Source organism: Nocardia sp. NPDC059154 (assembly GCF_042755705.1).
Classification (GTDB): domain Bacteria; phylum Actinomycetota; class Actinomycetes; order Mycobacteriales; family Mycobacteriaceae; genus Nocardia.
The window spans coordinates 9,250-52,890 of sequence record NZ_JBHZCS010000051.1; the positions used below are offsets into that span (position 1 = coordinate 9,250).

42 protein-coding genes, 1 tRNA gene and 1 pseudogene are annotated in these 43,641 nt (G+C 68.5%); 25 read left to right on the forward strand and 19 right to left on the reverse strand.

The features are described 5' to 3' along the window. A partial coding sequence (locus tag ACFXN1_RS34680) for a Stealth CR1 domain-containing protein (protein WP_379463770.1) occupies window positions 1-742 on the reverse strand: 742 nt, incomplete at its 3' end. A gap of 605 nt (window positions 743-1,347) precedes the next feature. Here ACFXN1_RS34680 and ACFXN1_RS34685 point away from each other — a divergent pair. The 5 genes from ACFXN1_RS34685 (at window position 1,348) to ACFXN1_RS34705 (ending at window position 3,800) form a co-directional block, all read left to right on the forward strand. Further along, entirely contained in the window at window positions 1,348-1,827 is a 480-nt protein-coding gene (locus tag ACFXN1_RS34685) for a hypothetical protein (RefSeq protein WP_379397589.1), read from the forward strand. Window positions 1,828-1,844: 17 nt separating this feature from the next. After that, window positions 1,845-2,420 (forward strand): TerD family protein, encoded by a 576-nt coding sequence (locus ACFXN1_RS34690; protein WP_354833161.1) that lies wholly within the window; start codon window positions 1,845-1,847, stop codon window positions 2,418-2,420. After that, window positions 2,417-2,713, forward strand: coding sequence for an MTH1187 family thiamine-binding protein (locus ACFXN1_RS34695; RefSeq protein WP_364623083.1), 297 nt, complete (start codon window positions 2,417-2,419; stop codon window positions 2,711-2,713). Before ACFXN1_RS34690 ends, ACFXN1_RS34695 begins: the two co-directional genes overlap by 4 nt. Before the next feature lie 188 nt (window positions 2,714-2,901). Continuing rightward, the gene (locus ACFXN1_RS34700; RefSeq protein ID WP_379439436.1) at window positions 2,902-3,483 is read left to right on the forward strand and encodes a TetR family transcriptional regulator; all 582 of its coding nucleotides are present in this window, start codon (window positions 2,902-2,904) and stop codon (window positions 3,481-3,483) included. A gap of 2 nt (window positions 3,484-3,485) precedes the next feature. Beyond that, window positions 3,486-3,800 (forward strand): antibiotic biosynthesis monooxygenase family protein, encoded by a 315-nt coding sequence (locus ACFXN1_RS34705; protein WP_379439438.1) that lies wholly within the window; start codon window positions 3,486-3,488, stop codon window positions 3,798-3,800. 13 nt (window positions 3,801-3,813) lie between these two features. Here ACFXN1_RS34705 and ACFXN1_RS34710 read toward each other — a convergent pair whose 3' ends face one another. The 3 genes from ACFXN1_RS34710 to mfd form a co-directional block, all read right to left on the reverse strand. Beyond that, window positions 3,814-4,797, reverse strand: a complete 984-nt coding sequence (locus tag ACFXN1_RS34710) for a hypothetical protein (RefSeq protein WP_379397584.1) — start codon at window positions 4,795-4,797, stop codon at window positions 3,814-3,816. Between the two features lie 98 nt (window positions 4,798-4,895). Then, window positions 4,896-5,615, reverse strand: coding sequence for a MazG family protein (locus ACFXN1_RS34715; RefSeq protein WP_379439501.1), 720 nt, complete (start codon window positions 5,613-5,615; stop codon window positions 4,896-4,898). Between the two features lie 196 nt (window positions 5,616-5,811). Then, entirely contained in the window at window positions 5,812-9,429 is a 3,618-nt protein-coding gene (gene mfd, locus ACFXN1_RS34720) for a transcription-repair coupling factor (protein WP_379439439.1), read from the reverse strand. A gap of 126 nt (window positions 9,430-9,555) precedes the next feature. On the opposite strand from mfd, the gene ACFXN1_RS34725 reads away from it, so the two are divergent. Continuing rightward, window positions 9,556-9,948: a DUF1801 domain-containing protein gene (locus tag ACFXN1_RS34725; RefSeq protein WP_379439441.1), complete on the forward strand. Its 393-nt coding sequence runs from the start codon at window positions 9,556-9,558 to the stop codon at window positions 9,946-9,948. Between the two features lie 131 nt (window positions 9,949-10,079). Further along, window positions 10,080-11,207, forward strand: a complete 1,128-nt coding sequence (locus ACFXN1_RS34730) for a hypothetical protein (RefSeq protein WP_379439442.1) — start codon at window positions 10,080-10,082, stop codon at window positions 11,205-11,207. Between the two features lie 71 nt (window positions 11,208-11,278). On the opposite strand, the gene ACFXN1_RS34735 is transcribed toward ACFXN1_RS34730, so the two are convergent. Together ACFXN1_RS34735 and ACFXN1_RS34740 are read right to left on the reverse strand one after the other, a co-directional pair. Next, on the reverse strand, window positions 11,279-11,926 hold the full coding sequence (locus ACFXN1_RS34735; protein ID WP_379387467.1) for a TetR family transcriptional regulator: 648 nt from the start codon (window positions 11,924-11,926) through the stop codon (window positions 11,279-11,281). A gap of 229 nt (window positions 11,927-12,155) precedes the next feature. Beyond that, complete coding sequence (locus ACFXN1_RS34740; protein ID WP_354836545.1) at window positions 12,156-12,770, reverse strand: TetR/AcrR family transcriptional regulator; 615 nt, start codon at window positions 12,768-12,770, stop codon at window positions 12,156-12,158. Between the two features lie 206 nt (window positions 12,771-12,976). Between ACFXN1_RS34740 and ACFXN1_RS34745 the strand changes: the two genes are divergently transcribed. From ACFXN1_RS34745 to ACFXN1_RS34770, 6 genes are all read left to right on the forward strand, one after another. After that, window positions 12,977-13,047: transfer RNA gene (locus tag ACFXN1_RS34745), tRNA-Gln, on the forward strand. A 123-nt stretch (window positions 13,048-13,170) separates the two neighbouring features. Further along, entirely contained in the window at window positions 13,171-14,673 is a 1,503-nt protein-coding gene (glmU, locus tag ACFXN1_RS34750; protein WP_379397576.1) for a bifunctional UDP-N-acetylglucosamine diphosphorylase/glucosamine-1-phosphate N-acetyltransferase GlmU, read from the forward strand. After that, window positions 14,670-15,650 carry a ribose-phosphate diphosphokinase gene (locus ACFXN1_RS34755; RefSeq protein WP_379397574.1) on the forward strand — a complete coding sequence of 327 codons (981 nt, stop codon included), beginning with the start codon at window positions 14,670-14,672 and terminating at the stop codon, window positions 15,648-15,650. Before glmU ends, ACFXN1_RS34755 begins: the two co-directional genes overlap by 4 nt. 179 nt (window positions 15,651-15,829) lie before the next feature. Continuing rightward, entirely contained in the window at window positions 15,830-16,162 is a 333-nt protein-coding gene (locus tag ACFXN1_RS34760; RefSeq protein WP_379397572.1) for a hypothetical protein, read from the forward strand. A 68-nt stretch (window positions 16,163-16,230) separates the two neighbouring features. Beyond that, the gene (locus tag ACFXN1_RS34765) at window positions 16,231-16,968 is read left to right on the forward strand and encodes a hypothetical protein (protein WP_379439444.1); all 738 of its coding nucleotides are present in this window, start codon (window positions 16,231-16,233) and stop codon (window positions 16,966-16,968) included. 1 nt (window position 16,969) lies between these two features. Continuing rightward, window positions 16,970-17,608: a DUF2461 domain-containing protein gene (locus ACFXN1_RS34770; protein ID WP_379439445.1), complete on the forward strand. Its 639-nt coding sequence runs from the start codon at window positions 16,970-16,972 to the stop codon at window positions 17,606-17,608. 44 nt (window positions 17,609-17,652) lie between these two features. Here ACFXN1_RS34770 and egtD read toward each other — a convergent pair whose 3' ends face one another. From egtD to ACFXN1_RS34795, 5 genes and pseudogenes are all read right to left on the reverse strand, one after another. Further along, window positions 17,653-18,624 (reverse strand): L-histidine N(alpha)-methyltransferase, encoded by a 972-nt coding sequence (gene egtD, locus ACFXN1_RS34775; RefSeq protein WP_379439447.1) that lies wholly within the window; start codon window positions 18,622-18,624, stop codon window positions 17,653-17,655. Next, window positions 18,621-19,691 (reverse strand): ergothioneine biosynthesis protein EgtC, encoded by a 1,071-nt coding sequence (locus ACFXN1_RS34780; protein WP_379439448.1) that lies wholly within the window; start codon window positions 19,689-19,691, stop codon window positions 18,621-18,623. The genes egtD and ACFXN1_RS34780 overlap by 4 nt, the downstream gene beginning before the upstream one ends. Further along, a complete protein-coding gene (gene egtB / locus ACFXN1_RS34785) occupies window positions 19,691-21,034 on the reverse strand; it encodes an ergothioneine biosynthesis protein EgtB (RefSeq protein ID WP_379439450.1) in 1,344 nt (447 codons plus the stop codon). The genes ACFXN1_RS34780 and egtB overlap by 1 nt, the downstream gene beginning before the upstream one ends. Then, complete coding sequence (egtA, locus tag ACFXN1_RS34790; protein WP_379439451.1) at window positions 21,031-22,323, reverse strand: ergothioneine biosynthesis glutamate--cysteine ligase EgtA; 1,293 nt, start codon at window positions 22,321-22,323, stop codon at window positions 21,031-21,033. Before egtA ends, egtB begins: the two co-directional genes overlap by 4 nt. A gap of 212 nt (window positions 22,324-22,535) precedes the next feature. Next, a pseudogene (locus ACFXN1_RS34795) lies at window positions 22,536-23,246 on the reverse strand (zinc-binding dehydrogenase); the annotation flags it as partial. Between ACFXN1_RS34795 and ACFXN1_RS34800 the strand changes: the two are divergent. From ACFXN1_RS34800 to ACFXN1_RS34810, 3 genes are all read left to right on the forward strand, one after another. Next, entirely contained in the window at window positions 23,160-23,420 is a 261-nt protein-coding gene (locus ACFXN1_RS34800) for a hypothetical protein (protein ID WP_379439453.1), read from the forward strand. The pseudogene ACFXN1_RS34795 and the gene ACFXN1_RS34800 sit on opposite strands and share 87 nt — an antisense overlap. Before the next feature lie 46 nt (window positions 23,421-23,466). Further along, window positions 23,467-24,654, forward strand: coding sequence for an aminotransferase class V-fold PLP-dependent enzyme (locus tag ACFXN1_RS34805; RefSeq protein WP_379439454.1), 1,188 nt, complete (start codon window positions 23,467-23,469; stop codon window positions 24,652-24,654). 87 nt (window positions 24,655-24,741) lie between these two features. Next, window positions 24,742-26,388, forward strand: a complete 1,647-nt coding sequence (locus ACFXN1_RS34810; protein WP_379439456.1) for a fatty acyl-AMP ligase — start codon at window positions 24,742-24,744, stop codon at window positions 26,386-26,388. A 29-nt stretch (window positions 26,389-26,417) separates the two neighbouring features. Here ACFXN1_RS34810 and ACFXN1_RS34815 read toward each other — a convergent pair whose 3' ends face one another. Both ACFXN1_RS34815 and ACFXN1_RS34820 read right to left on the reverse strand, forming a co-directional pair. Continuing rightward, a complete protein-coding gene (locus ACFXN1_RS34815) occupies window positions 26,418-28,037 on the reverse strand; it encodes a peptide chain release factor 3 (RefSeq protein ID WP_379439458.1) in 1,620 nt (539 codons plus the stop codon). A gap of 98 nt (window positions 28,038-28,135) precedes the next feature. Beyond that, a complete protein-coding gene (locus ACFXN1_RS34820; protein WP_379439459.1) occupies window positions 28,136-28,705 on the reverse strand; it encodes a TetR/AcrR family transcriptional regulator in 570 nt (189 codons plus the stop codon). 97 nt (window positions 28,706-28,802) lie between these two features. Here ACFXN1_RS34820 and ACFXN1_RS34825 point away from each other — a divergent pair, with 97 nt between their 5' ends. Beyond that, a complete protein-coding gene (locus ACFXN1_RS34825) occupies window positions 28,803-29,468 on the forward strand; it encodes a lysophospholipid acyltransferase family protein (protein ID WP_379439461.1) in 666 nt (221 codons plus the stop codon). Window positions 29,469-29,566: 98 nt separating this feature from the next. Here ACFXN1_RS34825 and ACFXN1_RS34830 read toward each other — a convergent pair whose 3' ends face one another. Then, a complete protein-coding gene (locus tag ACFXN1_RS34830) occupies window positions 29,567-30,064 on the reverse strand; it encodes a hypothetical protein (protein WP_379439462.1) in 498 nt (165 codons plus the stop codon). A 179-nt stretch (window positions 30,065-30,243) separates the two neighbouring features. Next, the gene (locus ACFXN1_RS34835) at window positions 30,244-30,495 is read right to left on the reverse strand and encodes a hypothetical protein (RefSeq protein ID WP_379387449.1); all 252 of its coding nucleotides are present in this window, start codon (window positions 30,493-30,495) and stop codon (window positions 30,244-30,246) included. A gap of 426 nt (window positions 30,496-30,921) precedes the next feature. Between ACFXN1_RS34835 and ACFXN1_RS34840 the strand changes: the two genes are divergently transcribed. Together ACFXN1_RS34840 and pth are read left to right on the forward strand one after the other, a co-directional pair. Beyond that, entirely contained in the window at window positions 30,922-31,521 is a 600-nt protein-coding gene (locus ACFXN1_RS34840) for a 50S ribosomal protein L25/general stress protein Ctc (RefSeq protein ID WP_379439464.1), read from the forward strand. Between the two features lie 25 nt (window positions 31,522-31,546). After that, entirely contained in the window at window positions 31,547-32,128 is a 582-nt protein-coding gene (gene pth / locus ACFXN1_RS34845) for an aminoacyl-tRNA hydrolase (RefSeq protein WP_354836056.1), read from the forward strand. Window positions 32,129-32,195: 67 nt separating this feature from the next. Here pth and ACFXN1_RS34850 read toward each other — a convergent pair whose 3' ends face one another. Continuing rightward, window positions 32,196-32,717 carry a nuclear transport factor 2 family protein gene (locus ACFXN1_RS34850; protein WP_379439465.1) on the reverse strand — a complete coding sequence of 174 codons (522 nt, stop codon included), beginning with the start codon at window positions 32,715-32,717 and terminating at the stop codon, window positions 32,196-32,198. 83 nt (window positions 32,718-32,800) lie between these two features. Then, the gene (locus ACFXN1_RS34855; RefSeq protein ID WP_379397541.1) at window positions 32,801-33,682 is read right to left on the reverse strand and encodes a DUF4393 domain-containing protein; all 882 of its coding nucleotides are present in this window, start codon (window positions 33,680-33,682) and stop codon (window positions 32,801-32,803) included. A gap of 346 nt (window positions 33,683-34,028) precedes the next feature. On the opposite strand from ACFXN1_RS34855, the gene ACFXN1_RS34860 reads away from it, so the two are divergent. Both ACFXN1_RS34860 and ACFXN1_RS34865 read left to right on the forward strand, forming a co-directional pair. After that, a complete protein-coding gene (locus ACFXN1_RS34860; protein WP_379439467.1) occupies window positions 34,029-35,351 on the forward strand; it encodes a hypothetical protein in 1,323 nt (440 codons plus the stop codon). Continuing rightward, a complete protein-coding gene (locus tag ACFXN1_RS34865; protein WP_379439468.1) occupies window positions 35,342-36,247 on the forward strand; it encodes an Abi-alpha family protein in 906 nt (301 codons plus the stop codon). Before ACFXN1_RS34860 ends, ACFXN1_RS34865 begins: the two co-directional genes overlap by 10 nt. Window positions 36,248-36,561: 314 nt before the next feature. On the opposite strand, the gene ACFXN1_RS34870 is transcribed toward ACFXN1_RS34865, so the two are convergent. Both ACFXN1_RS34870 and ACFXN1_RS34875 read right to left on the reverse strand, forming a co-directional pair. Then, window positions 36,562-38,370: an ABC-F family ATP-binding cassette domain-containing protein gene (locus ACFXN1_RS34870; RefSeq protein ID WP_379439470.1), complete on the reverse strand. Its 1,809-nt coding sequence runs from the start codon at window positions 38,368-38,370 to the stop codon at window positions 36,562-36,564. A 126-nt stretch (window positions 38,371-38,496) separates the two neighbouring features. Next, window positions 38,497-39,420 (reverse strand): 4-(cytidine 5'-diphospho)-2-C-methyl-D-erythritol kinase, encoded by a 924-nt coding sequence (locus tag ACFXN1_RS34875; protein ID WP_379397533.1) that lies wholly within the window; start codon window positions 39,418-39,420, stop codon window positions 38,497-38,499. A gap of 121 nt (window positions 39,421-39,541) precedes the next feature. Here ACFXN1_RS34875 and ACFXN1_RS34880 point away from each other — a divergent pair, with 121 nt between their 5' ends. The 4 genes from ACFXN1_RS34880 to ACFXN1_RS34895 all read left to right on the forward strand — a co-directional run bounded on the left by ACFXN1_RS34880 (window position 39,542) and on the right by ACFXN1_RS34895 (window position 43,503). After that, window positions 39,542-39,748 carry a heavy-metal-associated domain-containing protein gene (locus ACFXN1_RS34880; protein ID WP_379397531.1) on the forward strand — a complete coding sequence of 69 codons (207 nt, stop codon included), beginning with the start codon at window positions 39,542-39,544 and terminating at the stop codon, window positions 39,746-39,748. Continuing rightward, window positions 39,745-40,644 carry a hypothetical protein gene (locus tag ACFXN1_RS34885; RefSeq protein WP_379439471.1) on the forward strand — a complete coding sequence of 300 codons (900 nt, stop codon included), beginning with the start codon at window positions 39,745-39,747 and terminating at the stop codon, window positions 40,642-40,644. The genes ACFXN1_RS34880 and ACFXN1_RS34885 overlap by 4 nt, the downstream gene beginning before the upstream one ends. Then, window positions 40,641-42,881 (forward strand): heavy metal translocating P-type ATPase, encoded by a 2,241-nt coding sequence (locus ACFXN1_RS34890; protein WP_379439473.1) that lies wholly within the window; start codon window positions 40,641-40,643, stop codon window positions 42,879-42,881. Before ACFXN1_RS34885 ends, ACFXN1_RS34890 begins: the two co-directional genes overlap by 4 nt. 121 nt (window positions 42,882-43,002) lie before the next feature. Then, complete coding sequence (locus ACFXN1_RS34895; protein ID WP_379397525.1) at window positions 43,003-43,503, forward strand: LpqN/LpqT family lipoprotein; 501 nt, start codon at window positions 43,003-43,005, stop codon at window positions 43,501-43,503. The last annotated feature ends 138 nt before the right edge of the window (window positions 43,504-43,641 follow it).

Here is a 43,641-nt window from a genome sequence, read left to right on the forward strand (position 1 = left end):
CCGGCAGGCCGCTGATGTCCGAGAAGTGGTCCACCGCACGGACAATGGTGACCTTCGGGTCGTCGGCCAGCCAGTCCGGAATCCGGGAATCGGTGGCGATGAAGATGCGGCGGATCCACGGCGCGTTCTTGTGCACCGAGCGCAGGGCGTAGCGCAGTTCGTCGATCTGGCGGATGCGGGCGTCCGCCTCGTCGCCCTCGCCGACCACCACCTGCGCCATCATTCCGGCACGGCGGGCGCGGAATTCGGGGTCGGTGCCATCCACCCACGAGAAAACCAGGTCGATGTCGAAGCCGACGTCGGTCGGGTTGGGGGTGAACATCCCCGCCAGGGTGGGCCAGCTGGCGTCGTAGAGCAGCACGGTGGCGGGTTCCACGTCGGCGACGTCGAAGACCATGCGGGTCAGGGCATTCGGGCGCGGGCACTCGACGGTGTCGCCGTGGTACTCCCACAGCTCGAGCTCCACGTGATGGGCCGGGTCCAGGTCGCGGCCGAGGCGGAAGACATTGTGCGGCTTCTCGTTGCAGGAGAAGCCCGCGACCATCGCGGCCCCCAGCACCCGTCTCAGGGCCGACCGGTGACCGCTGTCCACGGCCAGTACCAGCCGATGGTCGGCATCGCGCACCAGCACGAACGGCACGTCCGCGGCCGCCAGTTCGCCACGCAGGTAACGCAGATCGTCGATGACCGCATCCGATACCACCAGATTCGCCGCGGTCGCGCGCCCCACCATCTCCACCATTTCCGGCTGCTGCCCCGAACCCAGATCCGCCATCACCATCTCCGCTCTCTTCGCGCTGTTCACCTCATATCTGCAGCCCCGGACCGGCGCGACCGGACGCCGGGCGGACCCGGTACCGGCAGCGTCGTGAAACCTGTTGGGCAGTCAGAAGAACGGAGCGGACAGGGCGGTGCGAGGTGTATTCCACGGTCGTCGCTGATACGGCCGGAATCCCATTCGCACTCACCTCACTCGTTCACATAGCGCCTGCCGCGCCGGTTGGGAAAAGCTGCTGCGTTCGTCGACACCCGGATGGGCGGACGATATTCACCGGGCGGTCATCGGCCGGCTACTCGCATGACCTCGTTCAGTCGAGGGACTGTAACGAATGATGCAGCCGTTATCGCTTCTCGTCAATCTGTTTCCCCGCAGGTCCGGCGGTGTTTTCACAGTCGTAACGGACGAACCTCGCGGAACCGGCACGCCGCGGGCCCCGATCGGACGCCAGCGGGCCAGCGCGGCAACGGCATACACTTGCGGCAGCACAGTCCAGCCCGCTGTGCGGAGCCGATGGTGAGGTGACGCGGATGGTAGCCGAAGCGCGGGAACGTCAGGAGCCCTCGACAGTGACGGAACCGGACGACACCGAGACGACAGCACATCCGACCGACCACCCCGAACTGGACGCCCTCCCCGAATGGCCGCAGGACACCATCGCGGTCCTCGTCACCACCGATCCCGCACCGCACGCCATCCCGGTCTCCTGGCCGGTGCGCGCCGGTGATCGCCGAATCCTGCTCAGCCTCAAGTTCGATCGCGGCTCGCTGGCGCGGCTGCGGGAACGCCCCGATATCGCGCTGCTGATTCTGGGCGGCGGCGATGTGGCGCTGTGCGCCCGCGGCACCGCCAAGGTGATCGCCGATCCCATGCCGGACGCGGACGACTATGTGGCGGTGGAATTGACCGTCGAGGTGATCGACGACCACCGGCAATCGGCATTCTCGGTCGCCACGGGAATTCAGCGCACCGTCCTCGACGACAGCGAACTACGCTATCTGGAGAAACGAGTCGCGACGCTCAAAGCGATGGCGGCCAACCGCAACTGAGTATCGAAGGAGTCCGTGTGTCTGTCAGCTTGGCCAAGGGCGGAAACGTTTCGCTGTCCAAACAGGCCCCCAACCTGACCAAGGTCGCGGTGGCGCTGGGCTGGGACGTGCGCACCACCACCGGCGCCGATTACGACCTGGACGCCAGCGCACTGGCCTGCGGATCCAACCAGCGCGTGCTCTCCGACGCGCACTTCATCTTCTACAACAACCTGCGCTCCCCCGAGGGCACCATCGAGCACACCGGCGACAACCTCACCGGCGCGGGCGACGGTGACGACGAGGTGATCAATGTCGACCTGGCCGCCATGCCGCCGACCATCACCAATATCTTCTTCCCGGTCTCCATCCACGAGGCCGACGTCCGCCGTCAGTCCTTCGGCCAGGTCCGCAACGCCTACATCCGCGTGATCGACGCCGTGACCAGTTCCGAACTGGCGCGCTTCGACCTCACCGAGGACGCCTCCACCGAAACCGCCATGGTCTTCGGCGAGCTCTACCGCCACGGCCCCGAGTGGAAATTCCGCGCCATCGGCCAGGGCTACGCCTCCGGCCTGGCCGGCATCGCCCGCGACTACGGCGTGAACGTTTGATCATCGCCTTCTCCGTGACCCCGCTCGGCGTCGGCGAGAACGTCGGCCGCGCCGTCGCCGAAGCGGTCCGGATCGTCCGCGCCAGCGGCCTCCCCAACGAGACCAATGCCATGTTCACCACCATCGAAGGTGAATGGGACGAGGTCATGGCCGTCGTCAAGCAAGCCACCGACGCCGTCATGGCAGTCGCCCCACGCTGCAGCCTCGTCCTCAAAGCCGACATCCGCCCGGGCGTCACCGACGCCATGAAGGCCAAGGTCGAAACAGTTGAGCGCTACCTCGCCGAAGACTGAACCCGCGGCGGCCTGGCCGAGTCAGGTCTTCTGCAGCATCTCTGCGCGATGATGTTCCCCGCACCATTGTCGATCCCTATCCCAAGGATGCGCGCCGAACCACTCGAATCCGAATAGCGATCTTGGCGACAGCGTGTCGCCATGACTGCTATCTTGGGGACACAGTGTCGCCAAGATAGGAGGTTCGGGTGCCGAGGATCGACGCGCCGACGGTGGCGGAGCATCGGGCCAATCAGGAGCAGGTGCTGCTCGCGGCGGCGCGGGAGTTGTTGCTGAGCAAGGGGGTTGGGGCGGTGACGCCGGCGGCGGTGGGGGCGGCGGCGGGGCTGGCCAGGAGCAGTGTGTACAAGTACTTCCGGTCGGGGGAGGAGATTCTCGCGCGGATCGTGGTGGACTCGTTCGCCAGCTGGGGGCGGATCGTGGGCGAGGCCGTCGCGGCCGCCGAAGGGGCGGATGCGCGCGTCATCGCCTATGTGCAGGCCACGGTGGAGTTGGCGGGGGCGGGGGCGCATCGGATCGCCGTCCTCGGCGGGGCTGGGCTGACGGATGCGAGTGCACGGGAGCGGATTTCACGTACGCATCATGAAATGGCCGAACCGCTGCGGCAGGCACTCGCCGAGCGGGGAGATCCGGAACCGGAGTTGACCGCGGAGCTGGTCGATGGGGCGTTGGGACGGGCCATCGATCGGATCGACGCAGGGGATGGTTTCGATCGGGTGCTGTCCACCACCGTGCGATTCATCGGTCGCGCGCTGAATCTCGAGGAGTAGTCATGTTTGTCGTCGTCAATGAGTTGTTCGTGGCGGACGCGGATCGGGAGGTGTTCGAACGGAACTTCGGGGCGAGCATGCGGGGGACGCTGTCGGCGGTACCGGGACTGGTGGGGGCACGGCTGATGCGCGCCCGGGAGGTCGGGCGCGGCTATGTGTCGATGCTCGAATTCGCCGATGAGGCCGCGTATATCGGGTATCTGGAGTCGGATGCGTTTCGGGCAGCACACGACTGGCCCGACCACGCGCCGATCAAGAGCAACGTATTGAGCACCTATTCGGTGATCACCGACGTAGTCGAGAACGTCCGGCCCTGAGCGGTCCGCGCGGTCAGGAGATGCGTTGGCGGAGCCAGGTGGGGATTTCGTCGCCGGCCCGGGGGTAGGTGGCGAGTTCGCGGCGGCATTCGTCGGGCTCGGGGATGGGGAGCCAGTCGGGGATTTCCTTGAAGGACAGGGTGAATTCGGCCTTGGTGGAGGCGGCCCGGAGGACGACCTGGCCGCTGAGCCAGGTGCCGGTCATCTGGTCGTAGCAGACTTCCTTGAGCCGGTTGAGGAGGGTGAGGATCTCCTCGGAGGGCTGGAACTCGTCGGTGTGATCGGCGTCGGGGTCGGTCAGCTCGAGCTGGATGCCGGCGTGGCCGTCGTCGCCGACCCGGGAGAACCACAGGACCGCGAGATTCCAGCCGACGGGGAGCGCATCGGTGAGGGCGCTCACGAGCGCGCTCTCCACCATGTCGCGATCGGGTGAGCGGGGCGCGGCCGGCGGCGCGTCGGCGGGCGCGTCCTCGACGGCACGCACCGACAGACCGGGATGATGCTCCCGCATCACGTCCACCACCATCGGCACCGGCACCGGCAGCCGCTCGGCCACGATGAACAGCCGGCGGTCCGGATTACGGCGCGTCGTCACATCGCCGAGTGCCTGTACGCGGTCACGGAATTCGGCCGGATCGCGCAGCACCACCTCGGCGAACATCTCCGCGCGACCGCCCTTGCGCAACCGCCCGATGCCCAGCCGCACCCGCTCCACCTCCGCCCACGCCACATGCGGAAACCCGCGATAGGTGAAGCCCTGGTCGGTGACCAGCAGGGTCGGCTGCGGGCGAAGCAGATCCTCGAGCATGGCATACACCCCGAAACCGAACAACGCCATGGCCAATCCGCCGAGCACCCGCATGACCAGCTGCTGATTGCCGTCGAACACCACGAAACCGGGTAGCGCGGTCATCAATAGGAAGAAGACCAGCGCGATGATCGCACCCGTTCGTGACGGGTAGTACTCGGTAATCGATTCGCGCCCCGAAGCATGCACCCCTCTGACGCTAGCCGAAACGAGCCGAAGGCAACACCGCCGTTATCGCCCGGCATCGCGACCGCGACGCCCGATCCGTCCGCGACGCCGGATCCCGTTCAGCCGCGCGGCCAGTACCGATGCCAGTCCGCGGCGGCCAGCGCGCGCCGCTCACCCCGATCGATTTCCGCGGCATCCTCGGCGGCGCGGATGGCTTCGGCGAACGCGAGAGTGGCCTTGCGCAACCGCTCTTCGGCACTGTCCGGCCCGCCGAGCTCCACGACACGCAGAGCGCCGGGAATCAGCTCCTCGGGTAAACCCGCCTTGATACCTCGCGAGCGAACCTTCTCCGCCAGCGCCAGCGCGGGCTGCGCCATGGCAATGCCGTCCAGGCAGGAGCGCCGCGCCTTCTCGGCGGATTTGCGCTCCTCCCAAGCCTTTTCCTGCGCCGCGATCTTGTCGGCGACCGCCGCGGCCGGATCGATGCCGTATTCGCCGGAACCGTGCTCACCGATCAGATGCGGACTGCGGTGCACCAGCTTGGACACCAGCGCCGCGGCCACGTCGGCGACGGTGAATTCCCCTGCGGCCTCGGCGATCCGGGAGTGGAACAGCACCTGCAGCAGCAGATCCCCCAGCTCCTCCTTGATGGTCTCCGCGTCTTCGGCCTGAATGGCATCCAGGAGTTCGTACGTCTCCTCCAGCAGGTACGGCCGCAGCGAATCATGCGTCTGCGTCACCTCCCACCCGCCGAAGTTCCACAGCCGGTCCATCACCTCGACCGCCTCGCCCAGCGCCGCGATCATGCGCGCGGCATCCGCCGCGGATTCGGCCGCCATCGCCTCGCGCCCCGCCTCGCCACGCCCGAAACCGCCACCCGCGCTGGGCTGTTCCGGGGCCCGCCGGACCGACTCCGCTCCCGCGCCGTTCCCGGTACTCATCACGCCACCGCAGCCGCGGGCCGGACGCACGACGCCGTCGGCACGACGGCCCGCCCTACGAACGCCCGTGGCGGGCTTGCGTTGGTCGGGCAACTCATCGGGGAGCCAGCACCTCCGCTGCGACCTTGACATCCACTGCGCCCGGGGCCTTTCCGTCCAGGGCGAGCAGCAGGTCCGCGACGAACTGGAGCACCTGCACGTCGCGGACGCGGGCCGCGCCGACGCTGTCCTCGACGCGCGGCAACGGCAGCTGGACGATGCCGGTCGCCGGGCGGTAGGTGGCGCTGGGGTACAGCCGCTTCAGCCGCAGCTGCTTGGAATCCGGGAGCTGCAGCGGCGACACCTTCAGAGTGGTTCCGGTGACACCGATCTCGGCGATGGCGTACTCGCGGGCCAGCAGGCGCAGCTTGGCGACCGAGACCAGGCGGCCGACCTCCACGGGGAGCGGGCCGTAGCGGTCCACCAGTTCCTCGACCACCGCCGAGAGCGCCGAATCGTCCTGGGCGGCGGCGAGTTTGCGGTATGCCTCCAGGCGCAGGCGGTCGGAGGCGATGTAGTCGGGCGGGATGTGGGCGTCCACCGGCAGGTCGATGCGGACCTCCTTGACCTCCTCGTCCACCGAGATCGGGCGGCCGTCGGCGGCGGCCCGGTAGGCCTCCACCGCCTCGCCGACCAGGCGCACGTACAGGTCGAAGCCGACACCCGCGACATGGCCGGACTGCTCGGCGCCCAGCACATTGCCCGCGCCGCGAATCTCGAGGTCCTTCATGGCCACCGCCATGCCCGCGCCCAGATCCGAGTTCTGCGAGATGGTCGCGAGCCGGTCGTAAGCGGTCTCGGTGAGCGGCTTCTCCGGCGGGTACAGGAAGTAGGCGTAGCCGCGTTCCCGCGAGCGGCCGACCCGCCCGCGCAGCTGGTGCAGCTGCGAAAGGCCCAGGGCGTCGGCGCGTTCCACGATCAGGGTATTGGCATTGGAGATGTCCAGACCGGTCTCGATGATGGTGGTGCACACCAGCACATCGAATTCCCGCTCCCAGAAGCCCTGCACGGTCTTCTCGAGCATGTCCTCGTTCATCTGCCCGTGCGCGACCGCCACTCGCGCCTCCGGCACCAGGTCGCGAATCCGCTTGGCCGCCTTGTCGATCGACGACACCCGGTTGTGCACGTAGAACACCTGGCCGTCGCGCAACAGCTCACGGCGGATGGCCGCGGCCACCTGCTTGTCGTTGTAGGCGCCCACGTAGGTGAGCACCGGATGCCGCTCCTCCGGCGGGGTGAGGATGGTCGACATCTCGCGAATGCCGGCGAGGGACATCTCCAGCGTGCGCGGAATCGGCGTGGCGGACATGGTCAGGACGTCCACGTGGGTGCGCAGCGCCTTGATGTGCTCCTTGTGCTCGACGCCGAACCGCTGCTCCTCGTCGATGACGACCAGGCCCAGATCCTTCCAGCGCACCCCGGTCTGCAGCAGACGATGGGTACCCACCACGATGTCGACATCCTTGGTGGTCATGCCCTCCAGGATTTCCCGCGATTCGGTCGCATCGGTGAAGCGGGACAGGCCCTTCACCACCACCGGGAAACCGGCCATCCGCTCGGTGAAGGTCTGCAGATGCTGTTGCGCCAGCAGCGTGGTCGGCACCAGCACGGCCACCTGCTTACCGTCCTGCACCGCCTTGAAGGCCGCGCGCACCGCGATCTCGGTCTTGCCGTAGCCGACGTCACCACAGATCACGCGGTCCATCGGGACCGCCTTCTCCATATCGGACTTCACCTCGGCGATGGCCGAGAGCTGATCGACGGTCTCGGTGAACGCGAAGGCGTCCTCCATCTCCTGCTGCCACGGCGTGTCCGCGCCGAAGGCGTGGCCGGGCGCGGCCTGCCGGGCGGCATAGAGCTGCACCAGCTCGGTGGCGATCTCGCGAACCGCCTTGCGCGCCTTGCGCTTCGTATTGGCCCAGTCGGAACCGCCCAGTTTGGACAGCGACGGCATCTCGCCGCCGACGTAGCGCGACAGCTGATCCAGCGAGTCCATCGGCACGAACAACCGGTCCCCCGGCTGGCCGCGCTTGCTGGGCGCGTACTCGATGACCAGGTACTCGCGGCGCGCGCCGCCGACGGTCCGTTCGATCATCTCCACGAAGCGGCCGATGCCGTGCTGGTCGTGCACCACCATGTCGCCGGCGGTCAGCGCCAGCGGATCGACCTGGTTGCGCCGCCGCGCGGGCAGCTTCTTGCCCTCGCCGGGCGCGGTGACCCGGTTGCCGGTGAGGTCGGACTCCGCGATCACCACCAGCTTGGCGTCATCGAACACGACGCCGTCGTGCAGCGACCCGCACAGCACGCCGACCAGTCCGCGCACCGGCTCGGCACCGGCCTCCAGCGCCGCCGCGGGCACCTCGGCATCGGCCAGCCGTTCCAGAATGCGTTGCGCCGTACCGTGTCCGGCCACCACGATGACCGCGCGGCCACCGGTCGCGACATGCGCGCGCAGCGAGGCGAAGATGGTGGCGACCAGCTCCTCCGAACCGCGCGCCGAGGCGGCGGCCAGCACCGGCAGCGCGATCTCCTTCGGATCGTCGGCGGCCAGCGGGCTCAGCGTCCACCAGGGCAGGCCGCGCCGCTCGGCATCGGCGTGCACCACATCCAGCCCCCGGTAACTGGAGGCGGCCAGATCCAGCCCGTGCGCGCCCAGCGGGGCGGCCCCGCCGAAGGAGGCCGCCGTCCACGACGCCTCCAGGAATTCCTGCCCGGTGCGCACCAGGTCGGCGGCGCGGGTGCGGACCTTCTCCGGATCGCACAGCAGCACATGGGTTTCCGCGGGCAGCGCGTCCACCAGCAGTTGCAGCTCACCGGGCTGCAGCACCGGCAGCAGCGCCTCCATGCCCTCCACCGGGACGCCCTGGGAGATCTTCTCCAGCATCTCCACCAGCGCGGCATCGGCCGGATTCTCGGCGGCCACCTGGGCGGCGCGTTCCCGCAGGGCGTCGGTGAGCAGCAGTTCCCGGCACGGCGGCGCGACCACCAGGTCGATCGGCACCTCGTGGATCGAGCGCTGGTCCTGCACCGAGAAGGCGCGCACCTCGGAGACCTCGTCGCCCCAGAACTCCACGCGCACCGGATGATCCGCGGTCGGCGGGAAGACGTCCAGAATGCCGCCGCGCACCGCGAACTCGCCGCGCTTGCCGACCATGTCGACCCGCTCGTAGGCGAATTCCACCAGCCGCGTGAGCAATTGGTCGAAGTCGAACTCGGCGCCGCGGCGCAGCACGATGGGTTCGATCTCCCCCAGCCCCGCCGCCATCGGCTGCATGAGCGAGCGCACCGTGGTGACCACCACCCGCAGCGGACCCGCGAACCCCGGGTCCTCCGGATGCGCCAGCCGGCGCAGCACCTGCAGCCGCCGGCCCACGGTGTCCGCGCCCGGCGAGAGCCGCTCGTGCGGCAGCGTCTCCCAGGACGGGAACAGTGCGACCGTGTCGCCCAGCATCTCCGTCAGCTCGACGGCCAGATCGTCGGCCTCCCGCCCGGTGGCCGTCACCACCAGCAGCGGGCGGTGCCCGGCAATGGTCGACGCCACGAACGGCCGCACCGCCGACGGCGCGACCAGCATCGCCGACTCCCGGCCGATCAGACTCGCGACCTGCTCCAGCGCGGCATCGGCACCGGCCACCGCAGCCAGTCCCGCCAGAGGTGGACGTTGGGTGGTCATGGGGCAGACTCCTCGGCGCGGATCAGCGTTTCAGACAGCCAACTGAGTCTAGTCACCCGCTGTGACAGCTTCAGCACGCAGACGCTTCTTGGCCCCCGGGCGCCCCGGCCGTGCTTGGATGGCGGAATGTCCTATGCGAGCGATCCGCGAGTGGACGCCTACATCGACGCCCTGCCCGGCTGGCAACAGGCCATCTGCGGCCAGGTCCGCGACCTGGTGCACGCCGCCGACCCGGCGGTCGAGGAGACCATCAAACGCACGGTCCGGCCCTACTTCGTGCTCGACGGCAATATCTGCGCGCTGCTCGCCACCAAGAAGGCCGTCGACATCTTCCTCTACGACGGGGCCATCGTGCCCGATCCCGAGGGCATCATCACCGGTGGTCACGACAACAAGACCGCCCGCATGATCGCCGTAGCGGAGGGCGAAACCCTCAATGCTCCAGCCCTTCTCACCATGTTCCGGCAGATCATCGCCAACAACCGCGCAGGCGGCCGGCGAAAACTCGAGGGCGAGTAGCCCGTCCCGGGCTCTGCCGCCGATTTCGCCGACCTACCGGCGTCGGGGCCCTGTGATAACAATGGTCCCCGCGGGGAGGAGGTCCGGGGCTCGACCCGCTGTGACCAGAACGCCCGGATCCAGGGGACTGCATGACCACACCGCCACCCGCGCCACCCTCCGGCGGGCAACCGGACCACCACAGCAATCCACCGCAGCCGGACGGCCAGTGGGCAGCCACCCAGCAGTGGCACGGGCAACCGGCTCAGACGCAGTTTCCGCCGCAAGGCCGGTTCCCGTCGCAGCAGCAATTCGGGCAACCACAGCAGCAGTTCGAACAGCCCCAGCACTTCGCCCCGGGACCGGGTCATGATGTTCCGCAGCACGGGTTCCCGCCGCCGGGGTTCGGTTCGCCGCAGAGCCAGTTCAGCTCCCCTCAGGGCCAGTTCGGTATGCCGCAAGGACAATTCGCGCAGCAGCAGCCCTTCGGCGCACCGGGTCAGTTCGGCGCACAACCGCCGGTGGTCACACAACCGTTGGGGCGCAACAAGAATCGGATGATCCTGGTGGCGCTGGCCGGGGTCGCGGTGCTGGTCGTGGGTGCGGTGATCGCTGTGGTGGCGACGCGGCCGGATGATGCGGGCGGCACGCAGGCCCAGTCCGCGGAGACATCGAGCGCGGCCGCCACTACCAAAACCGGGGCCGGCACGAGCGATCCGGCGGCAATGGTGCTGGCGGTCGACGACCTGCCGGTCGGGTGGACCGAGGACACCAAGAAGGAGCAGCAGACCAACGACGGCACCGATGAGGCCCGGGTCTCGGGTGAGACTCCGGACTGCACCGCGAAGCTGAAGAAGGAGGCCGCCCCGCCCGCGACCAAACCGGCGGCGAAGGCCACCTCAGCGTTCGCCCAGAAGGGCGGCTACGGCGGCGCCTCGGTGGCGACGACGGTCGCGTTCCGCACCCCCACCGAGATCCAGAGCGAATTCGACGAGGAGAAGGACGCCTCCGACAATTGCCCGACGGTGATCTACGACGGCATGCAGATCGTGTACACGAAGATCTCGAACATTCCGGCGGTGGGCGACGAGATCATCGGCTACCAGATGGACGCCACGGCGGCCGGCGGTGGCCAGGCCCGCGGCCTGCACTATGTCTGCCGGTCGGGCGGCAAGGTCTGGTACTTCGACTACAACGCCAACGTCAACGACTACCACGCCGACGAGGCCAACCGCCTGTTCACCAAGGCGCTCACCAAGTGGCAGGCGGGGCTCAAGTAGCCGATTCGCGAAACCCGCTGCGCCACAGCACTGCTCGCTACGTGCTCACACGCACCGCACGGTGCACAGTCCTACTGCACGTAGCGACGCAGGCGGCGAGCCGCGAATTCGCGGAAGTAGGCGACCTTCTCCTCGGGCACGATGCTCGGCAGCAGGAAGTACCAGGCCCGCTCCATGCGGGTCGCCATCTGATCGATGGACTCGGTGCTGACCGCGACGATATGGACGCCGGTGGTCATCTCCTGCAGCAGCATGCCGATGGTGTCGGGATCCAGGTCGGGTTTGAGATCCCCCTGGGTGATCGCGCGTTCGGCGAGCAAACGGTGCGTCTCACCCCAGGTCTTGGCGATATTGTCGCCGGTCGCGCCGCGATAGTCGCCGATCTGATGGGTCAGTTTGAGCATCGCGCCCACCATCGGGTCGTTCATGGTGAGGTCGGCGACCACATAGGTGATCCCGATGCACGCCTCCAGCGCCGGCACCCGCGGATCGAAGAATCCCTGGCATGCGCTGACCAGTCGCTCGTTGCCCTGATCGACGACCGCGCGCGCCAGTTCTTCCTTGGATCCGAAGTGAAAGTACAACGCGCCCTTGGTCACATTCGACTGCGCGATGATCTCGGACAGGGACGCGTTCGCGTAGCCCAGTCGCAGAAAGACATCGGCCGCGCCCGCGAGCACGGAATCGCGAGTGATCTCCGCACGCGCCTGCCTAGCCATCAGAGCCGCCTGTCATCAAACCAGCCATCCTGAAGTAGACCGATATCCCGAAGTTGACCGACATCACAGTTCGAACAGCACTCGAAGGATGGGTGAACCGTACCACCCGGCTGCGTGCTGCCAGTCGATTCGAGCATTCGACCCGTCCTCCTTCGCAATTCGCTGGTTAACTGTCCAGTTCTGCCCCGCTAGGACAGACATATCAGACCTGAATTCAAACCGCCGGGTTCTATAACCCCTTGCCGCTCGGCCATTCCGACGCCAGCTGGGGTTCCGCCTCCAAATGAGTGAGGCCGTTCCAGCACAGGTTCACCAGGTGCGCGGCCACCACTTCCTTCGATGGCTGGCGCTCGTCCAGCCACCAGGTCGCCGCCGTCGCAACCATTCCCACCAGCGCCTGCCCGTACAGCGTCGCCAGCGTCGGGTCCAGCCCGCGGCGCTCGAAATCCCCGGCCAGAATGTGCGCCACCTGATTCACGGCCTCGTTCAGCAGACTCGAGTAGGTGCCCTCCGCGGCCGACACCGGCTGATCCCGCATGAGGATCCGGAAGCCGTCGGTGCGCTCCTCCATATAGGTGAGCAACGCCAGCGCCACCTGCTCCAGCCGCACCCGCGAACGGTTCTGGGTGAGCGAGGAGGTGATCATCTCCAGCAGCGTCGACATCTCCCGGTCGACCACCACGGCGTAGAGCCCCTCCTTGCCGCCGAAGTGCTCGTACACCACCGGTTTCGACACCTGGGCCCGCGCCGCGATCTCCTCGATCGAGGTGGCGTCGTACCCCCGCTCCGCGAACAGCGCCCGGCCGATCTCGATGAGCTGCTGGCGGCGCTGGGTGCCGGTCATGCGCGGCCGCGCCGGCTTGGAGCCCTCGCCCGTCGTCATCGCCACCTGCCCTTTCACCCTGCCCCCGAGCACCTTTGCAGGGGGTGCGGGGCCATGGGCCGCCGCGCATTCGTACGTAGCCTATCGACAGACACGTTCGAATCTATGTAAGCGGTTCGACGTAGAGGCGTACTTCATGCGAGGATCAGACCCGCATGAAGCGCCAATCCGCCGTGGTGTAATGGCAGCACAACTGATTTTGGTTCAGTTTGTCCAGGTTCGAGTCCTGGCGGCGGAGCTCACGCGCAGGGTCGATATGGTGGGCCCCGCACAAAATCGCTGACCACGCTGTGGGTGCTGACCCACTGTGGCCCAGCACAACTTGACTCAGCACACGATGACCGGCAGCCGAGGGAGATCCATGCCACAGCAGACCGCCGTCGTCGTTCTCGCCGCCGGAGCCGGAACCCGAATGCGGTCCAAGACACCCAAGGTGTTGCACCCGCTCGCCGGTCGGAGCATGCTCGCCCACGCGCTGCATGCCGCGCACGAGATCGACCCGACGGCGCTCATCACCGTGATCGGTCACGATCGCGAACAGGTCGGCGACGCGGTCGGCAAGGTGGGAGCCGAACTGGGCCGCCAGATCACCCTGGCGGTGCAGGAGGAACAACGCGGTACCGGGCACGCCGTGCAGTGCGCGCTCACCTCGCTGCCGGAGAACTTCGACGGCGACGTCCTCGTCACCTACGCCGACGTGCCACTGCTGGACGGGCACACCCTGCACGCGCTGCTCGACGAGCACCGCAGCTACTCCGACGGATCCGCAGTCACCGTACTGACTTTCGAGCCCGAGGACCCGAACGGCTACGGCCGCATCGTGCGCGACGCCCAGGGCCACGTGCTGGAGATCGTCGAGCACGCCGACGCCAGCCCGGCGCAGGCGGCCATCACCGAGGTCAACTCCGGCGTCTACGTCTTCGACGCGGCCGTGCTGCGAATCATGATCTCGCGCATCGATACCGCCAACGCCCGCCACGAGCTGTACCTCACCGACGTGCTCAAGCTGGCCCGTGAGGCCGGACATCCGGTGCACGGCGCGCGGCTGATCGATTCCGCCAAGGTCACCGGCGTGAACGATCGGGTGCAGCTGGCCGGCGCGGCCCGCACCCTCAACCGCTACATCCTGGAACGGCACATGCGCGCCGGGGTCACCATCATCGATCCGGGCAGCACCTGGATCGACGGGAACGTGGTCATCGGCCGCGACGCCGTCATCCGGCCGGGCGTACAACTGTTGGGCGACACCGTGATCGGCGAGGACGCCGAGGTCGGACCGGATTGCACGCTCACCGACGTGACCGTCGGCGACGGCGCCAAGGTGGTGCGCACGCACGGCGAGAAGTCGAGCATCGGCCCGGGCGCGAGCGTCGGCCCCTTCGCCTATCTGCGGCCCGGCACCTCGCTCGGCGCGGAGGGCAAGATCGGCGGCTTCGTCGAGACCAAGAACGCCACCATCGGCGCGCACTCCAAGGTCCCGCACCTGACCTATGTCGGCGACGCCACCATCGGCGAATACAGCAATATCGGCGCCTCCAGCGTTTTCGTCAATTACGACGGGGTCAAGAAGCACCACACCACGGTCGGCTCGCACGTGCGCACGGGCAGCGACACCATGTTCGTCGCGCCGGTCACCGTGGGTGACGGCGCGTATTCGGCGGCGGGTACTGTACTGCGCAGAAGCGTTCCCCCGGGAGCGCTCGCGGTGTCGGGTGGAGCACAACGCAACATTGAAGGCTGGGTGCAGCGCAATCGCCCCGGCACCGATGCAGCCCGCGCGGCCGAAGCGGCGCTCGCGGCTCTCCCGGATCCGCCGGGAACCACCGAGATATCCAACGAGCAAAAGGATGGCGAACGTCAGTGACCGCGTTCTCTACCGATAACCAGAAGAATCTGATGCTGTTCTCGGGGCGCGCTCATCCTGAGCTCGCCGAGGCGGTGGCCAAGGAACTCAACGTTCACGTCACTCCCCAGACCGCGCGCGACTTCGCAAACGGTGAGACCTTCGTCCGGTTCGAGGAATCGGTGCGCGGCTCCGACGCTTTCGTGCTGCAGAGCTTCCCGGCCCCGCTGAACCAGTGGGTCATGGAGCACCTGATCATGATCGACGCGCTCAAGCGCGGTTCGGCCAAGCGCATCACCTCGGTGCTGCCCTTCTACCCCTACGCCCGTCAGGACAAGAAGCACCGCGGCCGCGAGCCCATCTCGGCCCGCCTGATCGCGGACCTGCTCAAGACCGCGGGCGCGGACCGCATCATCACCATCGACCTGCACACCGATCAGATCCAGGGCTTCTTCGACGGCCCGGTCGATCACATGCACGCGCAGGTGCAGCTGGCCGAGCACATCCGCAACAACTACGACCTGTCCAACATCACGGTCGTCTCCCCCGACGCCGGCCGCGTGAAGGTCGCCGAGAAGTGGGCCAACTCGCTGGCGGACGCGCCGATGGCGTTCATCCACAAGACCCGCGACCCGCTGGTCCCCAACCAGACCGTCTCCAACCGCGTGGTCGGTGAGGTCGAGGGCCGCACCTGCATCCTGATCGACGACATGATCGACACCGGTGGCACCATCGCCGGCGCGGTCAAGGTGCTGAAGCAGGCCGGCGCGGGCGACGTGGTCATCGCCGCCACCCACGGCATCCTGTCCGACCCGGCCGCCGAGCGTCTCGCCAGCTGCGGGGCCAAGGAGGTCGTGGTGACCAACACCCTGCCGATCGACGAGGCCAAGAAGTTCCCGACGCTGACCGTGCTGTCGATCGCCCCGCTGCTGGCACAGACCATCCGCGAGGTCTTCGAAAACGGTTCCGTCACCGGCCTTTTCAACGGGAACGCATAACCGGCTTCGTAGCTCAGCCCGAAGAACACACCCAAGAGCACCCCTCCCGCTGCACGGGAGGGGTGCTCTTGCGTGAAATGGGGATGGCAATGGATGTCCGTTTCTGAAGGCAAGCGGTAGCGTTGGATCGAACTCAGGGTTGCTACTGGTGCGCTGACTGCGCGGAGAGGTGGTGCCGAATGGCCGGCCGGCCCGACGAGGACGATGCCCGCGTCATGGACGAGATCTTCGACACCGATCAGGTCTTCGACAGCGATGTCGACAACCTCGACTACGACCTCGGCGACGACGATCAGGAAGACGAGATCCGCGAGTACACGCGGTTCATCACCGATCCGCCCGAGGACCTCATCATCCGCAATCGCGAGAACGACGACACCGGCAGGCTCGGCATCGGAGCCGAACTGGACCAGGAGTGGAGCCGCCGGCGGCAGCGTGAGGAGTTCGTGGCCGAGGACGACCGGCCCGCGGAGGTCGCCGCCATGGACATCGTGGAGGAACTCGGCGATTAGGACTGTTGCGTAGCACGTCCCGCAGAGGGATATCCCTGAAGACGCACACCACGATCGAGGAGGGCGCGATGAGCACGCCGCCGCACGAGCCCGGCAAGCCGTCGGACGAATCCGGCACCGGACCGGCCGATATGTTCAAGAAGGAATCCGACGCGCCAGCGTCGGACACGCCGGAGGACGCCTCGGGCGCTCGGCCCACCGACGAACCGCCCGAGGACGACATCACCTTCCGGTACATCCCGGGCACTCCCCCGCCTCCCGGTCAGCCCGACCCCACGCAGTTCAATCCGGCCGCGCAGTTCGAGCCGCCACCGGCCCAGCCGCAGTACCCGGCGGGCGGGGTGTACGGATACCCGCCACAGGGCGATCAACCACCGGCCGCCTACCCGGGCGGCGGGTTTCCGCCATACCCGAACGCTCCCTCCCCTCAGGGTTCGCAGCCTTCTTACCCCCAGGGTGCGCAGCCGCCGTACCCGCAGCAGTTCGGACCCGGTCAGCAGCCGTACGGTCAGCAGCCCTACGGGCAGCCGTATCAGCCGTATCCCGGTGGCGCGAATTTCGGTGCGCCGCCGCCGCGCAGCGGGCCGCAGACCTTCTCGATCATCGGATTCGTCTGCGCGGTCATCGCGCTCATCTTCTGTCCGCCGCTGTTCGGCATCGCGGGCATCGTGCTCGGCGTGATCGGGCACGGCAAGGGCGAGCCGCTGGGCAAGTGGGCCGCGGTCGCCTCCGGGGTGGCGCTGGTGCTGGGCATCATCATCGGGGTCGCGATCTACGGCTCCGGGGTCATGCCGAACACTAATTGACATGACCGCATTCACCGGATTCCCGCTCGCCGGACTCGACTTCTACGAGGATCTGGAAGCCGACAACAGCAAGACCTTCTGGAACGCCCACAAGCAGGTATGGGAGAAGTCCGTCCGGGATCCGATGAAAGCCCTTGTCGCCGAGCTGGAACCGGACTTCGGCGAGGCCAAGATCTTCCGGCCGTACCGGGATGTGCGCTTCGCCAAGGACAAGTCGCCCTACAAGAACCATCAGGGCGCGGTGGTGTACAGCGCGCAGTACTCCGGTTGGTACGTCCAGATCAGCGCGGCCGGACTGCGGGTGGGGGGCGGCATGTACGCCGCCGAGAGCGCCCAGCTCACCGCGCTGCGGGTCGCCATCGACGACGAGGTGCGCGGGGCGGAACTGGAAGGGCTGATCGCACAGCTCGTCTCGGCCGGATACCAGATCGGCGGGGACAAGCTGGCGACCAAACCCAAGGGCTACGACATCGATCACCCCCGCATCGAGCTGCTGCGGCACAAATCCCTCACCGCCGGCAGAGATTTCGGCGCACCCAAGTGGCTGAGCACCCCGCGCGCCGCCCGGGAGGTCCGGGCGGCGTGGGAGGATATGCGACCGCTCATCGAGTGGCTGGCGGCGGTGACGGCGCAGAAGTAGCCGCCACCGCCCGCACACCTACCTGCGTTCCGCGAGCACTGTGCCTACCTGCGCTCCGCGAGCACCAGGGCGAACCGCTCGGCAGGATCGGTCCAGACCCGCTCGGTGGCGAAACCGGCTGCGTCCAGCTCGCTTTCGAGGACCTCGCGGCGGAACTTGGCGGAGATCTCGGTGCGCAGCTGCTCGCCCGCCGCGAAATCGACGGTCAGGTCGAGCTCCGGGATGTGGACGGACATGGCCTCGGTGGCCTCGAGGCGCATTTCGATCCACTCCCGTTCGGCGTCCCAGATCGCGACGTGCCTGAACTTCTCCGGTTCGAAGTTCGCGCCCAGCCGTGTGTTCAGGACATGCAGCACATTGCGATTGAATTCCGCGGTGACACCCGCGGCGTCGTCGTAAGCGGGAACCAGAACCGCCGGGTCGATGACCAGGCCCGCGCCGAGCAGCAGCTGCTCGCCCGGTTCCAGGACATCCCGGATGCCGCCGAGGAATTCGGCGCGCTCGGCGGGGATCAGGTTGCCGATGGTGCCGCCCAGGAAGGCGACCATGCGGCGGCCGCCGCCGGGCAGGTTGTCGAGGGTGGCGGTGAAATCGCTGACCACGCCGTGGACGCCCAGGCCGGGGAACTCCGCGGCCACCTCGTCCGCCGCCATCCGCAGCGCCGAGACCGAGACATCCTGCGGCACATAGCTCTTCAGCGGACCCTCGGCCTGCAGTGCGTTGAGCAACAGCCGGGTCTTGGCCGCCGATCCCGCGCCGAGCTCGACCAGCACCTCGGCCTGCGCGGTCCGGGCGATCTCGCCGACCACCCGTTCCAGCAGGGCCCGCTCGGTGCGGGTCGGGTAGTACTCGGGCAGTTCGGTGATCTTCTCGAACAGCTCGCTGCCGCGTGCGTCGTAGAACCACTTGGGCGGCAACCACTTCGGTTCCGCGGTCAGCCCCTGTCGCACGTCCGCGCGCAGCGCGGTCGTCAAATCCTCGTCGGTCAGATGAATTTCCAGCGTAGCTGCAGTCATGAGCCAGCCCTTCCGATCTCGATATCCAGTGGTTCCACCGACACCCGCCCGTCCCGCACGCTCAGCAGCTGCCGATCGGCAATCAGCCGCCACCGCGGATCGTCATCGAACGGTTCCGAGGCCACCAACACGAACCCGTCGGTCTCCAACACCGACAAAGAGTGATGCCACGTCGTCCCCCAAATCCCCGCCCCGTCCCCCATCAGCAAGTTCAACCGCGCGCGGGGCGACCGCGCCAGCACCGCCGCCATCACCAGCCGCAATACCTCCCCCGGATCTCTCGCCCCCGCACCGTGGAACACAGAGCCGTCCGAGGTCGTGGCCGACCCCCAGATCCGAACCTCCGGCGCTGCACCGGAAGCCGAGGTGACACTGATCGACGACCGGGACGCCACCGTCGCGCCGAAACTCCGCGATTCGCCGATGCCCGAATGCTCGACGCGCGCAGTGGTGTCGCCACCACCTTCGAGCAGTCCGCGCAGGATCACCCATAGGGCGGCGGAGTCGGTCAGGGACTCTGCCTCCAGGAGCGGTGGCGAATCGAATTCGGCGGCAACCGCACTCAGCGCCCGCCGCCAGTCGGGGATCGCGCCGTTGTGGCTGAAGGCCCAGCGGCCGTGGGTGAACGGGGCGCAGGCTGCTCGCTCTACCGGCATTCCCACTGTGGCGGAACGGATTGCGGCCAGTACTGCTCCGGACCGGATCTGCGGCAACACCTCGTCGACCGCCGGATCCGTCCAGATCGGTGCCGCATTGCGATACCGGCTGACCACCGGATCCGCCCCCGCGGCACCGGATCCGGCCTGATCCATCTGAGCGCCGACGGTTTCCGCCGCAGCCCGGATATCCGCCGCCGTGCCGCCGTGCCAGATGACGCCGGGTCCGTGGTCGGGAGCGGCGGCATCGGGGTGGTGCCACCAGGCGACGCCGAAACCGTCGGCGTTGATGGTGCCGCCGCCGCGCATGTCGCGCGGGGCCCAGGATTGGGTGCGCAGGGAATTCGGGCCCCGGGTCAGGAGAACCCCTACCGGGGTGGGTGGGCCCAGGTAGGCGAGGTGACGGCACATCAGCGCTCGTCCGATCTCAGGTCCCGGGCGAGGCGGAAGCCGGCGAAGATCTGACGGCGGATCGGGTGATCCCAGTTGCGGAAGGTGCCGCGGGAGGCGACCTGGTCGGCACCGAAGGAACCACCGCGCAGGACGCGGTAGTCGCCGCCGAAGAAGACCTCGGAGTATTCCCGGTACGGGAAGGCACGGAAGCCCGGGTAGGCCTCGAAACCCGAAGCGGTCCACTCCCAGACGTCGCCGATCAGCTGATGGACACCGGCCGGGGACGCCCCCGCGGGGTAGGCCCCGACATCGGCCGGTTCCAGGTGGTGCTGGCCGAGATTCGCCAGTGCTTCGGTGGGATCGATGTCGCCCCAGGGGTATCGGCGGGAGTGGCCGGTGGCCGGATCGAAGCGGGCGGCCTTCTCCCATTCCGCCTCGGTGGGCAGGCGCTTGCCCGCCCAGTTCGCGTAGGCCTCGGCCTCGAACCAGCAGACGTGCACCACCGGCTGGTGGGCACGCAGCGGCTGCATGGTGCCGAAAACCCTACGCCACCAACGCCCTCCGGCGTCCTGCTCCCAGAACTGGGGCGCCGTCAGCCCGGCCTCCACGCGGTGCGCCCAGCCGCGCTCGGACCACAGCTCGGGCCGCTCGTAGCCGCCGTCGTCGACGAAGGCCAGATACTGCTCGTTGGTGATGGGCGCGGCGTCGATGGCGAAGGCGTCGACGTGCACCGGGTGCGCGGGCCGCTCGTTGTCCAGGGCCCAGGGATCGGAGTCGGTGCCCATGATGAATTCGCCTGCGGGAACGACGACTTCACCGGTGACCGCCACCCGCGCGGCGGGGGTGGGCGGGGCGGACAGCACCGCTTCACCGGTCCGCAACTGGTGGGTGGCGAGCATGGTTTCGTCGTGCTGCTGCTCGTGCTGGGCGATCATGCCGAAGGCGAAGCCGTCGTGGACCAGGTCATTGCCGCGTAAGGGGCTGCGGTCCAGCACATCCCACACCTTGTCCCGTACGGTGCCGACATAGTCGCGGGCCTGCGCCGGATCCAGCAGCGGCAGCGCGGGCCGGTCCGCCCGGGCGTGCCGGAAGGCGTCGTAGAGGTGATCGATGTCCTGCCGCACGGGTTCCCGCCCGCCCACATCGCGCACCAGCCAGAGTTCCTCCTGGTTGCCGATGTGTGCGAGATCCCAGACCAGCGGGCTCATCAGTCGCGAGTGCTGCACGACCAGTTCGGCCTCGTCGACGCACTCGGTCAGTCCGATGGTCCGCCGGCGCGCCCGCTCGAGCGCGTCCGCGATTCGTCCGCGCAACGCCTCGGTCTCCGCCCGATCCGATCCCGGCAGATGCTGAACAGTCATGAGAGAACTTCCGATTCTGTCGGGGTGCGGCCGCTGCGACATCGGTCGGCGGCGGCAGCCAATTCCTTGGCCGCCTCGGGAGTGCCGGCATGCGCGGTGGCCAGGTCGAGCAGGGCGACCGCGGCTGCCCGCAGCTCCGCGTCGGCCAGCCCGCGGCGGGCGGATTCGGACCAGAGATCCGCGGTGGAGGCGGCCAGAGCCGTTGCCTCCGTGATGGTTCCGGGATCGGACAGCAGCGCGTCGATGGCATGCACCGGCACAGACCACCCGTCGCCCGGCTGCGTGTCGAGGTAGCGGACCTCGAGGTGCCCGGCCGCGCGGACCGGCGGGAACAGGGTGGTGAGGTGATAGTCCAGATCCGCCCGGTCCGGGCGGCGGCCGATCTCCTCGTCCAGCGCCCCGCACAGCCAGTCGGCGAAGGTGGCACCGGGCGGGGCCGACCAGTCATCGGCCTGCGGGTCCATCGACCGCACGCACAGCAGCGGCACGTCCAGCGCCCAGCGCGCGTACCCGGTGATCGGGTCGGCCCAGTCGTGCACGGGCGGCCGGGTGCGGAGCGGGTCGAGCCGCTGCCAGGCCCGCATGCGCTGGGAGGCCCAGTCGCCGGGCGGGGCGGTGTGCAGCCCCGGTGAGCAGGCGAAAGCGCCCAGCAGGGCGGGACCGACGGCGTACAGGGCCTGCCAGCGGGCGGCGATCTCGGCGGGATTCGCGCCCGCGTCGACGCTCACCTGGGTGGCGGCGGTATTGCACATCATGAGCGCGCCGAACGGGCCGATGCCGGCGAAGGACCGCTCCATGGCCCGGTAGCGCGGCAGCTGCAGCACACGAAGCGGCCGCCGAGTTGTGTCGGCGGCAGCGGAAATAGTTCGGATTTCGCGGGATTCGAGCAGCTCCCGCAGGCGTATCGTGTCTGCCCGCAAGCGCTCGCACAGTTCGGCGGCGGTGCCGAACGGGGCGCTGGACAGTTCGATCTGACCGCCGGGTTCGAGGGTGACCCGGCTGCCTCCCGGCAATGGAACGGCCGGGGAATCGGGGGAAATGGACCGTGGCGCATGTGGTCCGAGAGCGTCCGCGAGGACCCTGAGGTCCGGACGCGAGTTGGTCGCCGAAAGTTCACCCTGCGCGGTGAGCCACTCCAGTTCGGCGCCGATGAGCAGCGGTGGGCCCTGTTTGAAACAGACTTTTCCGACATAAGCCTCGGCGGCGGCGCGTGACGTGAATTCGCCGCCCGGGTCCGATTCGGCCAGGCCACTGTGCAGCACATCGGTCGGTGACGCCGTGACAGCCATTGCCAACCTCCGTCTGATGCGGTCGCCGCCGGGGATCGCACGGCGACCCAAACAAGAGTAGCGAGCGACTGTGACAACAAATCTGACGAAAAGGAGAACGCCTGCAGAGGAACAGCCGATTCCCCATCCTGCGAAAAGGGCCGCACCGAGAGCAGGATGGCCCCGACATTGCGGCGTTCCTCCAGCTCACGGTGGGCATCCGCGGCCCGTCCCAGCGGATGGCGGGCATGGATCAGGGGCCTCAGCTCACCACGGCCCGCCGCGGCCAATGCCCATTCGGCATCGTCGCGCTGCTCGGCGTCGGATCTGCGGAAGACGATCCCGAGCGGCCCGCTGACGGTCAGCCCACGCGTGCCCAGGGTGAGCGCGTCCAGCCGCGGCCAGGCGCCGGAGGCGAATCCGTACAGACCGATTCGCCCGCCACCGTCCGCAGCCACCGCCAACGCCGCCTCGCCGACCGCGTCCAGCACGACGTCGGCACCGCGCCCGCCGGTCAGCTCCCGGACCCGCTCCGGCCAGTCCGCGACCGTGTAATCGACCACCGTGTGCGCACCGAAATCCGCTGCCGCGGGCACCTTCTCGCCGCTCACCGCACCGATCACGGTGGCTCCGGCCGCCCGTGCTGACTGCACCAGCACCGATCCGATCCGGCCCGCCGCCGCGGTGACGAGCACCGTCTCACCCGCGCGCACCCCCATGGCGGACAGCAGCCCGCGGGCCAGCTGGTCGAGCAGATCTTCGACGAGGCGTTCGCCGAGCTGACCGCGGCCGGCGGCGATCGGCCGCCCGGGCAGCGCTGGCAGGAATTCCTCGCCCACATCGAGGCCTATCACCGGTTGTACGGCGCGCTGCTGGGCCGTCGCGGCAGCCCCTGGTTCGCCGACCGCATGCGCGCGGCGCTGGCGGCCATGGTCAGCGAGCATCTGCCAGGGCAGGGCGGTGACGCCCTGGCGCCGGCCGTCGTGTCGGCGATGTTCATGCAATCCATCGTGTGGTGGCTCGACCACGACCGGCCGTACCCGCCCGCGGAGCTCGCCGAGCGCTCGGCGCCGCTGATCGGCGCGGTGCTCGAAACCGCAGGCGGCGCAATGGGGTAGCGCGGCTCCCCGGTGGGCGCTCGACGCGGTGGATAGGGTCGAACGTGTGAGAGACAACGCCACACTGGACATCGCCCGTCTGCGCGCCGACACGCCGGGGTGCCGGAATCAGGTCTTTCTCGACAGCGCCGGGTCCTCGCTCCCCCCGCGGATCGTCGTCGACACCGCTATCGACCACCTGCGGCGCGAGGCCGAGATCGGTGGCTACCGGGCCGCCAACGAGCGCATCGACGAGCTGCACGGCGTCAAGACGGCCATTGCCGAACTGATCAATGCCGACCCGGCCGCGCTGGCCCTCAGCGACAGCGCCAGCCGCTCCTGGAGCGACTTCTTCTACTCGGTTCCGCTGAGCCCCGGCGACCGCATCCTGATCTCCGGCGTGGACTACGGCAGCAATGCCATCGCTGCCTTGCAGCGCGCCCGGCAGACCGGCGCGGTCGTGGAGGCCATTCCCAGTGACGGCAGCGGCCAGCTCGACCTCGACTCCCTGGACGCCATGATCGACGAACGCGTGAAACTGGTGTCGCTGGTGCATGTTCCGACCAATGGCGGCCTGGTGAACCCGGTCGCCGAGGCCGCCCGCATCGCGCACCGGGTGGGTGCGCTGGCGCTGCTGGACGCGTGTCAGTCGGCCGGTCAGCTGCCGCTCGATGTCGCCGAACTCGACGTGGACGCGCTGTCCGCCACCGGCCGCAAGTGGCTGCGCGGCCCGCGTGGCACCGGATTTCTGTATGTACGGCCGGACCTGGCGCTGAGTCTCGAGCCCGGCCGGCTCGACCTGCACAGCGCCGAGTGGATCGCCCCCGACGACTACGTGCTCTCCCCGGACGCCGGCCGCTTCGAATTCTGGGAATGCTCGGTCGCGAGCCGCCTCGCGCTGGGCGCGGCCGTGCGCTACCTGCTCGACCTGGGTCCGGCGCAGGTGTACGCCGCGATCGCCGAACGCGCCGAGTACCTGCGCAAGGCCCTGCAGGAGATTCCCGGCGTCGAGGTACGCGACCGGGGCATCCAGCACGCGGGCATCGTGTCCTTCACCGTCGATGGCCTGGAACCGGTCCAGGTGCGCGATCGGCTGGCCGCCGAGGCCATCACGGTGACGGTCAGCCACCGCGGCTCCACGCTGCTCGATATGACCGCCAGAGAACTGAACTCGGTGGTCCGTGCCTCCCCGCACTGCTTCGTCGACTACCAGGACCTGGATCGCTTCGTCGGGGCGGTCAGGACCTTCGTCTGACCGCCGCCCAAAACTCCGAAACGGTTAACAGCCCGCACCGGGCGCGGGATTATTTGAGGTGCTGGTTCGGCGTTTGAGGAGTCGATCGTGAGCCGATTCACCGACGAAATGTATGCCACCGCCCGCGTTTCCCGGAGAGGGCTGGTGACCGGCGAACCGGATGCGCCGGTACGGCACGACTGGGGCAGGATCCATGACATCGCCCGCCGGATGGCCGGCGGCCTGGCCGCCGCCGGGATCGGCCCGGGCGACGCGGTGGGCGTGCTGGCCGGCATGCCGGTGGACATCGCGCCCGCCTGCCAGGCGGTGTGGATGCGCGGCGCCTCGATCACCATGCTGCACCAGCCGACCCCGCGCACCGATCTGCAGGTCTGGGTGCACGATACCGAGACCGTGCTGGGCATGATCCAGGCGCGGGCGGTCATTCTGGGCGCGCCGTTCGAGATCGCGGAACCGCTGCTGCGCGAACGCGGTATCGCGGTGGTGACCATCGCGGCCATGCGCACGGGCGAGCCGATCGAGCCGGTGCCGACCGGCGAGGACGATATCGCCCTGCAGCAGTTGACATCCGGATCCACCGGGTCGCCCAAGGCGGTGCAGATCACGCACGGCAACTTCTTCGTCAATGCCCACGCCATGTTCGATCGGGTGAAGTTCCAGCTCGACGACGACGTGATGATCAGCTGGCTGCCGCTGTTCCACGACATGGGCATGGTCGGATTCCTCAGCGTGCCCATGCAATTCGGTGCGGAAGTGGTGTGCGTGACCCCGCTGGACTTCCTGACCCGCCCCATCCTGTGGGCGGAGTTGATCTCGAAGTATCGCGGAACCGTCACCGCCGCACCGAATTTCGCGTATTCGCTGCTGGCCCGCCGATTGCGGAACGCGGCCGACGGGTCGGTCGATCTGAGCAGTGTCCGCTACATGTGGAACGGCGCGGAACCCGTCGAGGCCGACACCATGGACGCCCTCGCCGAGGCCGGAAAACGCTTCGGCCTCAACCCCATGGCCCTCACCCCGGTCTACGGCATGGCCGAGACCACCCTCGCGGTCTCCATCCCCGATCCGGGTCTCGGCCAGGTCCTCGACGTCGTCGACGCCGACCTGCTGGAGGCCCTCGGCAAGGCCGTCCCCATCCGCGATCCGGAACACCATCACGGCGGCGTGCGCCGGCTGCCGACCCTCGGCTACCTGGTCGACAACCTCGAGGGCCGGATCGTGGACGCCGAGCGCCGGGCCCTCCCGGTGCGCAGCGTCGGCGTCATCGAATTACGCGGCCCCGCAGTCACATCCGGCTACCTCACGGTGGACGGCTTTCGCGCCGCGCAGGACCCGCAGGGCTGGCTCGACACCGGCGACCTCGGCTACTTCACCGACGACGGGCTGGTGGTGGTGTGCGGCCGCATCAAGGACGTCATCATCATGGCGGGCCGCAATATCTTCCCCACCGACGTCGAGCGAGCGGCCCTGCGCGTCAAGGGAGTTCGCCCCGGCAATGCGGTGGCCGTACGCCTCGACGCCGGGCAGAAGCGCGAAAGCTTCGCCGTCGTGGTCGAATCCAACGATCACCAGAATCCCGAGGAGGTCCACCGCATCGAGCACGACATCGTGCACGCGGTCTTCTTCGAGGTCGGGGTCCGGCCCCGCAGCGTGACCGTTCTCGGCCCGGGCGCATTGCCCAAGACCTCCTCCGGCAAGCTCCGGCGCTCGGCCACCGCCACCCACCTCGGCTGAACCGGCCCCGGGGTGGGTATCGGCACCGGCTATTCCGTTCCGGCGACCAGGAGTTCGAGGGTCAGCTTCGGCATCTCCTTGGTGATGTACTGCAACCGCCACTTGTCGCTGAACAGCGCGAGCAGCACGCCGTCGGTGCGGGTGAAGACCTCGACACCGCGCTGCCGGTTCAGTTCCTCCGCCGATTCCGCGTCGGTGCGCCGGGCCAGCTGGTACGGCAGGTGGTCCAGCTGGGTCTCGACATTGAACTCGGATTGCATTCGGGCCGTGACGACTTCGAACTGCATGGGACCGACCGCGGCCAGCACCGGCGACTGCTCACCGCGGGCGTCATTGCGCAGCACCTGCACCACGCCCTCGGAGTCGAGCTGGTCGATGGCCTTGCGGAACTGCTTGTACTTGCCTGCGGTCTGAGCGCGCAGCGTCGCGAAGTGCTCCGGCGCGAAGGACGGGATCGGCGGGAACTCCACCTTCTTGTCCACGAACAGGGTGTGCCCAGGAGCGAGGGCGGTGGCGTTGACCAGACCGACCACGTCACCCGGGTAGGCGGTGTCGACGGTGGTGCGCTCGCGGCCGAACACCGTCAGCGCGTACTTGGTGGCGAAGGGCCGCCCGGTCTGCGCGTGGGTCACCACCATGCCGCGCTCGAACTCACCGGAGACGATGCGCATGAACGCCAGCCGGTCGCGGTGCGCGGTGTCCATGCCCGCCTGCACCTTGAAGATGACGGCGCTGAACGGCGCGGTGGTATCGCGCGGATTGCCCTTGACGTCCTTGCGGCCGCGCGGCGGCGGCGCGAGCTCGACGAGCGTGTCGAGCAGCTGGCGCACACCGAAGTTCAGCATGGCGGAGGCGTAGATGACGGGCGAGGTGTGCCCGGCCAGGAACAGTTCCTGATCGTGGTCCTGCCCGGCGGCCGAGAGCAGTTCGCTCTCCTCGGCGGCGGTGGCCCACACATCGCCCTCGCGCTCGGCGGCCTGCTCGGGCGTGAAGTGCTCCTCGGGGGCGATGGTCGCGCCGCCCGCGGTGCGGGTGAAGTGGATGTACTCGGTCGGCGTGCCCTCCTCGCCGCGGCGCAGCAGGCCGCGGAAGTCGCCGGCGATGCCGACGGGGAGGAACAGCGGGGTGGGGGTCAGGCCGATACGCTCGACGATCTCGTCCAGCAGTTCCAGCGGCGCCTGGCCCGGGCGGTCCCACTTGTTGATGACGGTGATGACCGGGATGCCGCGATCGCGCGCGACCTGAAAGAGCTTGAGCGTCTGCGGTTCCAGGCCCTTGGCGGCATCGATGAGCATGACCGCCGCGTCCACCGCGGTGAGCACGCGGTAGGTGTCCTCCGAGAAGTCGGAGTGGCCGGGGGTGTCCACCAGGTTGATGACGCAGTCGCCGTACTCGAACTGCAGGGCCGTGGAGCTGACGGAGATACCGCGCGCCTTCTCCATCTCCATCCAGTCGGAGACGGTGGACCGGCGGCCGGCCTTGCCGTGGATCGCGCCCGCCTCGGAAATCATCTTGGCGTGCAGCGCCAGCGCCTCGGTGAGCGTCGATTTACCCGCGTCCGGGTGGGAGATCACCGCGAAGGTGCGCCGCCGCGCTGCCTCGTCGGCCAGCCGACCGGCGGTAGCTGAGGGGGCAGTCGGGGAACTCACGGGGGACTCCTTTTTGTGCAGACGAGGCAACCGCCCCAGGGTACGTGACCGGGCCCTCTGCCCGACCGGCCGGTCCAGCGGCGTCCGGGTCCGGCACGCTATCCGCCGGTTTGCCCTGCGAGGTGCCGGGCGACAGCCTGCGCGACCAGCGCTTCGATATCGGTCCCCGGCGCGATCGCCTCGATACTGCGATTCGCGACCACCACCGCGATGCCGTGCAACTGGGTCCACAGGCTCAGGGCCCGCTCGTCCGCGCCGTCGCGCACGCACTCGGCGACCAGTGCCCGCCAGGTTGCGAACATGGGCAGTGTCGTGTTCGCCCGCAGGTTCTCGCCCGCGCCCTCCAGCAGGTCGTGGCGGAACATGAGGGTGAACATCTCCGGCCGCGCGGCCGCGAAACCGATGTAGGCCAGGCAGGTGCGCCGCACCCGCGCCGGCGCCGTATCACCCTGCACCGCATCGATTTCGGTGCGCAGGTCGGTGTAGCCACGCGCGGCGATCGCGGCCAGCAGGGCACTGTGGGTGGGGAAATATCGCCGGGGGGCGCCGTGCGAGACCCCCGCCTCGCGGGCGATGGCACGGAGGCCGAGCTCGCCGGAGCCGACCTCCTCGAGCAGGGCGACACCCGCGGTCACCAGGCGTTCCCGCAGCGGCTCGAGCGAAGTCATGCGTCACATTCTGCCGACAAGGGTAGACAGTGTCTACTCGGTCCGGTAGGAACAATGAGTAGACATTGTCTACTCGCCACGATTCGAGAGGCTTTCCATGTGGTACTGGCTACTGAAGCAGGTATTGGTGGGGCCGGTGCTGCGACTCCTCGGGCGACCGAAGATCGAAGGGCTGCACCATGTTCCGACGGACGGCCCGGTGATCATCGCGGCGAACCATCTGGCCGTGGTGGATTCGTTCTACCTGGCCCTGGTACTACGCCGCAGGGTCACCTTCATCGCCAAGCAGGAGTACTTCACCGGGAGCGGCTTCCGCGGCCGCATCAAACGCTTCGTCATGAATGCCACCGGCCAGGTGCCGGTGGATCGCAGCGGCGGCACCGCGGGATCGGATTCACTGGCCGCCGCGGTCCGCATTCTCAGGTCGGGCGGTATCTGGGGCATTCACCCGGAGGGGACCCGCTCACCCGACGGCCGCGTCTACCGCGGACGCACCGGCGCGGTCCGGGTGGCCATGGAGACCGGCGCTCCCGTCATCCCGGTCGTGCTGTCCGGCACCGATCGGGTCAATCCGCGCAATCGGCGTTTCCTGCGCCCGGCCAAGGTGGGCATCTCCTTCGGCCACCCGCGCTATATCCCGCCCGCCGATCCGCCGGCCGTGCGCCGGGCCACCGACGAGCTCATGGCGGATATCGTGCGCCGCTCCGGCCGCCCGTACGTCGATTGCTACGCGGCCACGTTCAAAGCCGCAGACGCCGCGTAATCGATAGGGCCGCGTATATCGAGACGGCCCGGTAAACAGAACGGCCGGTTGCTCGGACCCCCGCGCGGGTTCCGGGCAACCGGCCGTCAGCCGGAACGTCAGCCCACCTGGGAGGAGGCGCCGTTCGAGGTCGAGGCGCCGAGGCTGCTCAGCAGGTTGCTGATCAGCGGGATCAGCGAGCCCGCGCTACCGGTTCCCGTCGTGGTGGTGGTCGTCGAGGGGTCGGAGACGGTGACATCCACCGGGCCGGAGGTCGGCACCGACTGGGAGCCGCCGCTCAGCACCACCCACAGGTGATGCGAGCCCGAGGTGGCCGGGGTCCACTGCACGGACGCCTGGGTGGAGCCCGAGGAGGTCGCCGAGCCGACCGACACCGTGGTGTTGGAGGCGTTGGTGTCGTACACGTTGGCGGTGACGCCGGGAACGCCGGTGATGATGTTGATGGTGTACGCCGTGCCGGTCTGGAAGTTGCTGCCGACCACGGTCATACCGTTGTTGGAGGTGTCCGCGGCGGCGAACGGGGCGGTGAGGGCGACGGTGGCGGAGATGGCGGCGATGCCCGCGGCGCCCAGACCGAACCGGCGGATGTTCTTCATGAATCTGTTTCCTTACTTCGAAGACAAGCTACTCAGCGTGCCGATCAAATTGCCTAGCACCGGAGTGGCGTCTCCGCTACCCGAAGCGGTATTACCGCGGAAAACGGTGACGACCACCCGAACCGGTCACGACAGCGAGGCAAACAGATAACCGACCGCCGGTCGCAGCCCAGTTTTCGTCAGCCGACCGAGGAAGCGTTGCCGCTGGACGTCGAAGTGCCGTGGCCGCTCAGGGCGCCCAGGCTGCTCAGAATGTTGTTGATGAGCGGGCCCAGGGTGGTCGAGCTGCTGCCGGTGCTGGTTCCGCCCGAGTTGGACGGGGGGCAGTTGGCATTCGAATCGGCCGCGGCGACCGGGGCGGTGAGGGCGACGGTGGCGGAGACGGCGGCGATGCCCACGGCACTCAGACCGAACCGGCGGATGTTCTTCATCAAACTGATCCTTACTCGGAAGACAAGCTACTCAGCGTGTCGTTCGAATTGCCCGGCACCGGAAATGGGGGCGCATTTCCCTATGGCGCAAAGCATTCCCCGCGAGGCGGAGTGATGCGAAATGGTAGTGTGTCAGATTGCCGGAAACAAGAGTGAAAATATTCCTGTGCAATTCCTGGGAACGCACGCCCCGCACCCGGCCGTCGAGGGGGTGGCGCAGAGCCGTTCCGGCCGCGTGTTAGAGTCGTCAGGTTGTCTCGGCGAGGGTGCGGCACCCAACTGCCCACCGTGATCGACGCGGCTCGGCCTATTCGGCCGTCCATGTTGGTCTTCGCCGACGAGCAGACCAACCTCAGCCAGGGCGGCCCCCGTCGCCTGGCGACACGCTGACATTACAGCCGGACGAGCCGTAGGGAGTAGACAGTCATGTCCGACGCCAACCTTCTCGAAGCCACCGTACGCACCGAGTTCGGTAAGGGCGCTGCCCGCCGTACCCGCCGCGACGGCAATGTCCCGGCCGTGCTCTACGGCCACAACGAGGAGCCGCAGCACCTGTCGGTGAACGCCCAGGCGTTCGCTGCCATCCTGCGTGAGCACGGCACCAACGCCGTCCTGAACCTCGACATCAACGGCAAGAAGCAGCTGGCGCTGACCAAGTCGGTCGTCGTCCACCCGATCCGCCGCTACATCGAGCACGCCGACCTGCTGATCGTGCGCCGCGGCGAGAAGGTCACCGCCGACGTGCTCGTCGCCCTGGTCGGCGAAGCCGCCGCCGGCACCCTGGTCACCCAGGATGCCACCACCCTGTCCATCGAGGCCGAGGCTCTGAACATCCCCGAGTCCATCGAGGTCTCGATCGAGGGCGTCGAGGCCGGCACCCAGATCACCGCCGGCCAGATCGAGCTGCCGAAGGGTGTCACCCTGGCCGGTGACGCCGAGGCCCTGATCGTCAACATCATCGCCGCCCCGGCCGCCGCCGCCGAGGAAGAGGCCGAGGCCGCCGCTTCCGAGGAAGCCGCGGAGTAACTCCCTACTCCCACAACGGTTCTCGATGACCGAGGCAACGGCCGGGCCCGCGCTGGTGGTCGGTCTGGGTAATCCCGGATCCGAATACGAGCGCACCCGGCACAATGTCGGTTTCCTGGTCGCCGATGTGCTCGCGGAGCGCGTCGGCGGCCGTTTCACCGTGCACAAGAAGTCCGGCGCGGATCTGCTCGAGGCCCGCCTGGACGGGCGCAAGGTGCTGCTGGCCAAGCCGCGCACTTACATGAACCTGTCCGGGCGGCCCGTCGCGGCGCTGGCCAAATTCTTCTCCGTGCCCGCCACCGAGGTGATCGTCGTCCACGACGAGCTCGACCTCCCCTTCGGCGCCATCCGCCTCAAGCGCGGCGGCGGCGAGGGCGGGCACAATGGGCTGCGCTCCATCTCGCAGGCCCTCACCACCAAGGACTATCTGCGCGTCCGCTTCGGCATCGGCCGCCCGCCGGGGCGCCAGGATCCCGCGGACTACGTCCTCAAGCCCTTCTCCGCGCCGGAACGCAAAGAGGTTCCGGTGATCGTCGAGCAGACCGCCGACGCGGTCGAACTGCTGCTGCGCGTGGGCTTGGAAACCGCGCAGAACCAGCTGCACTGACGCGCAACGCATTCGGCACCCAGCGATAACGACAGGTTCGGCGCGGTGAGCGCGCGGCCCGGTGGCGTCAGCCGGCTGTGCCCGTCCCGTCCGAGCTGGGTTCGACGCGCGGCGCCTCGGCGGGTTCGCGGGCGATCAGCCCCCAGCGGCTCGAGGTCAGGCGCAGGCTGGGCAGATCCGACAGGGACAGCACCACCTCATAGGTGCGCTCGTATCCGGTGTGCGCGATGCGCCACTGCCCGTCGTCACAGCGGACGTAGCGGTCCGAATAGAACGCCGCACCGCGAAGCAGCATGTTGTGCCCCGGGATGAGGACGGTGTCGGCCAGGTACCAGGTGCCGGTCGCCTCGTCACCGTGGACGTCGATTTCCGGGTGGTCGCAGCGGTGTTCGGTGATGACGTGCGGGCCCAGGGTGTTGCGCATGAAGGCCAGGAAGGCGTCGCGCGATTCGAATTGGAGGTACTCGCTGTAGGTGGCGGTGGCCTCCGGAATCATCGTGTCGGCGAACTCGTCCCACGCCTTCGTGTCGAGCGCGCGCAGGTAACGGAACTTCAGCCGGCTGATCGCCGCGACGGCATCGGAATCCATACCTTCAACCATCCCATCAGGTGTAGGAAACCTTCAGGGATCGGCACAGATTTGTACCGGATCGCTATCAGCCGGATACCGACTCAGCCGTTGATGCTGAAGCAGGTATTGCAGAAATCCTCGCCGAACTCGGTCAGTCGCAGACTCTTTCGCACGATCTTGGGCACGCGACCGGCCTTTTTCAGCGCCTGCTCCACGACGGGCTGCACCTCGAGCACCATGTATCGCGACAAAACGACCGGATCTTCCGAGGTCATGGTGAGGCCGAGGCGGTTCAGATTGATCAGGTAGTGCCGGGCCCGGTCCGGGTAGCGGACGCCGGACTGCTCCGGAACCGAGGTCAGGTCCCCGGCGACCAGCTCGGAACCGATGCCCAGCGGCCGGTTGGTGCGGACGTCCACCGACGGCTGCGGTCCCTGCAGCGCCATGAAGCGCAGGATGCGGGCCTCGTCGGGGGCGAGCTGATCGAGGATCCGGTCGTAGGCCGGGTGCACGTCCTCGGTGAAATAGACGTCGGCAGACCGGGCCAGCAGCGCGTCGCCGCGCCGGCGCAGGTCCTCGTTGGTGACCGAGCGCACCAGGCCGTTGGTGATGGCCGGCTGCGGCGCACCCATGGGAGTCGGTACGTAACTGACGATCTCGCGCACCGAACCCTCGGTGACACCGAGCGCGCTACGCGCGATGGACCGCAGCGCCGCCCCCGTGCGCTCGGCGATATCGGCCGACGACTCGCCGTCCAGCGCGGCCTGCGTCAGCTGTTTGGTGATCTCGAAGCTGGTGCCGACCGCCCACTCGGTCCCCCGCACCGCGGTGCCGACCGCCAGGCCGGCGGCCCGGAAGGCGCCGCGGATCAGCCGGGCCTCATTGCTGATCTGCCGCTTCTCCACATCCGAACTGCGTTCCACGGCACGGGGTCCCGGACGGGCCACGTCCTGCCCCGGGATCCTGTCTTCCGCCACGTCCATCTCCGAATATCGCCAGGTGAACACAATCGTCCACAGATTATTGCCCCCGACGGACCTTCGGGCACGTTGAACCCGCGAGCCAGACGAAGGTTACCCCAGTCCACGTCCGCCGCAGAACGACGCACATGACCCCCAACACGACCGCACAGGGCGCGATATGGATGTGGTCCGTGCCATTCTCGTGTTCCTATCGAGAGAGAGGAACATCGAGCCCGGCCAGTGTGACCGAGATCTCCGACTCAGACACTCCCCGCTGGACTCGATTCCTAAAGAACCAGTAAGGTCCGAACCGCCGAGGGGTTGTCAACGCCAACGGCGGTGCGTTGCGGGTCGGCAGGAGGGTGTCGTGCTGGAAAGTGTTTTTGGGGTGCGTCCGACCATCCTCTTGGAATTGATCACCATCCCGTTGTTCACGGGCGTGATCGGCTATATCACCAACTGGACCGGTGTGCTCATGCTGTTCAAGCCGATCCGGTTCCACGGGTTTCGGCTGCCGGGCCTGGCGGCGTTGTTTCCATTGCTGCCCAAGCGCATTCAGGTGCTGCCGTTGCTGCAGTACGACGGCCGGATCGGCTGGCAGGGGATCGTGCCGTCGCGGGCGGACAAGATGGCCAGCATCGCGGTGGACAAAGGCCTGGCGAAACTCGGCAGCGTCGCGGATTTCTATCGGGAGCTGGAACCCGACAAGCTCGCTGAACATTTTGTTGAAATTGCGGACCTTCAGATTCGCGACATTGTCGAGGACATCCTGAAGCGCGAACATCCGCAGTTCTGGTACAACCTGCCGACCGGTCTGCGTGAGATGGTGCACAGCCGGGTGCGCGAACAGTTGCCCGATATTCTCCGGGAACTTACCGATGAACTCGGCAAGAACATCGATCAGCTGCTGGACGTCAAGTCGATGACCATTCGCTACTTCCAGGCGCGGCCGCAGATGCTGAACTCGGTGTTCCAGGTGCTGGGCGCCAAGGAACTGCGATTCATGCAGAACTTCGGCTTCTACTTCGGTGCGCCCATGGGTCTGGTGCTGGTCGCCATCCTGCACTTCACCGGCTGCTCGTCGCTGGTGGTGCTGCCGGTCGGCGGGGTGATCATCGGCTGGGTGGTGAACTGGATCGGCATCAACCTGATCTTCGAACCGGCCTACCCGAAGTGGTGGTGCCCGTGGCGGCAGGGCCTGCTCATCAAGCGGCAGCCGGAGATCACCGAGGGGTACGCGGCCCTGGTGGCCAGCGAGATCATGACGGTCGCCAATATCGGCGACGAGCTGCTCAACGGGCCGCGCGCCGACCGCACCATGCAGATGCTCCAGGACACCCTCAAGCCGGCGGCCGATCGGGCGCTCGGCCCGGCCCGGTCGGTGGTCAAGTTCGCGCTGGGCAGCCGTGAGTACGACTCGCTGCAGGACACCTTCACCTCCGAGGCGATGACCATCGCGCCGATCGCCTTCGCCGACCCGGCCTTCAATGTGCAGCAGGGCAAGCAGGTGCAGGAGTACATCGCCAAACAAATGTCGGCGCTGGCCCCGCCGGAGTTCGTGGACATGCTGCGTTCGGCCATCAAACAGGACGAATGGCTTTTGTTCGTCCATGGCGGCGCGCTGGGCCTGTTCGCCGGTTACGCTCACCTCCTGATCTTCGGAACAGGAGTTGCCACCTCATGGATATGACCGACTCGTCCACCGGTGGGCGCGCCGAATCAGGTTCGGGCGAGGACGATCCCGCCGATACCGGCACCGATATCGCTGTTCGCCAGGCCGCGCCGCTGCCGGTGCCGGTCGGCACGACCGAGCGCCGGGGCGCGGCCGGGCCGGTGCGCGCCGCCACCGGGGTGGTGCGAGTGGCGATGTCGGCCGCGGTCGAGGCGAGCTTCTGGAGCCTGCAGACCGCGCTGGGCGTGACCTCGGTGGTGCTGCGCGGCAGCATGGCCGGGCAGCCGCCGCGCGAGATCCTCTCCGATGCCGGCGCGCAGGTGCGGCATTCGGTCCGGCAGGCGCTGGGCGTGACCGCGCCCGAGGCCGCCGAGATCGCCCCCGAGTCCAGTCCCGCCAGCGTGCTGCGCGCCCGCGGCGCCGAATTGCTGCGCCGCTCCGCCGATTTCCACACCGAGGACGACAACCACCATCACACCGCGTACGCCCGCATCCTGGGCGAGCTCGCGCCCGACGAGGCGCGTGTGGTGCGGCACCTGTACCTGGACGGGCCGCAGCCCGCGGTGGAGGTGAAGACCGGGCGGACCGCCTACCGCGGCGTTTTCAACCTGCTGGGCGAGGATGCGGCGCTGCGGTATCCGAACCGGATCGACGAATATCTGACGAATCTGGACCGGCTGGGCCTGATCGACATCACCCGCGAGGCACTGGGCAATCCGAACCGCTACCAATTGCTCGAGGCCATGCCGGAGGTACGCCGGCTGCTCAAGCGAGCCAGCTTCGGCACCAAGGTGATGTACCGGACCATCGAATTGACCTCGTTCGGCGCGGGATTCACCCGCACCTGCCTGCCGGTCCCGTCCTTGGACTCCCCCGCCTCGCCGGGACTTCAGCGGGCGGCTGGGGAGCCGTAAACGCCATGCTCCCCCGCCTCGCCGGGACTTCAGCGGACGGCTGAGGAGCCGTAAAACGCCATGCTCCCCCGCCTCCCCGGGACTTCAGCGGGCGGCTGGGGAGCCGTAAACGCCATGCTCCCCCGCCTCCCCGGGACTTCAGCGGACAGCTGAGGAGCCGTAAAACGCCATGCATCCGTGCTGCGGTCGGGTGCCTAACCGATTTTGGACGTACCCGGCGAGTTACCCCGACCGTTACGAAATCAGTTGTCGCCTTGGCATACGCAAGAACCACGGCGAGCGTGATGGTTTGGCCGTACCTGTGTGACCCTGACTCAGGCGTTGTCGGCTAGTTCGAGCCAGCGCTCCTCGGTGGCTTCCTTTTCCGCTTGTACCTGCTTGAGTTCCGCGCCGAGCGTGACCAGCTTGTCCGGCTCGGTGGCCGCCTCGGCCAGGGCCGCGTGCAGCTTGTCCTCGCGGTCGGTGAGTTTTTCCAGGGCGCGTTCCAGCTTGGCCAGCTCCTTGCGGGCCGCGCGGTAGGCGGCCGAATCCGTCGCCGGGGCGGCGGAATTCGCGCCGGCGGGGGCCGCGGCCTTGACCGGAGCGGCCGTCCTGCCCGCCGTGAGGCCGGCGCGCTTGCGCAGGTACTCCTCGATGCCGCCGGGCAGGTTGGTGAGCTTGCCGTCGCCGAACAGCGCCCAGGTGGAGTCGCAGATGCGCTCGATCAGGTAGCGGTCGTGGGAGATCACCACCAGGGTGCCCGCCCAGCCGTCGAGCATGTCCTCGAGCTGCTGGAGGGTGTCTATGTCGAGGTCGTTGGTGGGCTCGTCGAGCAGCAGCACATTGGGCTCGGCCATGAGGATGCGGGTCAGCTGCAGGCGGCGGCGTTCGCCACCGGACAGGTCGCCGACCGGGGTGCGCTGCTTGGCCGGGGTGAAGCCGAGCCGCTCGGCCAGCTGGCCGGCGCTGATCTCCTTGTCGCCCAGCATCATGCGCTGTGCCACGTCCTGGACCGCCTCCAGCACCCGCATGTTCAGCGGCAGGTCGTCGAGTTCCTGACGCAGCCAGCCGATCTTGACGGTCTGGCCCTGGATCCGCTTGCCGGACTTCGGGTCCGCGTCACCGGCGAGCGCGCGCAGCAGTGTGGTCTTGCCCGACCCGTTCACGCCGACCAGGCCGACGCGCTCGCCCGGGGCGAGCCGCCAGGTCAGGTCGGTCACCAGTTCCCGGTCGTCCGGGGTGGCGAGGGTGGCGTCCTCGAGCTCGATCACCACACGGCCCAGGCGCTTTCGCGCGAAGGAGGCCAGCTCGACGGTGTCGCGCGGCGGCGGCACATTCGCGATCAGGGCCTCGGCGGCCTCGATGCGGTAGCGCGGCTTGGAGGTCCGGGCGGGCGCGCCGCGGCGCAGCCACGCGAGTTCCTTGCGGGCCAGGTTCTGGCGGCGGGCCTCGCTGGCGTCGGCCTGGCGGACGCGTTCGGCGCGGGCGAAGATCCAGTCGTTGTAGCCGCCCTCGTAGGTCTCGACCCGGCCGCCCTGCACCTCCCAGGTGCGGGTGGCGACGGTGTCGAGGAACCAGCGGTCGTGGGTGACGACCACCAGCGCGCTGCGGCGGTTCAGCAGGTGCTCGGCCAGCCACTGCACGCCCTCGACGTCGAGGTGGTTGGTGGGCTCGTCGAGGACCAGCAGGTCGAGGTCGCGGACCAGGGCGGCGGCCAGGGCGGTACGGCGGCGCTCGCCACCGGAGAGGTTGGCCACGGGGGTGTCCATGCCGAGGTCGGCGATACCGATGCCCTCGACCACGGACCGGATGCGCGGATTGGACGCCCATTCGTGTTCGGCGACACCGTCCGTGCGCTGGTCCTCGGCCAGGCCCGCGAGCACGACCTCGCCGACGGTCGCGCCCTCGGGCAGCACGCCGCGCTGGGTGACGACGGCCATGCGCAGGTCACCGCGACGACTGACGCGCCCCGAGTCGGGCTCCTCGATTCCGGTCAGCACTTCCAGCAGCGTGGTCTTGCCACCGCCATTGAGACCGACGACCCCGATCCGCTCCCCCTCCTGAACCCCGAGGGAAATGTTGTCGAGCAGCGGCTTGATGCCGAAGCTCTTGCGGACCGCTTCCAGATTGATCAGGTTGGCCATGAACAATTCCGCCTCTCCGCGCCTTTCGCCGAACCGAAAGAGCCTACTCACCTCACGTTGCGGACCGGCGGTCGCGTACGGGGAGACTTAGCCCGTTCCCGACGAGTTACCCGGAACCTTACGAAATCAGTTGTCGCCTGCGATCCGGCGTGCGCCCGGGACCGGGCCGTGGGCGGTGCGGACGCTGCGGCTGACTCCGGCGCCCGCGAGTTCGGCGGCGACGGTGACCGCGGCCTCCTCGCTCTCGCACAGGAAGGCGCAGGTCGGGCCGGAGCCGGAGACGATGCCCGCGAGGGCTCCGGCGGTGACGCCCGCGCGGAGGGTGCGGCGCAGTTCGGGTTTCAGCGAGAGCGCCGCGGCCTGGAGGTCGTTGCCGAGCAGCGGGGCGAGCTGTTTGGCCTCGCCGGAGGCCAGCGCCTGCAACAGTTCCTCCGGGCTCCCGAGTCGCGGTGGGTCGCCGACTTCGCGCAGGCGGTCGAGTTCGCGGAAGACGGCCGGGGTGGACAGGCCGTCCTTGGCCAGGGCCAGCACCCAGTGAAAGGTGTTGCGGGACAACACCGGCAGCAGTTCCTCGCCGCGGCCGCGGCCGAGGGCGGTGCCGCCGTGCAGGGAGAAGGGGACGTCGCTGCCGAGTTCGGCTGCGATATCGGACAATTCGGTGCGCCCGAGGCCGAGTTCCCACAGGTCGTTCAGGCCGACCAGGGCCGCGGCGGCGTCGGCGCTACCGCCGGCCATGCCGCCCGCCACCGGAATGCCCTTGGTGATGGCGAATTCCACCAGCGGAGCGCGTCCGGCCATATCGGCCAGCTTGACGGCGGCCTGCCAGACCAGATTGCCGCGATCGGTGGGAACCTCGTCGGCTCCCTCGCCGACAACCTTTACGCGTAGCGCCGAGGACGGCGAGATCTGCACGTCGTCGCTGAGCGATAACGCCTGGAACACCGTGGTGAGGTCGTGGTAGCCGTCCTCGCGCAGGTCGCCCACCCCGAGGTGCAGGTTCACCTTCGCGGGCGCGCGCACAACGAGGGGGCTGGGCACAACTGAGAGCACGCGCACAGCCTAGTCGACAGATTTCCCGTTCGAGTACTTGCGTCAGGTACCCATGGGGGGTATGTTTCTGGGTGTCGGGGATACCCCCTCACCGTATGAACAGCGAGCGAAGGAGACCACCATGGCCACCAGCACCTACACCGTCACCGGCATGACCTGCGGCCACTGCGTCGGTTCGGTGCAGAAGGAGATCGGCAAGATCGACGGTGTCACCAGCGTGGATGTGGATCTCGCGACCGGCCTGGTCAAGGTTGAATCCGCCGCCCCGGTCACCGACGCCGATGTGGTCGCCGCCGTCGATGAAGCGGGTTACGAGGTGGCGGTGTGAACGATCGGCTGAAGTTCGCCGCCTTCGGCGGCGGACTGGTCGTCTTGTTCGGAGCCGCGCTCGGCATCGGCGCCCTGGTGGGCGACCGGTCCGGCGCGGCCCCGGCCGAGGCCGCCCCCGACCACAGTCGGCACGAAGCCGCCGTGGCGACGGGCCTGCAGGACAGCCTCTCCGGCTACACCCTCAGCGATATCAGCGCTCCCGCCGCCCCCGATCAGCAAGGCGCACTGCAATTCCGGATCACCGGACCGCAGGGCGCCGTCACCCGATACAACGACCTGCACGAGAAGGACCTGCACCTGATCGTGGTCCGCTCGGACGCGAGCCAGTTCCGGCACGTGCATCCGACCCGGGCCGCCGACGGCACCTGGTCCATCGACTGGAAGTGGGCCGAACCCGGCAGCTACCGCGTGTTCGCCGACTTCTCCCCCGCCGGCGGGCCCGGCGAACTGGTGCTCAGCCGCACCATCGCGGTCGCGGGGAACGTGACCGGCAAGCCACTGCCGCCGGTCGCGAAGACCGCCGAGGTGGACGGCTATCTCGTCACCCTCAACGGTGATCTGGCCACCGCGGGCAGCGAACTCACCTTCACCGTCACCCGCGACGGCAAGCCGGTGACCGATCTGCAGCCCTACCTGGGCGCGTACGCTCACCTGGTGGCGCTGCGGGCCACGGACCTGGCCTACCTGCACGTCCATCCCGAGGGCGAGGTCGGCAGGACCGCACCCGGCCCCGATGTCGTCTTCCACGCGCAAGCGCCGAGTGACGGCAACTACCGCCTGTACCTGGACTTCCAGCACGGCGGCGCGGTGCACACCGCGGAATTCACCGACGAAGCATCCACTGCCGCATCCGATTCGGATGCGCCCGCCCACCACGGAGGAGGTCACTCATGAGCGCCCCGGCGCCCGAGCGTTCGATCGAACTCGATATCGGTGGGATGACCTGCGCCTCCTGCGCGGCCCGGATCGAGAAGAAGCTCAACCGCATGGACGGCGTCACCGCGTCCGTGAACTACGCGACCGAGAAGGCTAAGGTCAGCTTCCCGGAGTCGGTGACGACCGATGACCTGATCGCCAAGGTCGTCGACACCGGCTACACCGCCGCCGTGCACCACACCGAACCGGTGAAAATCGAGGCGGCCGAATCCGATTCGGCCCCGTCGGCGGCGGATCAGTTGCGGCACCGGCTGTTGGTGACGCTGGCGCTGGCCGTGCCCGTGGTCGCCATGGGCATGTTCCCGCTGCTGCAGTTCACCAACTGGCAGTGGCTGTCGCTGACCCTGACCGCGCCGATCGTGGTGTGGGGCGGGTCGCAGTTCCACCGGGCGGCGTGGGTGAACGCCAAGCACGGCGCGGCCACCATGGACACGCTGATCTCGCTGGGCACGCTGGCCGCCTTCGGCTGGTCGGTGTACGCGCTGTTCTGGGGCACGGCCGGCATGCCCGGCATGAAGCACCCGTTCAGCCTGGCCATCGAGCGCGGCGACTCGTCGTCGGCGCTGTACTTCGAGGTGGCGGCGACGCTGATCACCGCGATTCTGGCGGGCCGCTACTTCGAGACCCGGTCCAAGGAGAAGGCGGGATCCGCGCTGCGAGCGCTGCTGGAGCTGGGCGCGAAGGACGTGTCGGTGCTGCGGGCCGGCGTCGAAACCCGCATCCCCATCGGCGATCTGCGGGTCGGCGAGGAGTTCCTGGTCCGTCCCGGTGAGAAGGTCGCCACCGACGGTGCGGTGGTGAGCGGCAGTTCGGCGCTCGACATGAGCATGCTGACCGGCGAATCGGTGCCGGTCGAGGTGGGTCCTGGCGATCAGGTGGTGGGCGCGACCGTGAACGCGGGCGGCCTGCTGACCGTGCGCGCCACCCGGGTCGGCGCGGACACCCAGCTGGCGCAGATGGCCGCGCTGGTGGAGGAGGCGCAGAACGGCAAGGCTCCCGTGCAGCGGCTGGCCGATCAGGTGGCGGGCGTGTTCGTGCCGATCGTCATCGCGATCGCGGTGGCGGCGCTCGGCTTCTGGCTCGGCACCGGCGCGGCCGTGGCGACCGCCTTCGGCGCGGCCGTGGCGGTGCTGATCATCGCCTGCCCGTGCGCCCTCGGCTTGGCCACGCCCACGGCTCTGCTCGTGGGCACCGGACGCGGCGCGCAGCTGGGCATCCTGATCAAGGGCCCGCAGGTGCTGGAGTCGACGCGGCGCATCGACACCGTGGTGCTGGACAAGACCGGCACCGTCACCACCGGCAAGATGACGCTCGCCGAGGCGATTCCGGGCGCCGGTGTGGATGCCGACGAGCTGCTGTCGGTGGCCGCGGCCGTCGAGCACGGCTCCGAGCACCCCGTTGCCAAGGCCGTGGTCGCCGGTGCGGCCGAGCGCGGACTCGACACCGAGAAGGTGGAGCAGTTCGTCAGCCACGGCGGCAAGGGTGTGCAGGGTCTGGTCGGCGAGCGGGCAGTGGTCATCGGACGCGTCGAGTTGCTCGAGGACTGGTCCATCGCGCTGCCGGAGTCCTTGGCGGACGCCAAGATCCGGGCCGAGCGGGCGGGCAAGACGGCCATCGTGGTGGCCTGGGACGGGCAGGCGCGCGGCGTGCTGGTCATCGCCGATGCGGTGAAACCCACCAGCGCCCAGGCGATCTCGGAGATGAAGGCGCTCGGCCTCACCCCGGTGCTGCTGACCGGCGACAATGCGGCCACCGCCCGGACGGTCGCGGATCAGGTGGGCATCGAGCAGGTCATCGCCGAGGTGCTGCCCAGCGACAAGCTGGACGTGGTCAAGCAGCTGCAGGACGAGGGCAAGGTGGTCGCCATGGTCGGCGACGGCGTCAATGACGCGGCCGCCCTGGCCCAGGCCGATCTGGGCCTGGCCATGGGCACCGGGACCGACGTCGCCATCCAGGCCGCCGATCTCACCCTGGTGCGTGACGACCTGCGCGCGGTGCCGACCTCGATCAAGCTGTCGCGGGCGACGCTGCGGACGATCAAGGGAAATCTGTTCTGGGCCTTCGGTTACAACGTGGCCGCCATCCCGCTGGCTGCCGCCGGCCTGCTGAACCCGATGCTCGCCGGTGCCGCCATGGCGCTGTCCAGCGTGTTCGTGGTCAGCAACAGCCTGCGACTGCGCCGCTTTCGCGGATGAGCGACACCGATCGCTCGTCCCGCGATACCGGCAGAGCCGCCCCGATCACCGGATCCGGGCGGCCCTGCCGCATCGTGTTGAATGGCGGGTGACCACCGCCGTCCCCTCGCGAGGAGCCCCGTTGACCACCATCGCCGAATACCTGGCCGCCGCCCAGATCGAGGCCGCCCCGGTCGACCCCGCAGCTCCCGGCGCCCCCAAGGTCGCCGTCGGCATTCCCGAAGGCTGGCAGCAGGTTCCGCCGAGCATGTTCCCCGGCTCCTACGGTGTCTGGACCCAGACCCCCGTGAACGGCTGGGCCGACAACGCCGTCGTGCTGGTCGCCACTTTCACCCCGCCCGTCGATGCCCGCGAGCTGCTCACCCACGCCTTCGACGACGCCCGCCGGCTCCCCGGCTGGGAGGACCTCGAAACCGACACCACCGACTTCGAGGGCTGGCCGTCCGCCGGCATCACCGGCACCTACAACGTCGAGCAGCTCACCCTCTGGGCCTACAACCGCTACATCATCGTCGAGTCCGACAACGGCCAGTACCTGGTCCAGCTCACCATCACCACCCGCAGCGACAGCGACGGCGCCGGCCCCACCACCTTGCTCCAGGGCCTGTCCATCTCGGCCTGACCCGCCGCCTAGCGGGGCGGAGGGTTCGTTTCGGCACTCCCACCGCGGCACCCTTCCACCGTCCCCAGCGCCCACCGGTCCAGCCCCATCCCGACAAGCATCCGCACGATAAGACAGGCCAACGGGATGACCAACTCC

What these genes read in the sequence shown, in the direction of transcription:
- ACFXN1_RS34705 (WP_379439438.1), top strand. Translation starts at nt 3,486, where the DNA reads ATGTTTGTCGTCGTCAATGAGTTGTTCGTGGCGGACGCGGATCGGGAG.
- ACFXN1_RS34715 (WP_379439501.1), bottom strand. Translation starts at nt 5,615, where the DNA reads ATGGCGGCCGAATCCGCGGCGGATGCCGCGCGCATGATCGCGGCGCTG.
- mfd (WP_379439439.1), bottom strand. Translation starts at nt 9,429, where the DNA reads ATGACCACCCAACGTCCACCTCTGGCGGGACTGGCTGCGGTGGCCGGT.
- ACFXN1_RS34725 (WP_379439441.1), top strand. Translation starts at nt 9,556, where the DNA reads ATGTCCTATGCGAGCGATCCGCGAGTGGACGCCTACATCGACGCCCTG.
- ACFXN1_RS34730 (WP_379439442.1), top strand. Translation starts at nt 10,080, where the DNA reads ATGACCACACCGCCACCCGCGCCACCCTCCGGCGGGCAACCGGACCAC.
- ACFXN1_RS34735 (WP_379387467.1), bottom strand. Translation starts at nt 11,926, where the DNA reads ATGGCTAGGCAGGCGCGTGCGGAGATCACTCGCGATTCCGTGCTCGCG.
- ACFXN1_RS34740 (WP_354836545.1), bottom strand. Translation starts at nt 12,770, where the DNA reads ATGACCGGCACCCAGCGCCGCCAGCAGCTCATCGAGATCGGCCGGGCG.
- glmU (WP_379397576.1), top strand. Translation starts at nt 13,171, where the DNA reads ATGCCACAGCAGACCGCCGTCGTCGTTCTCGCCGCCGGAGCCGGAACC.
- ACFXN1_RS34760 (WP_379397572.1), top strand. Translation starts at nt 15,830, where the DNA reads ATGGCCGGCCGGCCCGACGAGGACGATGCCCGCGTCATGGACGAGATC.
- ACFXN1_RS34765 (WP_379439444.1), top strand. Translation starts at nt 16,231, where the DNA reads ATGAGCACGCCGCCGCACGAGCCCGGCAAGCCGTCGGACGAATCCGGC.
- ACFXN1_RS34770 (WP_379439445.1), top strand. Translation starts at nt 16,970, where the DNA reads ATGACCGCATTCACCGGATTCCCGCTCGCCGGACTCGACTTCTACGAG.
- egtD (WP_379439447.1), bottom strand. Translation starts at nt 18,624, where the DNA reads ATGACTGCAGCTACGCTGGAAATTCATCTGACCGACGAGGATTTGACG.
- ACFXN1_RS34780 (WP_379439448.1), bottom strand. Translation starts at nt 19,691, where the DNA reads ATGTGCCGTCACCTCGCCTACCTGGGCCCACCCACCCCGGTAGGGGTT.
- egtB (WP_379439450.1), bottom strand. Translation starts at nt 21,034, where the DNA reads ATGACTGTTCAGCATCTGCCGGGATCGGATCGGGCGGAGACCGAGGCG.
- egtA (WP_379439451.1), bottom strand. Translation starts at nt 22,323, where the DNA reads ATGGCTGTCACGGCGTCACCGACCGATGTGCTGCACAGTGGCCTGGCC.
- ACFXN1_RS34820 (WP_379439459.1), bottom strand. Translation starts at nt 28,705, where the DNA reads ATGACTTCGCTCGAGCCGCTGCGGGAACGCCTGGTGACCGCGGGTGTC.
- ACFXN1_RS34825 (WP_379439461.1), top strand. Translation starts at nt 28,803, where the DNA reads ATGTGGTACTGGCTACTGAAGCAGGTATTGGTGGGGCCGGTGCTGCGA.
- ACFXN1_RS34830 (WP_379439462.1), bottom strand. Translation starts at nt 30,064, where the DNA reads ATGAAGAACATCCGCCGGTTCGGTCTGGGCGCCGCGGGCATCGCCGCC.
- ACFXN1_RS34835 (WP_379387449.1), bottom strand. Translation starts at nt 30,495, where the DNA reads ATGAAGAACATCCGCCGGTTCGGTCTGAGTGCCGTGGGCATCGCCGCC.
- ACFXN1_RS34840 (WP_379439464.1), top strand. Translation starts at nt 30,922, where the DNA reads ATGTCCGACGCCAACCTTCTCGAAGCCACCGTACGCACCGAGTTCGGT.
- pth (WP_354836056.1), top strand. Translation starts at nt 31,547, where the DNA reads ATGACCGAGGCAACGGCCGGGCCCGCGCTGGTGGTCGGTCTGGGTAAT.
- ACFXN1_RS34850 (WP_379439465.1), bottom strand. Translation starts at nt 32,717, where the DNA reads ATGGATTCCGATGCCGTCGCGGCGATCAGCCGGCTGAAGTTCCGTTAC.
- ACFXN1_RS34855 (WP_379397541.1), bottom strand. Translation starts at nt 33,682, where the DNA reads ATGGACGTGGCGGAAGACAGGATCCCGGGGCAGGACGTGGCCCGTCCG.
- ACFXN1_RS34865 (WP_379439468.1), top strand. Translation starts at nt 35,342, where the DNA reads ATGGATATGACCGACTCGTCCACCGGTGGGCGCGCCGAATCAGGTTCG.
- ACFXN1_RS34870 (WP_379439470.1), bottom strand. Translation starts at nt 38,370, where the DNA reads ATGGCCAACCTGATCAATCTGGAAGCGGTCCGCAAGAGCTTCGGCATC.
- ACFXN1_RS34880 (WP_379397531.1), top strand. Translation starts at nt 39,542, where the DNA reads ATGGCCACCAGCACCTACACCGTCACCGGCATGACCTGCGGCCACTGC.
- ACFXN1_RS34890 (WP_379439473.1), top strand. Translation starts at nt 40,641, where the DNA reads ATGAGCGCCCCGGCGCCCGAGCGTTCGATCGAACTCGATATCGGTGGG.